Consider the following 55,841-nt stretch of genomic DNA (forward strand, 5'->3'; position numbering starts at 1 on the left):
GGTGATGTCGATGATCTCGTAGCGTGCGAACAGCCCGTCGGGCGTGGCCACCTCCGCGCCCGCATCCACCTGCCGCGCGGTCGGACCCGCCGCCGGAAGGACTGAGCAGCCCGACACCGCAAGCGCGGCGCACAGGGCCAGGGGGAAAGCGCGCATCCAGGATCGCCCGTCTGTTTCGCCGAGTTCGCTGCCTAGCTCAAACCCGGGCCAGAGTCCGTATCCGGTTCGCCACAGTGGAATCGCGACGCCCATGCACGTGCCGTCATCCCCGGTGCCCACAGGCCGGCCCGCATGCGGGGCCTCTTGCGCCGGCACTGATGCAGGGAAGGCACGGCCGGGTCGGACGACCCGCGCGCAGTGTGAAACTCAGCATTGCGACCGGCCGGCCAATTGCCGCGACGGTTCTACTGGAAGATAGATCCGGTCAGGTGTTTTCGAGATCTCTCCTGAACCGCATGCGTACAGTCCTGGCCTATACACCGCCCGACCTCCAGGAGGCACGGCCGGGCGTCGTCAGCCGGCGCCTCGTCTTTTTCCTTGCGGGCTACGATCCCGAGGCGCGCAGCCGCTACCGGATGCTGTTCGTGCGCGAGCTGCTGCTCTCGGCCCGACGCTTCGGCGAGCCCGCGCCGAAGCTCGGCCGGCTGAGCGAGGAGGCCGGGGGGCTGTCCCAGGTCTGGCAGATCGGCCCCCGTCCCGAGATCGGGGACGCGGCGGTCGATTACGAGGTGCTGCACTGGGACGACCTCGTGGTCCGCGACGGGCGGCGCCTGCGCCTCGTCAATATCGGGCTGCTGGTGGTCGGAACCCTGCACGCGCTGGCGGTCGGCCTCCTCTGGCGCTTCTACCGCTTCAACCACCGCTACGGGAACGTGATCGTCTATCCCTTCGTCATGGTGGTCGCCCTCGCACTGATCTCGGGCCTGATCGCGGCCCTGGTCCATCCGCATCTCGGCAGCGGGTTCGCCCACAGCCTCGGGCTGCCGCTGGCCCTCTCGCTGCCGCTCGCCCTCGCCATCGGCGTCGCCTGGATCGCGGCCATCGACCGCCCGCTCAACCGGATGTTCTTCTGGCTGCTCCTGCGCAGCTGGGTCTTCCATTGGCAGCACGGCCAGGGCTGGCGGCCCGATTACGAGGCGCGCCTCGACGCCTTCGCCGAGCGCGCCGCCGCCCGCATCGCCGAGGCCTGCGCCTCCGACGAGCCGCCCGACGAGATCCTGCTGATCGGCCATTCCACCGGCGGCCTGACCGCCGCCGAGCTCGCCGCGCGGCTGCTCGACCGGATGCCCGATCTCGGCGAGACGGGGCCGGCCCTGTCGCTCGCCACCCTCGGCTCGGCGCTGCCCCTCGTTGTGATCCAGCCGCGGGCGGTGCGCCTGCGGGCGCAGGTCGCCCGGCTCGTCGCCTCGCGCCGCCTCGTCTGGTGCGACTTCCAGGCGCCGCAGGACTGGATGAACTTCCCCGGCTTCAACCCGGTGCTCGATGCGGACCTGCCGGATGCCGGCGGCACGACCGCCAACCCGATCGTGCGCTCGGCCCAGTTCAAGCGCATCCTGACGCCGGAGACCTACGCGAAGGTCCGGAACCGGCCCTTCCGCATGCACTTCCAGTTCCTGATGGCGAACGAGCTGCCGGGCGAATACGACTATTTCCGCATGGTGCTCGGGCCGCAATACCTGCGCGACCGGGCCCTGCAGCCGATCATCGGCCCGGAGCCCGTGCGGACACGGCGCTGATGATCCCGGAGGCGAGAGGGCTCGGCCCTCTCGCGGGTCCAGGGCGGAGCCCTGGAAGACGTCGGGGCTTTGCCCCGACACCCCACCAAAGGGATGGTCCCTTTGGGATCCCGGGATTTCGGTCCGCTATTTCGGGAATGCCCCGCTCGCCGAATCCTTGCTCAGGGGCTTGTCACCCGGCTGCACGCCGTTCTTCGAGAGAATGTAGGCGGTGATCGGGTCGATCTGGTCGTCGGCGAGGGAGCCCGGCGTGTTCTGCGGCATCTTCTCGTGGATGTAGGTGCGCAAGTCCGCGACCGGCTTGCCCGCCCACTTGTCCTTGAACGCGTCGCCCACCAGCGCTGGGCCGGTCGCGCCCTGAAGGTTCGGGCGGTGGCACTGGGCGCAATGGTTGTTGAACTTGGTGTGGCCCTCCTCCGCCTGCTGGGCGGTGAAGGGGCCGGTGGCGGCTTGTGCCGCGCAGGCCGCGAGGAGGCCGGCGGCGAGGGCGAGGGCCCGCACCGGGCGGGTCTGGAATTGTCTCAAGACGTGCTCCCTCCGTTATGGGGCGCAGCTGGGCGCGAGGGATCCGACGGGAGCCGGGGCCCCGCGAAATTCGCGCGTCCATGCGCCGCTTGGTGTCGCCCGGACGCGTCGCCAGCCGGGCCGTGGGGGCTCAACGTCCGGATCTGCTGATTGGTCTCATTCCAGATTGCCTTTTTTGCCTGATTATCCCGTGTCGAACACGCAGATTGCGCCGTGCAATGCAGCAAAGCGCCGGCTTTCTACCTGTGCAGCTGCGGGAAGGACTGGGATGGCGCGGCTCCGGAACACGGCACAGGCTGCTCGTCCGGTCTTCGACTGCTCCGCGCCGAGACGGATGCCGGTCCGAGGCACGGGCGTGCGAGAAGGCGATGACCCGGAGCCATGCCCGGCGCGACGATGCCGATCGCTACTCCAGGTTTCATTGCATCAGGCAAAGGCTTTCGTAACGCAGCGGCGCTAGCCTCCCTCCGTTCGCCAACCTGGAAACCCGTCCCGGATGCAAGCCAGCCTCGGAATGCCGGAGAGCACTCGTCTCCCCGTCCCGGATGCGGCCCGCGCGCCGGAGGCGCCGCGCGCCGTGCGCGCCGACGACCAGCGCCGCTACCAGCGGGTCCGGGTGGCGCTGCTCGGCCGCTTCATGCTGAGTGACCGCCGCGAATATCCCTGCCAGACGATGGACATGTCGCCGGGCGGGGTGCGCGTCGTCTGCGCCGTGGCCGGTACCGTGGGCGAGCGCGTGGTGCTGTATCTGGAGCAGATTGGCCGGATCGAGGGCGTGATCGTGCGCCACGCCACCGGCGGCTTCGCCGCGGCGCTCTCCGTCTCGGCGCGCAAGCGCGAGAAGATCGCCTCGCAGCTCACCTGGCTCGCCAACCGCGAATTGCTCGGCCTGCCCGAGGGCCGCAGCCACGAGCGCATCACGCCCAAGGCCCCCGCCGTCGTGCTGCGTCTGGAGAGCGGGCGCGAGGTCGCCGCCCGCATCATCGACTTCTCGATGTCGGGCGCGGCCATCGCCTGCACCGCCCGGCCCGCCATCGGCTCGGCGGTCGTCGTGGGCCGGACGCCCGGGCGGCTGGTCCGCTTTTTCGAGGGCGGCTTCGGCGTGCAGTTCCTGCTGCCGATCGATCCCGACCGCTTCCACGACGGCATGACGCTCTGACGATCTCTCCGGAAGCGCTGCGGAACGACGGCGCTGCGGAACGACGGCGCTGCGGAACGACGGCGCTCCGGACCGAAGGCCTTCGACGCCGCGCCCCATGGGGCGCGGCGTTTGCGATTCCGGGATGCAGCGCGGCTCAGGGTTTCCGGCTCCTGAACGGAAAGACCCGATTCCGCCGCATCCGCCGAACGTCCGGTTCGGCGTGTGGCGAGGCCGCGGTTCCGGCGGTTCCGATCGATAAAATTGCGCGCATCCGCTTCAGCGCGGCGGAGGGTGCGCGGCGGCATCGTGACCACACAGACGGAGTGGTCGCCATGCGCAGCGGGTCGTTTCTGAAGGTGGTCGGGTTCGCCGTCGGCGCGCTCTGCGCCACGCTCGGGGCCGCGCAGGGCACCGAGAGCCTGCCGTCGATGCCGGCGATCGAGGCCGGGGCGAGCCCGCTGGGCGCGGCCAAGCCGATCGCGGCCTGGGTGGGCTTCTGCCAGTCCTACGCCGCCGAATGCGCGGTCGACACCGCCGAGGCGGCGCGCATCACGCTGAACGCGTCGACCTGGGCGCAGATCGTGGCGGTGAACAAGCGGGTCAACAAGAGCGTGCGGGCGATGACCGACATGGACCATCTCGGCGTGCCCGACCGCTGGGACCTGGCCGAGGACGGCATCGGCGATTGCGAGGACTTCCAGCTGCTCAAGCGCCACCTGCTGGCCGCGGCCGGCCTGCCCAAGCGCGCCATGCGCATGACGGTGGTGATCGACGAGAAGGGCGAGGGCCACGCGGTGCTGACCCTGATCACCGACCGCGGCGACCTCGTGCTCGACAACAAGACCAGCCAGATCCTGCCCTGGCACCGCACCGGCTACGTCTTCATCAAGCGCGAGAGCCAGGACGCGGTGGCGTGGGTCTCGCTCGGCGGCGTCACCTCGCCCGCCATGACCGCCAACCGCTGATCCCTTGCGCCGCCGGGGCTCCGCCCCGACGCGTCGTCGAAGGGATGATCCTTCCGGGAACCGGACCCGTCAGGCGGCCTGCGGCAGCGGGGCCTGGCGCAGGCGCGACACGTAGGTCTCGATCCGGCCGACGAAGGCGGCCAGGTGCGGGGCCACGCCCCGCAGGCTCGCGAGGTCGCGCAGGAGGATGTCGAGGGCCAGCGCCCGGTCGCCCTCGGTCGGGCAGGTGGCGGCGAAGCTATCGACCGCGTATTCGGCGAGGCCCATTGCCCCGGTCCGCCCGTCCTCGGCGAGGGCGCGGATCACGTGCTGAATGGGGGGTTGCATCGGAGGATCTGTTCCTGAACGCTGGTGGCCGGAATCTTGCGAGGCCGTGACGCCTCTCCGGTGTCGAATCACCGCGCGGCGTGACCCCGTCTCAAGCCGGCAAACCGGCTGAGAATCAAGGGGCGGCGGCGCTTGCGCGGAGCACGCATGCGGATCGCGCATGACGTGCCTGCGACACGATGGCAGCGAAGCCACAACGTTTTAATTTGGAACCGAACGCCCAGTGGCGCGTTAATTCGCCCTTCATTTTCGGATTGAGCGCCCGGCGGCGTCATGCGACCTTCATCGGCACGTCATCCGTGCGGTGGGGCTGCGGGCATGCGGCACGCAATGGTCCAAGGATTGTCCGAGATGCTGACCGCGCCGGCCTGGAGCTGGTGCGACGCCCCGCGCCGGCTCGGGCGTGCGGCGAGCTTCGTCCTCGTCGGCACGATCCTGATGCTCGGCGGCGCGACCACGCAGGCCCATACCGGCCCTGCCCTGCCCGAGGCCGGGCTCGGCGTCGAGATCGGCCCGGCCGCGCGCCCGACTGCGGCCTGGACCGAGTTCTGCGCCCGGATGCCCGACGAATGCCGCGTGGACCCGAGCGAGCCCGCCACCATTCCCCTCGACCTCGCCTCGTGGCGGACGCTGACGAGCGTCAACCGGCGGGTCAACGCCCGCATCAAGCCGCTCACTGACCAGGCGCATTGGGGCGTCGTCGACCGCTGGGACTATCCGGATGACGGCTTCGGCGATTGCGAGGACTACCAACTCCTCAAGCGGCGCATGCTGGTGGAGCGCGGCCTGCCCCGCCGCGCCCTGCGCATGACGGTGGTGATCGACGATATCGGCGAGGGCCACGCCGTCCTGATGGTCCGCACCGACCGCGGCGACTTCATCCTCGACAACAAGACCAACGCGGTCCTGTCCTGGCGCAAGACCGGCTACGCCTACATCAAGCGCGAGGGCCAGGACGGCGCCGCCTGGGTCGCCCTCAACGGCGGCACCTCGCCGGTGGTGACGGCCAACCGCTGAGATCCGGGGACTCGATTAAGGGATCATCCCTTTTGTGGCTCCAGGGGCAAGGCCCTGGACCATGCCGGGGCTCTGCCCCTGCACCCCCGCCAAAGGGATGATCCCTTTGGGATCCCGAATGTCGTCACACCCCTGCGATGATCCCGGCCAAGCGCAGGGCGAGGCTGCCCGAGAGCAGGCTCCAGCCGCAGGCGATCATGGTGGCGAGCATCACGAAGGGGATCGGCCGGCCCTCGATGCGGCGGCCGCGCACGGTGTTGCGCAGGATGATGAAGGGCGCGCTGAAGGCCAGCATCGGCAGGGCCGCCGCGGCGACGACGCCGCCCCGCTCCAGCAGGCTGAAGCTCGCCCGCCGCGCGGTGACCATCTCGTAGGCGCTCGCCAGCAGGCCCGACAGCGCGAGCCCGATGCAGAGTGTCTGGATCGAGTCGAGGGCGGCAGGCGAGAGGTGCATGGACGCGCGAACTCCGTGAGATCGCGCGCAGCCTAACGCAGATGTTTACGAAACGTTAAGCACTGTTCGGAGGCAGGGTTAATCCGTGCACAGGCGGCAAAGGCCTGGAGAGGGGCCGGCAAGGGAAAAGGACCAGCCGGCGCCCGGGTCTCAATCCTCGAGGTCGATGTCGAGGATCGGCATGCGGAAGACGAAGGAATCGTCGCCGTCCTCCTTGTCGTCGGCGATCACGCCGATCGACTCGTCGCCGATATAGACCTCGGCCGAATCGGCAGCCTTCATCGCCGTGATGCGGATGTTGTTGTTGGCGAACTTGCGGCGCAGATAGTCCTGCAGCTTCGCGATCTCGGATTTGGTCACGCTGTCTCGTCTCCTTCGCCGCGCGGGACATCGCGGCCCGGTATCCCGGGCCCGATCGCACCGCGCTCGTTTCGTGACGCGCTCGAAGGCCCAGGAGGCCGCTTCGGCATCGAGGGCGGAGCGCTCCGGGGCGTCCGGGGGCGGCTTGCCACGACGGCGCGCGGGCGGCAAGCGCGCCGCCCGCGACGGGGCAACCGCCGGGGAGGCGGCTCCGTTCACGGGCTCGTTTCGGCACCTTATCGAGGGTCGGGCCGGGATCAGATCCCTTCGCCGACGTGGATGAACTGGTCCATGCTGACGAGCTGGTCCATGGCGCGGGCGGGCTCGGCGCAGCCGGCCGTTCCGACGACGCGGGCCGGCACGCCGACCACCGTGGTGTTCGGCGGCACCGGGCGCAGCACCACGGAGCCGGCCGCGACCCGGGCGCAGGCCCCGACCTCGATATTGCCGAGGATCTTGGCGCCCGCGCCGATCATCACGCCGCGGCGGATCTTCGGGTGGCGGTCGGCGCCCTGCTTGCCGGTGCCGCCCAGCGTCACCCCGTGCAGGATGGAGACGTCGTCCTCGATCACCGCGGTGGAGCCGACCACGAGGCCGGTGGCGTGGTCGAGGAAGATGCCCCGCCCGATCCGCGCCGCCGGGTGGATGTCGCACTGGAACACCTCCGACGACCGGCTCTGCAGGTAGAGCGCGAGGTCGCGCCGCCCGGCATTCCAGAAGTGATGCGCGAGGCGGTGTGCCTGGATGGCGTGGAAGCCCTTGAAGTAGAGCACCGGCTCGATCGCCCGGAAGGTGGCGGGGTCGCGGTCCATCACCGCGACGATGTCGGCCCGGAAGGCCTCGCCGATGCGCGGATCCTCGCTGATCGCCTCGAAGAAGCCGTGGGCGACGAGCTCGGCCGGCAGGGACGGATGGCCGAGGCGCGCGGCCACGCGGTGGGCGACGGCGGCTTCGAGCGTCTGGTGGTTGAGGATGGTCGCGACGATGAAGGAGGCGAGCTGCGGCTCCTCGCGCAGCACCTGTTCGGCCTCGCCGCGCAGGCGCGACCAGACCGGATCGCAGACCGCGAGCTCGTCGCGGGCGGGTTGATGAAGCTGGCTGACGGCAGGGCTTGCAGTCATGGCGGACCTCGACATCTTCGTCGCGCGCCTCGCGCGGGGCGGTGTCGGGCCGGCGTGCCGGCCGGACCCGGTCCGCTGCGACGCTTGCGGGAAAGAGTTCTATCTCAAAACCGGGCGGCGCGCACGGATGATCTTGTTGCGGCGCCTACAGGCGGATGAAAACGTCTGCCGCCCCGGTGGCGAGACCCTAGCGTGGGGCTCCACCCCGGCTCGATCAAGGGGCCGGGGCGCACGGGCGGTGACGGATCGCTGCGCTGCGAAATCGCGATGCGGCTACGGGGCGGCGCGCTCGGCGAGGCCGAAGCGGGCCTCGATCGCGGCGGTGAGCCGGTCGACCATGGTCGCCACCGGCACGTCCGAGGTGTCGACGGTGGCTTGACAGCGCGCGTAGAGCGGCTCGCGGCTGGCGAGCACGGCGCGCAGGTCCTGCAGCGCCGCGGCATTGTCGCCGGCGGCAGCGAGGGTGGCCTGGCCCTGGTCGCGCACGCGCTGCATGTGCTCCTCCGGCTTGGCCCGGAGCCAGACCGTGTAGAAGTTCTGCAGCAAGAGGTCGTAGGTCAGCGGCTCGGCGACGATGCCGCCGCTGGTCGCCAGGATCATCGGGCCGGGATGCTCGGTGAGGCGGCGGAGCGCCGCCTGTTCCAGGCGGCGATAGCCCTCCTGTCCGTAGATCGCGAAGATCTCGCGCACCGAGAGGGCGCTCTCGCGCTCGATCTCGCCGTTGAGCTCCACGAAGGTCCAGCCGATGCGCTCGGCGGTGAGCCGCCCGAGGGTCGACTTGCCGGCGCCGCGCAGGCCCACCAGGGCGACGCGTTGGCGCACGGCTCCGTCCGAGGCGCCGCTGCCGGAGAGCGCGATCTTGGCCGCGGCGACCTGGGCCTGCGAGGCCTGGGCCAGCAGGTCGCGCACCACCGGCCAGTCCGGCACTGCCTCGGTCCCGGTGATGAGGTCGTCGAGGCGCACGCCCATGGCGTTGGCCACGCGCCGGAGCAGGATGATCGAGACGTTGCCCTGCCCGCCCTCGAGCTGCGCGATGTAGCGCTCCGACAGGCCGGAGGTGTGCGACAGGGTCTTGCGCGAGAGCCCGCGGACCGTGCGCGCCTGGCGGACCCGGCGGCCGAGATCCGTCAAGAAGAGTGATTCCTGTTCCTCAACGCCGCTCATGGCGCCGTCCGCCTTCCTCAAGAATGGTGCCGTGATTGCCCTGGACCGAGGCCGGTGCCGAAGGACCCGCCCGATCCGCAGCCTCCGTCCCGGTCAGCTGGCGGCGGCGCGCCTTCCGGTCCGGCCGTCGCCACACGGCTTTGCTGCAGCGCAGCGATCTCGGCCGACTATGTGTTGCCCCGGGCCGGGAGGGTCAAGCACCCTCGGCCGGAACGGCGCGAATAACTTCGTCTCTCTCGCCTCAGGGCTGGGCCTGCGGCGGCAGCGCGGCGGCCTCCTGTACGGGAGCCGGCGCCTTGCGGGCCGCGACCGCCGGTCGCAGCACCGCGGCGAGCATCTGGACGGAGGGCCGGCGCGGGGGCAGCGGAACCTCGACGGTCTCGGCCAGGGCCTGATCCTGCGGGCCCGCCGCCGGGGCGGCCGGTGCGGGAGCGGCGTGCGCGGCGGCCTGTTGCTGCGGCTCGGCGACGGCAGGCTCGGCCAGGGCGGCGACCTGGACGGCGGCGGCGAGGGCGGCCGGGCGGCGCGGCGGCAGCGGCACCTCGACCGTCTCGGTCGGGGCCGGCGCGGCGGCGGCGGCAGCCTGGAGCGGCGGGGGGAGGGGCGGGGGGGAGGGGAGCGCGGGGCCCGCGGCGGCGAGGCTCGGGTCGGCGGCGGCCGGCGTGCCGGTGAACAGGCTCGCCATGGCGCTCGCCGAGGCGGCGACCGGGGCCACGACGGCGGCGACCTCGGTGGCGACGCCCTGGCGCTTGGCCGCGTAGTAGTAGCCGCGATTGTAGTAGGTGTAGGCCTGGGTCAGGTTGCCCCGGGCGGTCTTGTAGGCGCCGGCGAGATAGGCGACGCCGTAGCGCAGATTGGTCTCGGGATCGTAGAGGCCGGCGGCGTCGCCCGTATAGCCGAGGCCCTTGGCGGTCGCGTGCTTGATCTGCATCAGGCCGAGCGCGCTGCCGCCCTTGGCGCGCGGATTGTAGTTGCTCTCCCGCTTCACCACCGCGTGGATGAAGCTCGCGGGTACGCCGTTCGCCTTGGCCTGCTGCTCGATCAGCGCGTCGATGTTGTCGCGCGCGCCCGGCTGCTGGGCGAGGGCCGCGGCCGGCGCGGCCGCGAGGGCGGCGGCGAGGATGAGGCGTTGCATTCGAGACCCGGCTTGTTCTTTGCCGGATCTTGGTCGTGGCGAAATGAGGCCGGAAAGCGGCCCCCCCGCGTCCGCCTGTGGGCGGCCCGCTCACGGCCACGCTCTTGTGCCCCTGGCGCAACAGGCCGCGCGCGCCGCGTTTCAGCTGTGTTTCTTAAGCGAGAATCAGCTCTGCCACGGCCTGGGCGAAGCCATCCGCCTCGTTCGAGGCTGTCACCGCGCCAGCGGCGGCCTTCACCGGCGCCTCTGCATTGCCCATCGCCACCGAGAGCCCGCTGCGGGCGAACATCGCCCGGTCGTTGCCGGCATCGCCGAAGGTGGCGATGCGCGATTCGGGAATGCCGAGATGGGCGGCCATCCAGGCGACGAAGCCGCCCTTGTCGCGGCCGGGCGGGGTCACGTCGAGATAGTAGGGCTGCGAGCGGTGGACATGGGCCGCCTGCCCGAGGGCGGCGGCGAGCTCCGGCTCCTCGTCCGCGAGGCGGGCGTGGTCGCGGCCGACGCCCACGAGCTTCGAGGCCGCGCCGAGGAGCGCGTCGAGATCCCCGCTCACCCGCGGCTCGGCCTGCAGGGTGCGCCGCTCCAGGTCGGTATAGGGCGCGTCCGGGTCGCGCAGCCACCACGCCCCTTGCGCGAACACCCAGAGGTCGAGCCCGGCCGCGCGGATGCGGCGGGCCGCCGCGCGGGCGGCCTCTTCCGGGAGCAGTTCCGCGTCGATGACCGAGAGGTCGGGGGCGACTACGCTCGCCCCGTTGAAGGCACCCATCGGCAGGCGGAGACCGAGCGGCTCGACGAGCGCCGACAGCCCGATCGGCGGCCGCGAGGAGGCCACGGTGAAGCCGATCCCCGCCGCCCCGAGCCGCCGCACTGCCGCGACGGTGGCCGGGGTCAGGCGCTTGTCGCCGGTGACGAGGGTGCCGTCGACGTCCGAGATCACGAGGTCGACCGTGCGGGAATCGGCGCTCATGCCGGGCCTCCCGGGCGCACGGCCGCGACCACCCGCGCGGCGATCCGCTCCGGCGGCTCGGCGATGCCGACGACGATCGGGTTCTCGTCCGGCCCCGGCGGCTCCAGGGCGGCGAACTGGCTGTCGAGGAGGGCTGGCGGCATGAAATGGCCCGCCCGCTGGGCGAGCCGCGCGGCGATCAGCTCGCGGCTCCCCTCCAGATAGACGATCCGCACCGCCGGGTGGCCGCCGGTGAGCGTGTCGCGGTAGCGCCGCCGCAGCCCCGAGCAGACCATGACCGCCGGGTCCGCCGCCGCCACCCGCGCGGCGATCCAGGCGGCGATCCGGGCGAGCCAGGGCGCGCGGTCGGCGTCGTCGAGGGGGAGGCCGGCCTGCATCTTGGCGACGTGCTCCGCGCTGTGGAAGTCGTCGCCGTCGGCGAAGCTCCAGCCGAGGCGCCCGGCGACCAGAGCGGCGACCGTGCTCTTGCCGCAGCCCGAGACGCCCATCACCACGAGGACCAGCGGCGGCACGGAAGCGGTGGGATCTGGCGGCACGGCGTCTCCTCCGGTCGCCATCATTCCTAGGGCGGCGGCGCGGCCGGGCCAGCCGTGCCGTCCTACAGCGCGAGCGCCGCGTCCACCTCCGGGCCGCGCCCGTGCTCGCGCAGCATCGCGGCGATGTGCGGGCGCGCCTCGAGCTGGCGGGCGTGGAGCCGCCGCACCGCCGGCGTCAGCGGGTCCGTCCGGCCGAGCAGCGCGTCGGCGAAGCCGGTCATGCGGGTGTTCGGCCAGGCGGGCTCGCGGAGCGCGTGCAGGCGGGCGACGAGGGCCTCGGCCGACACCCCGGGATCGGCCGCCGCGAACAGGATCAGCAGCGCCGCCGTCGAGCGCGACAGGCCGTAATGGCAGTGGACGAGGAGATGGGCCGCACCGTCGAGGTCGCGCCCGAAGGCGAGGATGCGGTCGATGTCGGCGGGCTCCGGCGGCACCAGGCCGGGTCCCGCCTCCAGGCAATCGTGGAAATGCAGCGTGGTGCGGTGATGCGCGTCGTAGGCCGAAAAGGCCGCGGGCTCCGGCGTGCCGGGATCGAGCAGCGAGAGGACGTGGCTGACGCCGCGCGTGCCGTGGCCGGCGAGCTCCTCCAGGCCGCAGACGGTGTGGAGGGTGACGGCGGGCGTCTCGGTCGGGGTCAGGGTCATGGCCCGGCAGGGGCTAGCACGAAAGCCCCCCGGGTTTCGAGACCGGGGCCGGACGTGATAGGGCCGCCCCGTTCGCGGGAATCGTGAGGGCCCGGGATCGCTTCGCCGCCCGTCCCCGTTGCCTGCGGGCCGACCAACCCGGTCCCGGAACGAGGTGGCATGACGACCCTGCAGAGACGCGCCCTTCTCGCGGCCGGAATCGGTGCCGCGGGCACCTTGAGCACCCCGGCGATCGCGCAAGGGGCGCCGGAGCTGCGCTGGCGCCTGTCCTCGGCCTACGCCAAGACCCTCGACATCCTGTTCGGCGGCACGGAGACTCTCGCGCGCCTCGTCGCCGAGGGGACCGACGGGCGCTTCCAGATCCAGCCGCTCGGGCCCGGCGAGCCGGTCCAGCCGGAGGGGCTGATCGACGCGGTCGCCACCGGCGCGGTCGAGATGGGCCACGGCCCCGCCTCCCTCGGCACCGCCAAGGACCCCGCCTTCGCGCTCGCCACCGCCATGCCCTTCGGCCTCAACGCGCGCGGGCAGAACGCGTGGTGGAACGCGGGCGGCGCGGCCGACCTCTTCGGCGAGGTCTTCGCCAAGCACGGCCTCGTGGCGCTGCCCGCGGGCAATACGGGCGCGCAGATGGGGGGGTGGTTTCGCAAGGAGATCAAGACGGTCGCCGACCTGCAGGGCCTGAAGATGCGCATCGGCGGCCTGGGCGGGCAGGTGCTCGCCAAGTTCGGGGTCGTCCCGCAGGCGCTCTCGGGCCCCGAGATCTATCCGGCCCTGGAGGGCAAGCGCCTCGACGCCGCCGAGTGGATCGGCCCCTATGACGACGAGCGCCTCGGCCTGCAGAAGGTCGCGCCGGTCTACCACTATCCCGGCTTCTGGGAGGGGGGCGCCATGCTCCACCTCTGGATCAACGCCGAGAAGTGGAAGGCCCTGCCCAAGGCCTACCGCGCGGTGCTCACGGGCGCGGCGGCCCAGGTCGGCGCCGAGATCCAGGCGCGCTACGACGCGCGCAACCCGCAGGCGCTGCGCCGCCTCGTGGCCGGCGGCGCGCAGCTGCGCCCCTTCCCGCAGGACGTGATGGAGACGGCGCTCAAGCACGCCAACGACGTCTATGCCGAGATCTCCGGCAAGAGCCCGGATTTCCGCCGCATCTACGAGGCGGTGAAGACCTTCCGCAACGAGGAATATCTCTGGTTCCAGGTGGCGGAATACACCTACGACAACTTCATGATCCGGGCCCGCGCGCGCGGATAGAGCCGGGAATGCGGCCAAGAAAAAAGGCCACTCCCGAAGGAGCGGCCCGAAGTCTAGGGAGGAAACGCCCAAAGAGGGCAGCGGGAACGCGACGCCATCGCGGTCCCGCGATGCACAATCTGAACCTCGCTCGCGGAAATGCAAGGGCATCGGGGCAGCAGGCCTGTCGCTTCGAGTGCGTTTCGACACATCGGTATGAAGCTGTCTCCAAAATGTCGCAGCCCGGCGGGCCCGGTCCCGGAGGAAGACGACCCAGGATGAACGGGGCGGGTGCCCAGTCACCGATCCGTGAGGTCAATCTTCGCCGATCCGTACGGCCAAGCTTCCTCCTGCGGTGACTTGCCCGGGTGGCCCGCACCGCCTGCGAAAGCGCGCGGCGGCGCGGATTCATCAGGACGCGCATCCCATTCGGCGGCCCGCGCTCTAGCTTCCCGCCGGGCGGACCTGCCGCCCGAGGGGGGAGCGATGGCGATCCAGGGCGGGCGCATCCGGGTGCTGCGGGAGGCGGAGCCGCGGCCCGGGGCCGCCTACGTGCTCTACCTGATGCAGCAGGCGAACCGTGCTCATCACAACCCGGCGCTCGAAGTGGCGATCGAGGAGGCCAACCTCCTCGGCCTGCCGGTGGTCGCCTGTTTCGGCCTCCTCGATGGCGCGAACGGCTTCCCCGAGGCGAATGCCCGGCACTACGCCTTCCTGCTCCAGGGCCTCGCCGACGCGGCCGCGGGCCTCGCCAAGCGGGGCGTCGGCTTCGTGATGCGCAAGGCCTCCCCCGCCGAGGTCGCGGTCGATCTCGCCCGTGATGCCGCTCTCCTCGTCCTCGACCGCGGCTACCTCGCCATCCAGAAACGTTGGTACGGGGAGATCGCGCGGGGCGTCGACACCCGCATCCTCCAGGTCGAGGGCGACGTGGTGGTGCCGGTGGAGACGGCCTCCGCCAAGCACGAATACGCCGCCCGCACCCTGCGCCCGAAGCTGCACCGGCTCTGGGACGAATATCTCGAACCGCTCTCGGCCCGTCGCGTGAAGCACCGCGCCGACGGGCTCGGGCTGGCGAGCGCGGTCGACATCTCGGACCCGGAGGCGGTGCTCGCCGGCATGAAGCTCGACCGCTCTGTGGCCCCGGTGACGCGCTTCCGCGGCGGCGAGGGCGCGGCGCGTGCCCGCCTCGAAGCCTTCCTCGCCGACGGGCTCGACGGCTATGGCGGCGACCGCAACCGCCCGGAGGCGGGCGCGGCCTCGCATCTGAGCCCCTACCTGCATTTCGGGCAGATCTCGCCGGTGGAGATCGCCCTCGCCGTGCGCGCGGCGAAGGCGGCCGCGGATGCCGATCGGGCCTCCTATCTCGAAGAGCTGATCGTGCGCCGCGAGCTCGCGATGAACCACGTCCACTACACGCAGCGCTACGATTCCTACGATCACGCCGTGCCCGAATGGGCCCGCAAGACGCTGGCCGCGCATGCCGACGACCCCCGCCCCCACCGCTACAGCGAGGCCGATCTCGCCGCGGGGCGGACGCACGATCCCTACTGGAACGCCGCCCAGGCCGAGATGCGTGAGACCGGCTACATGCACAACCACCTGCGCATGTACTGGGGCAAGAAGATCCTCGAATGGTCGCCCTCGCCGGAGGCCGGCTTCGCGCGGACGCTCCGGCTCAACAACCGCTACTTCCTCGACGGGCGCGACGCGAACTCCTTCACCAACGTCGCCTGGGTGTACGGCCTGCACGACCGCCCCTGGGCGCGACGCAAGGTGTTCGGCACCGTGCGCTACCAGAGCGAGAACTCGCTGAGGAAATTCGACGCCAAGGCCTATGTGAAGGCGGTGGAGCGGCTCTGCGCGGCGGAGGGCCGGCCGCAGGAGCTTCCGGTCTGATACGGAATCCGCTTGATCAGAGCGGGCTCCGTATCACCAAGCCCGCGCGGCGTCTGAGCGAAGCCCAAATCCGCCATCCCGAAGGGATCAACCGGATTTGGTATGAGGCCAGCTCCGAGACCGGCTCCGAGGCTCGTTCGAGGCTGCTCCCCCATGGTCGCGGCTGACCGCACCGGTTGAGGCGCTCCCGCAGGGATCGGCGCACGGCTTGACGGCGTCTCTGCCTCAGCTATCAGATATAGCACAAGCTATATCTGATAGCTGAGGTGGGATGATGCACGCGTGGACCGGCACCGGAACCGCAATCCTCGCCGCATGTCTCGCCGTGGCCGCTTCGCCGGCCCAGGCGCAGACGCGGCCGACCGCCCTCGAGAACGCCGCGCCCGCGGGGCTCGACAGCGAGCACCTGTTCGGCTTCGTCGAAGGCTCCGACATCGGCGTGCCCGGCGAGCTCGAACTGGAGACCGAGATCACCGGGCGCATCGGCCGCCGCGGGGGCCGGTTCCAGGCCTTCGACGGCGGGCTCGTGCTGAAGATCCCGCTCGATCCGAGCGTCCGCGTTGCGCCGGGGATCGGGTTTCACCGCTACGCCGTCGCTGGGATGCCCGATCTCGCCGACCGCCGGTCCGGTGGGCTGACCGGCGCCTTCGTGGAGACGCGCCTGCGCTTGCTGGACCGCCGGGAGGCGCCGTTCGGTCTGACCCTCAATCTCGTGCCGAGCGTCGGGCGCATCGAGGCCGGGTCCGGCCTCCCGGCCGAGAGCTACGGCCTGGATTCCGCCTTGCTCGCGGATTGGGAGATCGTTCCGGGCCGCCTCGTCGCCGCGGTCAATCTGGGGCTCTCGCTCGCCGCGACGCGTCTCGACGGGAGCGGGGAGCGCCTCCGCGGATCCGGCTTCGAACTCGCGGGCGCCCTCGCCTACGAGGCCCGGCCCGGCCTCTTCCTCGGCGCCGAGGCGCGCTACGCGGAAGCCTACGAGGGGCTCGGCCTCGACCGTCTCGCGGGCCGGGCCGTCTATGTGGGGCCGACCCTCTACACCACGCTCTCGCCCCATGCCTGGCTCTCGCTGGCCTGGAACGTCCAGGTGGCCGGGGAGGCGGCGGACGAGCCGCGGCCCCTCGATCTGACGAATTTCGACCGGCACCAGACGCGGCTGCGCATCGGCGTCAGCTTCTGAGGGCTGCGGCCTCTCCGACGTCCTCGTCTGCGCCCCGCCGGACCGTTGCCCGGCAGGTCCCCCGGCCGTGTCGGTGCGGGCGGCGATGTGCTAGGCCGGAACGCAAAGCCCGCCGGTCACGACGGCGCAGCGGGCCTCGGGTCGGAGACCGTGGGGGACGGGGCCCGGCGGCCCGGCCCCTGCATGCGACGTTCCTGCCCGGCCGGGTGAGCCCCTTCGAGACGATGCCGCGCTTCCGCTATCGCTCCGCCATGACGCGCCTGCGCCGCTCATCCGCGGAGGCCTTCACGCTCTGGCGCGGACGGCTGCTGTTCCTGGCGGGCGGGGTCGGCGTCGGGCTCGCCGCGGTGCTGATGGCGAAATGCGCGGATGCGGCGCAGGCCCTGTTCCGGGACCTGATCGCCCCCTCCCCGCTCCTCGCCCTCGTGGTGACGCCCGCGGGCTTCGCGCTGGCCGCGCTGCTTGCCCTCACCGTGTTCCCGAACGCGCAGGGCTCCGGGATCCCGCAGGTGATCGCCGCCCGCCACAGCCGCGATCCGGGCTTCCGGGAGGCGCTGATCTCGCTGCGGGTGGCCGTCGGCAAGATCGCGGTGATGAGCCTCGGCCTGCTCTGCGGCGCGTCGGCCGGGCGCGAGGGGCCGACCGTGCAGGTGGGCGCCGCGATCATGGCGGCCTTCGGTCGGCTCACGCCCGAGCGGCTCCCCGGCCTGATCCTGGCCGGCGGCGCGGCGGGGGTGGCTGCGGCCTTCAACACGCCGCTCGCCGGCATCGTCTTCGGCATCGAGGAGCTCGGCCGGGCCTACGAGGCGCGCGCCACGGCGCTGATCGTCGCCTGCATCGTCGCGGCGGGCCTCACCTCCCTCTGGCTGGTCGGCAACTACACCTATTTCGGCACGGCGCAGGTGAGCCTGCCGCTCGGCCAGGCCTGGGCGGTGGTGCCGGTGCTCGGCCTGCTCGGCGGCCTGGCGGGCGGGCTGTTCTCGCGCCTCGTCATCGCCGTCGGCCGCGGCCTGCCCGGGCGGGCCGGACGCTGGATCGCCACCCGGCCGGTGGCCTTCGCGGCCCTGTGCGGCCTCGGCGTCGCCCTGTGCGGGCTCGCCTCCGGCGGCACGGCCTACGGCACCGGCTACGAGGAGGCCCGCGCCATCCTGCACGGCGAGGCCCCGGCCCGGCTCGATTTCGCGCCGCTGAAATTCGTCGCCACCGTGCTGTCCTCGGTGAGCGGCATCCCGGGCGGCCTGTTCGCGCCCTCGCTCGCGGTCGGCGCCGGCCTCGGCGGGGCGCTGCACGGGCTGTTCGGCGACGTGCCGGTGGGCGCCCTCGTGCTGATCGGCATGGTGGCCTACCTGACCGGCGTCCTGCAGGCGCCGATCACCAGCTTCGTCATCGTCACCGAGATGACCCAGGACCACGCCATGATGATCCCGCTGATGCTGGCGGCCCTCCTGGCGGACGCTGCCTCCAAGGCCGTCTGCCGCGGCGGCCTCTACCATACGCTGGCCGAGATCATCCTGGCCAAGGAGCGCCAGCCGGCCGAGCGCGTCGGCTGAAACCCGGGATCCCAAAGGGAGCACCCCTTTGGCGGGGTCTCGGGGCGGCGCCCCGAGGCTTCCCAGGGCTCCGCCCTGGACCCGCCAAAGGCCTGAGGCCTTTGGAAACCCGGATGGGCTGCCTGCATCAGAGCTTCCCGCAGATGCCGACCATGCCGGCGGAGTCGGCCGGGCAGGCGGCGCTCGGGGCGCCGTCCGTCTCCGAGACCACCGGCGTGCCGGATCTCAGGCAATAGGCCGACACGAAGACCTCCCCGCGCGTGCAGGACACCGTGCAGCCGCCGGACGCGCAGGATTCCGCGCGGACGGCCCGCAGCGGCGATGCGGCCGGCGCGGCCGCCGGGCCCGGCGCCCCGGCCGCGCCCCTGGCGCCCGGCTCGCCCTGGCTCCCCGCTTCGCCCTTGGGCCCCGCCTCGCCGCGCGGGCCGGCCGGGCCCTGGGAACCCGCGGGGCCTGCCAGGCCGGGCTCCCCCTTCGCTCCGGCGGCGCCCGCCTCGCCCTTGGCTCCCGGTTCGCCCTTGGCCCCCGCCTCGCCCGGCGCCCCGGCCGGTCCGATCGGGCCGGGCTCGCCCTGCGGACCCGGCTGCCCCTCCGGCGCACAATTGGCGATCACCGCCTCGCGCTCGTCCTCCTCGCTCTTGAGTGTGACCACGCAGGTGCCCGGCCGGTAGGGCAGGCGGAACACGAAGCGGCCGCGGCGGTCGGCCTGGATCGAGATGTCGTCGTCCAGCACCACCACGGCGCCGGACTTCCGGACCGAGCCGGAGATGCGCAAATCCCCCGCCTCGATGCGGGCGTCGTAGACCATGATCGGCTGGCTCGGCGTCTGGGCGCGCCGCGGCTTGGCGGCCGAGGGAGGGGCTGAAGGGGCGGCCGGGCGGGCGGACTGGGCGGCAGGCGGCGCGGTTTCCTGTGTGAGGGCCGCGCGCGGACCGGCGAGCAGGAGCAGCCCTGCGGCGAGGGCGAGAGCGCGCGTCGGATGCATGGACGTTTCCACCTTGGCCGGTCGAACTTGGCCGGTCGATCCGGCGGCGGGACATTGGCGCCGCCGCGGCGTGGCGGTCAACCGGGGCGGCGGGCCGCGTCTCCTCCCCGCAATCCACAGCCATCCACAGCAACCCACAGGCCAAGTCCTTGATGGTTCGGGTATCCCCGGATCCGGCCCTGCCTGCCGCATTTATGTTCTTGATTTGTTCTTACGGAGTCGGATCCTTGGCGCATGGCCGGAGCCGAGCCGATGGAGCCCCCCGATGACGCGATTCCGGACCGGCCAGCGCGCGAGACGCTCGCGCATCTGCGGGCCCGCATCGCCCCGGCCGAGGCCGCCTCCGGCCCCGTCCTGCCCCTCGGGGCCCCTCCCCTCGACCAGCGCCTGCCGGGGGGCGGGCTGGCGCTCGGGGCGCCGCACGAGATCGCGCCCGAGGATGTGGGGGACGAGGCCGCCGCCCTCGGCTTCCTCCTCGCCCTCCTCGCCCGCCGCCTCGCGGAGGGCCCCGGCGAGGCGCTCCTCGTCCTCGCGCCGGGCCATCCCCTGCCCTACGGCCACGGCCTCCTCGCCCTCGGCCTCGATCCGGGCCGGCTGCTCTTCCTGGAGGCGGGGGACGACGTGGAGGTCTTCCGCGCCCTTGAGGCGGCGCTGCAGGCGGGCTCGCTGCCGGCGGTGGCGGGCCTCGTGGCGGAGGGGCTGCCCCTGGTCGCGGGGCGGAGGCTCCAGCGGGCGGGCGCCGGCACGCTCCTCCTGATCCTGCGCCCGGCGGGCGCGGGGCGGCCGAACGGGGCGGCCACGCGCTGGCGGATCGCGGCCGCGCCGGCCGCACGCGATGGGGCCGCCAACCCGCGCCCGCGCTGGCGCGCCCGGCTCGAGCGCTGCCGCAACGGCCGCACCGGCGACTGGCTGATGGAGTGGGATGGTGGCGCGCATCGTTTCGATCTGCCTCACGGACTGGCCGGTCGTGCGCCTGCGGCGGGCGGGACGCCTGCCTGAGGACGGGGTGCCCGTGGCGCTGGCCGCGGCCGGCCCGGGCGGGCTTCGCCTCACCGCCGTCGATGCGGGCGCGCGCGCCCTCGGCCTGCGCCCCGGCGAGCCCCTGGGCCGGGTGCGGGCGCGGGTCGGCAGCCCTTTGCGCATCCTGCCGGCCGAGCCGGCGGCCGACGCCGCCGCCCTGGAGCGCCTCTGCCTCTGGGCGCAGCGCTACACGCCGCGCGTGGCCCCCTTCGGTCCGGGCGAGGATGCCTTCGGCCTCCATCTCGACGTGACCGGCGCCTGCCACCTGCACGGGGGCGAGGCGGGGCTGCTCGACGACCTGGAGCGCCGGCTCGCCGCGGGCGGCATCCCCGCGCGGCTGGCGCTCGCCGACACGCCCGGCGCGGCCTACGCGCTCGCCCGGTTCGGTGCCGCCGCGCGCAGCCACGTACCGCCGGGCGGGACGGCGGCGGCGCTCGCCGAGCTACCCGTCGCGGCCTTGCGCTGCGACGCGGCGACGGTGATCGCCCTGAAGCGTCTCGGCCTGAAGCGGATCGGCGCCCTGGCCCGCGCGCCGCGGGCCCCCCTCGCCCGCCGCTTCGGCGCGGCCCTGATGATGCGCCTCGACCAGGCGCTCGGCCTGCGCCCCGAGCCCCTGGCGCCGATCCCCGAGACCGCCCGCTACGGCGCCGCCCGCTCCTTCCTCGATCCGGTCTCGCGGCAGGAGACGATCGTCGCCGTCGCCCGCGCGCTGATGGGCCAGATCGCCCCCCGCCTCGCCGCGCACGGCCTCGGCGCCCTGGCCCTGCGCCTCTCGCTCCACCGGGTGGATGGGGCGGTGAAGGCGCTCGACCTCGGCCTGGCGAGTCCGGGGCGCTGCCCGGACCGGGTCGCCGGGCTGCTGCGCCTGCGCCTCGACCGGCTGGGCGCGGCCCTCGATGCGGGCTTCGGCTTCGAGAGCATCCGCCTCGACGTGACCGCCGCCGACCGGATGCCGGAGGCGCAAGGGATGCTCGGGGCCGGCCCGGCGGAGGACGGCATCGCGGACGGCACCGCCGCCCTCGCCGAGGCCCTGGGCCAGCGCCTCGGCCGGCCGCTCCTGCGCCTCGGCGGGGTGGCGAGCCACCTGCCGGAGCGGGCCGACCGCATCCTGCCCTGGCGGCCCGGGACCGGTCCGGCCTGGAGCCCCGCCCCCCTGCCGCCCCGGCCCGTGCTGCTCCTCGCCCGCAGCGAGCCCGCCGAGGAGGTGCTGGCGCTCGCCCCCGAGGGGCCGCCGCGGCGCTTCCGCTGGCGTGCCCGCCTGCACCGGGTCGCCCATGCCGAGGGGCCGGAGCGGATCGCCGCCGAATGGTGGCGCGCCGACGGCCCGGCGCGCGACTACTACGCCGTCGAGTGCGAGGCCGGCCGCCGCCTCTGGCTCTACCGCAGCGGCCCCCACGCGGCGGAGCGCCCGGCCGCGTGGTTCGTGCACGGGGTCTTTGCGTGAGCAGGGGGCGGGAGAGCGATACGACGATTCAGGATGAGAGGCGGGTCCCCTCTCCCGTTCGGGAGAGGGACAGGGTGAGGGTCGAGAACTGTCAGGACAGAGCGGAGCCGGAGCCGCTGCACCGTCGCGACCATTCCGGACACTTCTCATCCCTCACCCCAACCCTCTCCCGAACGGGAGAGGGGACCTGTCGCGGTTCCCGTGAATATCCGGAAGCCGGGTTCCCCGCTCTCGCCCCCGCAGAGGGGGGAGGAGGCGGGAGGCGCGCCTCTCGTGCCGTCCCGTGAGCGGGCCTTACGCCGAGCTCGCCGTCTCCACGAACTTCTCCTTCCTGCGCGGGGCCTCGCACCCGCAGGACTATGTGGAGCAGGCGATCCTCTACGGCCTCCACGCCATCGGCATCGCCGACCGCAACACCACGGCCGGGCTGGTGCGGGCCTACGCGGCGGCGCGGGTGAAGCCGGACAAGGCCCGGAAGGCGGGCGATCCGGAACACTGGAAGATCCGCTTCCTGCCCGGCATGCGCCTGGTGACGGAGTGCGGCTTCGAGGCCATCGCCTACCCGATGGACCGGGCGGCCTATGGCCGGCTCTGCCGCCTGCTCTCGGCGGGCAACCGCCGCGCCCGCAAGGGGGAATGCCTGTTCTCGCTCCGGGAGATGCTGGCCCATGCCGAGGGGCAGGTCTTCATCGCCATGCCTCCGGCAGGCCTCATCATGCCTCCGGCAGGCCTCATCATGCCTCCGGCCGGCCTGGAGATGCCGGAGGATTTCCTGGCCGCCACGCGGAAGCTCGCCGCGGCGGCGCCGGGCCGGACCTTCCTCGCCGGCAGCCACGCCCGGCGCGGCGACGAGCGCGTCCGCCTCGCGCGCCTCGCCGAGACCGGCGACAGACTCGGCGCGCCCATGGTCGCGGTCTCGGACGCGCTCTACCACCATCCCGCCCGGCGCCCCTTGCAGGACGTGCTCGCCTGCATCCGCGAGGGCTGCACCCTGGCCGAGGCCGGCTACCGCCTGGAGGCCAATGCCGAGCGCCATCTGAAGCCCGCCGATGAGATGGCCCGCCTCTTCGCCGACCATCCGGAGGCCATCGCCCGCACCGTCGAGATCGCCGAATCCTGCACCTTCTCGCTCGGCGAGCTCGCCTACGAGTACCCGGACGAGCCGGTGCCGCCGGGCCGCTCGCCGCAGGAATATCTCGAGGACAGGACCTTCCATCACGCGGGCTGGCGCTTCCCCGGCGGCATCCCGCCCGAGATCGAGGCGACCCTGCGCGAGGAGCTGCGGCTCATCGCGAAGATGGACTATGCCCGCTACTTCCTCACCCTCTACGAGGTCGTCGCCTTCGCCCGCAGCCGGGGCATCCTCTGCCAGGGGCGCGGCTCGGCGGCCAATTCCGCCGTGTGCTACTGCCTCGGCATCACCGCGGTCGACCCGACCGAGATCCGGCTCCTGTTCGCGCGCTTCATCTCCGAGAACCGCGGCGAGCCGCCCGATATCGACGTCGATTTCGAGCACGAGCGCCGCGAGGAGGTGATCCAGCACCTCTACGACAAGTATGGCCGCGAGCGCGCCGCGATCTGCGCCACCGTGATCCATTACCGCCCGCGCTCGGCCATCCGCGAGGTCGGCAAGGTGCTGGGGCTGACCGAGGACCTGACCGCCGCCCTCGCCGACACGGTCTGGGGCTCCTGGGGCAAGGACTTGCCGGACGCCCATATCGTCCAGGCCGGCCTCGACCCGGGCAATCCCCTGATCCGGCAGGCGGTGGACCTCGCCACCGCCCTGATCGGCTTCCCGCGCCACCTCTCGCAGCATGTGGGCGGCTTCGTGCTGACGCGGCATCGCCTCGACGAGACCGTGCCGATCGGCAACGCGGCCATGCCGGGGCGCACCTTCATCGAGTGGGACAAGGACGACATCGACGTGGTCGGCCTGATGAAGGTCGACGTGCTGGCGCTCGGCATGCTCACCTGCCTGAAGCGCGGCCTCGATTTCCTGGAGCGCGATTACGGCCGCGCCTATCCGACCCTCGCCGACCTGCCGCAGGGCGACTGCGAGGTCTACGCGATGCTGGCCCGGGCCGATTCCGTCGGCGTGTTCCAGGTCGAGAGCCGGGCCCAGATGGCGATGCTGCCGCGGCTGAGGCCGCGGGAGTTCTACGACCTCGTGGTGCAGGTGGCGATCGTGCGCCCCGGGCCGATCCAGGGCGACATGGTCCACCCCTACCTGCGCCGGAGATGCGGCGCGGAGCCCGTCACCTATCCGGCGCCCCATCCGGACCACGGCCCCGCGAACGAACTGCACGCCCTCCTGCACAAGACCTACGGCGTGCCGCTCTTCCAGGAGCACGCCATGCAGATCGCTATCACCGCGGCGGGTTTCACCCCGGCCGAGGCGGACGGCCTGCGCCGGGCCATGGCGACCTTCCGGCATGTCGGGACGATCGGCTCCTACGAGGCGAAGTTCATCGGCGGGATGACCGGCCGCGGCTACCCGCGCGACTTCGCCGAGCGCTGCTTCGCGCAGATCCGCGGCTTCTCCACCTACGGCTTCCCCGAGAGCCACGCCGCAAGCTTCGCCCTCCTCGTCTATGCCTCGGCCTGGCTGAAATGCCGGCACCCGGACGTGTTCCTGGCCGCGATCCTCAACGCGCAGCCGATGGGCTTCTACCAGCCGGCCCAGCTCGTGCGGGACGCCCGCGCCCACGGCGTCGAGGTGCGCCGCGTCGACGTGAATGCCAGCCACTGGGACTGCACCCTGGAGCCGGCCTCGGGGCGCCCGCCGCCCGGCGTCGAGCGGCGCATGGCGGTGCGTCTGGGCTTGCGCCTGGTGAGCGGCCTGTCCGAGGCCGCGATGCGCCGCCTCGTGGAGCGGCGCGGCAACGGCTATGCCAGCATCGAGGGATTGCAGGCGGCCCTGGCGCTGCCCCGCCACGCCCTGGAGCGGCTCGCCGAGGCCGACGCCTTCCGCTCCCTCGACCTCGACCGGCGGGCGGCCCAATGGGCGGTGCGCACCCTCGAAGGCGGCCCTCTGCGCGATCCGGTGCGTGGCACGGTGGGCGGCGCGGTCGCCGCGGACGAGCGCCGCGCGCAGGGGCTCGCGGCACCCCTGCCCCTCTTCGCCCTGCACGCCGATGACGGGCTGTTCCGCCACGAGCCGGCGGTGGATCTCCCCGCCATGCCGCTCCCCGAGGCGGTGGCCGAGGACTACACCGCGACCGGCCTCTCGCTGCAGGGCCATCCGGTCGCCTTCTTCCGGGAGCGCCTCACCCGGATCGGCGTGATCCCGGCCCGCGCGCATCTCGACCGGGACAACGGCGCCCGCGCCAGCGTGGCCGGGCTCGTGCTGACGCGCCAGCGCCCGGGCACCGCCAAGGGCGTGGTCTTCCTGACCCTCGAGGACGAGACCGGCATCGCCAACGTCATCGTCTGGCGCAAGGTCTTCGAGGCGAACCGCCGCGCCGCGATGACGGCCCGCTTCCTGGCCGTGCAGGGCCGGGTGCAGCGGGCGGGTGCGGTGGTCCACCTGATCGCCGAGCGCTTCCGCGATCTCACCGAGGAATTGCGCGCCCTGCGCGAGGGCGGCGTGCGCCTGCCGCCCGAGACCACGGATTTCGACGCCCCGGTCGACCGCCGCGTCTTCCGCAGCCGGGATTTTCATTGAGGGCCGGCGCGATCGCCGTCATCCCACCCGCGACCTCATCCTGAGGTGTGAGGCGTCAGCCGAGCCTCGAAGGAGGCCTCCAGGGCGCGCGAGGCAACTGGAGCCCTCCTTCGAGGCCTCCGCTGCGCTGCGGCACCTCAGGATGAGGCCGTGTATGGGACGAGACAGGGCTCCGAAGCCGGAACCGGCTTCCGGCGACGCCTCACATCACCCGCCGCGCCTGCGGGAGTGCCGTCAGCGCACGATCACCGTCGCGCCCACCGGCACGCGGTTGAAGAGGTCGACCACGTCGATGTTGCGCATGCGGATGCAGCCGGAGGAGGCGGCCTGGCCGATCTTCTCGGGCTCGTTGGTGCCGTGGATGCGGTAGAGCGTGTCGCGCCCGCCCTCGGAGAGGTAGAGGGCGCGGGCGCCGAGCGGGTTGGCCGGGCCGCCCTCCATGGCGTGGACGTGCGGCCAGCGCCGGATCATCTCGGCGGGCGGGTGCCAGGAGGGCCACTCGGCCTTGCGCGCCACCGTGGCGCGGCCGGACCAGCCATAGGCCTCGTCGCCGACCGTGACGCCGTAGCTCATAGCCTTGCCGTCGGGCAGGACGAGGTAGAGCAGGCGCTCCTTCGTCTCGACCACCACGGTGCCGGGGGGTTCCTTGGTCGGGTCGCTCACGAGCCAGCGGCCGTAGCGGGGATCGTCCTCGGCCTGCGGCACGAGGGCCATGAAGGCGGTGTCCCGAGCCGACAGAGTCGGATCGGGCACCGCCTTGAAGTTGCAGCCTCCGAGGAGGACGGCACACGCTATGATCGGGACGGTGCGCATGTCATCCGCCGTTCGAGGCTACCCCCCAGATCCCAGGCCACGTCTCATGGTGGTTTCAGGAGGCTGGATAACCATAACCGCTCGCGGCACCGGGCCGTAGCCTCGGACGTTGGCTCCGTGCCACATTGCCCGGCGCTGTTGCAGGCGCGCGACAGACGCGCCGGCGCCCTGGGCTGCCGCAGCCTTTCCGGGAGGGTTCAGAGAGCCGTGACCACCCTGTATGTGAGCCACCCCTCCGCTCTGGACCACATCGTCCCCGAGGGTCATCCCGAGCGGCCGAGCCGTATCCGCGCGGTCGAGCGCGTGCTGGAGAACGAGCGCTTCGCCGGCCTCGTGCGCGCCCAGGCCCCGAAGGCCGAGGCCTCGGTCGCGACGCTCGCCCATCCCGAGGAGTATGTGGAGGCGATCCTCGCCGCCGCGCCCAAGGAGGGCATGGTCGCCATCGACGGGGACACGGTGATGTCGCCGGGCACCCTCGAGGCGGTGCTGCGGGCGGTGGGCGGCGCGATGCACGCGGTCGACGCGGTGGTGGCCGGCGAGTGCTCCAACGCCTTCGTGGCCATGCGCCCGCCCGGCCACCATGCCGAGCGCAACCGCGCCATGGGCTTCTGCGTGTTCAACCAGGCGGCCATCGCCGCCCGCCACGCGCGCAAGGCGCACGGCCTGTCCCGCGTGGCTCTCGTCGACTGGGACGTGCACCACGGCAACGGCAGCCAGGACATCTTCTGGGACGACGGCACGGTGATGTACGCCTCGACGCACCAGATGCCGCTCTTCCCCGGCACCGGCGCCGCCTCGGAGCGGGGCACGCAGGACACCATCGTCAACGTGCCGCTGCGGCCCAACGACGACGGCGCCGTGTTCCGCGAGGCCTTCGAGACGATCGTGGCCCGCGTCGACGCGTTCCAGCCCGACCTGATCCTGGTCTCGGCCGGCTTCGACGCCCACCGCCTCGACCCGCTGGCGAACCTGCGCCTCGATGAGGCCGATTTCGGCTGGGCCACGCGCAAGCTCCTCGACCTCGCCGACCGCCATGCCGGGGGCCGCCTCGTCTCGGTCCTGGAGGGCGGCTACAGCCTCGAAGGCCTCGGCAAGTCGGTCCACGAGCACGTGGACGCGCTGATGGGGCACTGAGCCCCCCTCAAGCGGGTCGCTCAGTCCTTATTTCCGCCGATCCTCTTCTCGACCTCAGAATGAGGTCGAGGCAGGGATGACCGGATAGTCCCTGCCGCAGGCATGCCGCTCCGGCAATCGCGCCATGCTGCGCTGCGGCGACCGAGAATTAACCGATCGCAGTGCACACCTTGGACAGGTCAACCTATCGACCTGCACTATAAATCCAGGGGGCAAACTATCATGCTTGGCTCGATATCCATCAGAGGTAAGCTCATTGCCTGTTTCGGCCTGATGTTCGCGCTGGTGCTCGCGCTCTCGGGCCTCTCGTTCACGCAGATGCGGGCGATGTCCTCCGCCGCGACGGAGCTGGGCGGGGTCCGCCTTCCCGCCACCCAGGCGCTCGGCAAGATCCAGGCCCTCGCCCTGCGGATCCGCATCAATGGCGGCCGCCTGCTCTCGGCCCAGACCCAGCAGCAGAAGACGGAGGCCGTCACCTCGCTGGAGCAGCGCCTGGCCGAGCTGAAGGTCCAGCAGGGCGCCTTTCAGGCCCTGATCGCCTCGCCGGAGGAGACGGCGCTCTACGCGCACTTCGAGCAGGCCTGGGCCTCCTACCTAGCCCTGCACAAGGCCACCATGGCCCAGGCCGAGCGGGGCGATCAGGCGGGCGCGATGCAGAGCTACGACACGCGGATGTCGGACGGCATCCGGCAGGTCATCGCCGCCCTGACCGCCCTCACCGAGCGGGTCGACGCCGCCGCGCAGGCGAGCCGCTCCGAGGCCCAGGCCGCCGACCAGCGCGCCAACACCCTGCTCCTCGGCCTCACGGCGCTCGCCCTGGTGCTCTCGGCCGGCGCCGCCCTCCTCCTCATCCTGGAGGTGAGCCGTCCGCTCGGCACCATGACCGCCGCCATGCACCGCCTCGCCTCGGGCGATACCGGCAGCGAGATCCCCGCCGCCGGCCGCCGCGACGAGATCGGCGCCATGGCCGGCGCGGTGCAGATCTTCAAGGACAACATGATCCGCGCGCGCGCCCTGGAGGAGGAGACTGCCCTGGCCCGCGCCGGTGCGGAGGCCCAGCGCAAGGCGGCGATGCGCGAGATGGCCGACGGCTTCGAGGGCGCGGTCGGCGGCATCGTCGCGCGGGTCTCGGCCGCGGCGGCCGAGCTGCAGGCGACGGCCCAGACCATGACGGCCACCGCGAGCCAGGCCGCGAACCAGTCCACGGCGGTGGCGGCCGCCGCGGAGGAGACCACCACCAACGTGAGCACCGTCGCCGCCGCGGCCGAGGAGCTCGGCTCCTCGGTGACCGAGATCGGCCGGCAGGTCGGCGGCTCGGCCGACCTCGCCCAGGTCGCCGTCGGCGAGGCCGACCGCACGGCCACCCTGGTGCAGGACCTCGCCCAGGCCGCCTCCCGGATCGGCGACGTGGTGGCGCTGATCTCGCAGATCGCGGGGCAGACGAACCTGCTCGCGCTCAACGCCACCATCGAGGCGGCGCGTGCGGGCGAGGCCGGCCGCGGCTTCGCGGTGGTCGCCTCCGAGGTGAAGGAGCTCGCCAACCAGACCGCCAAGGCGACCCAGGAGATCTCCGAGCAGATCGGTCAGATCCAGGGCTCGACCGATCAGGCGGTCCGGGCCATCGGCGGCATCGCGTCCCGCATCCGCGAGATCAGCGGCGTCGCCACGGGCATCGCGGCGGCCGTCGAGGAGCAGGGCGCGGCGACGCAGGAGATCGTCCGCAACGTCGCCCAGGCCGCCACCGGCACCCGCGAGGTGACGACCAATATGGTCGGCGTGGCCCATGCCGCCGAGGAGACCGGGGCGGCGGCCGCGCAGGTGCTCGCCGCGGCCTCCGACCTGTCGCGCCAGTCCGAGCATCTCGGCGGCGCGGTCGCCCGCTTCCTCGCCGGCGTCCGCGCGGCCTGATCCCGAACCGGTCCCGGCCTTGACGGGCCGGGACCGGTCCCGCTCGTCCTACCCTTCCAGCAGCTCGTCGCCCAGAAGCTCAATGCCGAAGCCCGAGAGGCCGACATAGGCGCGCGACGAGGTCGAGAGGTTGCGGATCGAGACCACGCCGAGGTCGCGCAGGATCTGGGCGCCGAGCCCCACCTCGCGCCACTGGCGCACGCGCTGGGCCTCCGCGCCCTCGTCGGCCACCCGCTGCAGCGGCACGCCGGCGGTGCCGTCGCGCAGGTAGACGAGGATGCCGCGCCCTTCCCGCGCGAAGCGGTTCATCACCTGCTCGATCTGGCGCCCGCCCTCGATCACGTCGGCCACCACGTTGGAGCGGTGGAGACGCACCAGCACGTCGCGGCCGTCGCCGATCTCGCCCTGCACGAAGGCGAATTGCTGGATCGACTCGAAGGGCGTGGTGTAGGCGTAGCCGGTCATCGAGCCGAACTCGGTCTTGACCGGGAACTGGCCGACCCGCTCGACCAGCTTCTCGCGGGCCTGCCGGTAGGCGATGAGGTCGGCCACCGAGACGCGCTTGAGCGCGTGCCGCTCGGCGAACTCGGTGATCTGCGGCCCCTTCATCACGGTGCCGTCGTCGTTGGCGAGCTCGCAGATCACGCCGACCGGCGGCAGCTTGGCCAGCCGGCACAGGTCGACCGCGGCCTCCGTGTGCCCCGAGCGCATGAGCACGCCGCCGTCGCGGGCGATCAGCGGGAAGACGTGGCCCGGCCGCACGAAATCGGCCGCGCCCATGTTGCCGTTGGCCAGCGCCCGCACCGTGTTGCAGCGCTGCTCGGCCGAGATGCCGGTGGTGAGCCCGTGCTTCACGTCCACCGTGACGGTGAAGGCGGTGCCGAGCGGCGCGTCGTTGGCCGCCACCATCGGCGTCAGGTGGAGCCGGCGCGCCTCGCCGAGCGTGACGGGCGCGCAGACGATGCCGCAGGTGTTGCGGATGATGAAGGCCATCTTCTCCGGCGTGCAGAGCGAGGCCGCGACGACGAGGTCGCCCTCGTTCTCGCGGTCGTCGTCGTCGGTGACGACCACGATCTCGCCGCGGGCGAAGGCTTCGATGCACTCGATGACGGAGGCGTGGGACACGGGCGGCGTCTCTCAAACTTGCGCGTCTCTCCTCCCCCTTGCGGGGAGGAGCCGGAGGTGGGGGTGGTGCAGGCGGCACCGGGGCGCATCAGTCTGAACCACCCCCACCCCTACCCCTCCCCGCAAGGGAGAGGGAATCAGGGGGGAGGGAATCAGGGTGTGGTTCCGACCTGCCCCCGGTGGCGCAGATAGTGATCGGCGAGCACGCAGGCCATCATGGCCTCGGCCACCGGCACGGCGCGGATGCCGACGCAGGGGTCGTGGCGGCCCTTGGTGACGATCTCGGCATCGTGCCCGTCGCGGGTGACGGTGCGGCGCGGCGTGAGGATCGAGGAGGTCGGCTTCACCGCGAAGCGGACGACGACCGGCTGGCCCGTCGAGATGCCGCCCAGGATCCCGCCCGCGTGGTTGGCCAGGAAGGCCGGGCCGTCATTGCCGGAGCGCATCTCGTCGGCATTGTCCTCGCCGCGGAGCGCGGCCGACGCGAAGCCGTCGCCGATCTCGACGCCCTTGACCGCGTTGATCGACATCATCGCGCTCGCGAGATCCGCGTCGAGCTTGCCGTAGACCGGCGCGCCGAGCCCGGCGGGCAGGCCCTCCGCCACCACCTCGATCACGGCGCCGATGGAGGAGCCGTCCTTGCGGATGCCGTCGAGATAGCCCTCGTAGAAGCGCGCCATCTCCGCATCCGGGCAGAAGAAGGGGTTCCGCGCGACCGCGTCCCAGTCCCAGCGGGCGCGGTCGATCGCGTGCGGGCCCATCTGGACCAGGGCGGCGCGGATCGTCACGCCCGGGATCACCTTGCGCGCGACAGCGCCGGCGGCGACCCGCGCCGCGGTCTCGCGCGCCGAGGAGCGGCCGCCGCCGCGATAGTCGCGGATGCCGTACTTGGCGTCGTAGGCGTAGTCCGCATGGCCCGGCCGGTAGCTGTCGCGGATCTCGGAATAGTCCTTCGAGCGCTGGTCGGTATTCTCGATCACGAGGGCGATCGGCGTGCCGGTGGTGAGCTGGCGCCCGCCCGTGCGGTCGTCGCCGAACACGCCCGAGAGGATCTTGACCTGGTCGGGCTCGCGCCGCTGCGTGGTGAAGCGCGACTGGCCGGGCTTGCGCCGGTCGAGCTCCGCCTGGATCTCCTCGGCTTCCAGGGGAAGCCCGGGCGGGCAGCCGTCCACCACGCAGCCGAGGGCCACGCCGTGGCTCTCGCCGAAGGTGGTGACGCGGAACAGGTGGCCGAAGGTGTTGTGCGACATGGCGCTGCGTGCCTTAGCGCCGATTGGTGCGAGTCACAAACCGAGCCGGCGCGGGGCCGGGCGTGCGGTGGGAGCGGGACCGCCTTCGTCCTCGATCCTTGAACACCTGTAGCTCATAGGCTACAAGTTGCCATGCTTGAGATCCGGCGGACCATCGCCTTCGCGACCTGGCTCGACGGATTGCGGGACGCGCGGGCGAAAGCCCGGATCGCGTTGCGGATCGACCGGCTGGCCCTGGGCAATCCCGGCGACGTCAAGCCGGTCGGCGAGGGAGTGAGCGAGCTGCGGATCGATCACGGTCCCGGCTACCGCCTCTATTTCGTACGCCGCGGGGAGACGCTGATCGTCCTGCTCTGCGGCGGGGACAAGAAGAGCCAGGAACGCGACATCGCCCGGGCGAAGGCCGTCGCTGCGACCGTGTGAGACCGCCATGACCGAGACCCGACCCTACGATTCGGCCGAGCACCTCGATACCGACGAGGCCGTGGCCGAGTACCTCGCCGCAGCCATCGAGGAGGGCGACGCGGCCCTGTTCCGCCACGCGCTCGGCGTCGCGGCGCGGGCGCGCGGCATGACGCAGATCGCGCGAGAGGCCGGCCTCTCGCGCGAGAGCCTGTACCGGGCCCTGTCCGACGAGGGCAATCCGAGCCTCGACACGACGCTGCGCGTGCTGGGCGCCCTCAACGTGCGCCTCACTGCGACGGTCGCGTCCGGCTGAACGCCTTCAGCGGTCCGCGATCTGGAGTCCGCCCCGCGCCTTCAGGGCCCGGTAGGCGGCCACTCCGGTCGCGAGGTCGGCGATCAGGCGCCGCTCGTCGCCGAGATCCGCGAGGCCGTAGCGGAGGCCGAGGATGTGGGCGGCCTCGTAGCCCTCGGGCAGCGCACCCGCGCAGCCGAGCCGGATCGCACGCTCCGGCAGGCGCTCGGCGAAGTCGGCGAGCCTGTCCCGCAGGGCGTCGCCGCTCGCGCGCAGATGGGCCCCCGCCCCCGGCCCGTGCGCGCGGATCGCCGCGACCGTGCCCTGCGCCAGCGAGAGCTGCACCGCCTCGCGGTCGGCCGGAAACAGATAGACGAGGTAGTAGCCCTGCGTGGCGCTCGTCGTGACCGCGGGGTCGAAGGCGGCGAGCCAGGGCACGGCCGCCCAGCGTGTGCCGCGCCCGGGGCTGCCCTTCACGAGGAACGTGCGGTCGATCCCGGCGAGCGCCCGGCGCAGCTCGTCCGGCGCGCCTCTGCGGATCACGGCGGCGAGCGGGTGCCCGGCCGGAGGGCCCGCCTGCGCCAGCGGGTATTCCTCGGCGATGCGCCGGAGCGCGTAGCCGAGGCTCATGCCGGGGAGCGCCGCCTTCCGGGGCTCCGCCCTGGACCCGCCAAAGGCCTGAGGCCTTTGGAAACCCGGGATCCGCTCACGGCCGCGACAGGACCCCGCCGGAGATCGGCTCGCGCACGCCCGTGGTGGCGGGGAAGGTGATCGGCAGGCCCTGGAGCGAGCGCACGGCGAGGAAGGCGAAGGCCTGCGCCTCCAGATAGGCCGAGGACCAGCCGATCGCGTCCGCCGTCGTGATCTCGGCGCGCAGGTGATAGGTCAGGAGCCGCACCAGCTCGCCGTTGCGCGCCCCGCCCCCGGCCACGATCCAGCGGGTCGGGATCTCGGGGGCGTGGTCGAGGGCGCGCGCCACGGCGCGGGCCGTGAAGGCGGTGAGTGTCGCCGCCCCGTCCTCCGTGGAGAGCTGGCCCGCGAGCTTGTGCGAGAACCAGTTCCGGTCGAGGGATTTCGGCGGCTTCCGGAAGAAGAACGGGTGGGTCAGAAGCCAGGCCAGGAGCTGCTCGTCCGGCCGGCCGCGGGCGGCGGTGCGCCCGCCATCGTCGAGGTTCTTGTTCTCGCGCTCCTGCATCCACTCGTCGATCAGGGCATTGCCCGGCCCCGTGTCGAAGGCGATCACGCCGCCGTTGGAATCGACCAGCGTCGCGTTGGCCACGCCCCCGATATTGAGGATGCCGAACGGCCCCTCCATCCCCGAGGCCTCGGCCAGCGCCTTGTGGAAGACCGGCACCAGGGGCGCCCCCTGCCCGCCCGCCTCGATATCGGCGCGGCGGAGATCCGACACCACCGGAATCCCGAGGCGCGAGGCCAGAGCCTGCCCGTCGCCGATCTGGATCGTGATGCGGTGGTCCGGCCGGTGGATCACGGTCTGGCCGTGGAAGCCGATCACGTCGATGTCGGAGGGAGAGAGCCCGTTCTCGGCGAGGAAGCGCTCCACCGCCTCGGCATGGGCCTGCGTCACGAAGGCCTCCGCCTCCGGCAGGCGGCCCGGCCGGTCGTCGGGCCTGACCACGCTCTCCGCGTCCTTGGTGGCGGCGCGCAGCAGCGCCTTCTCCGCGTCCGAATAGCCGCGATAGCCGGTCGGCCCCAGCGGCTCGAGGAAGTTGTTGTGGCCCTTGGCGACCTTGAGCGCCTGCCCGTCCGTCTCGATCAGGGCGATGTCGACCCCGTCGAGGGAGGTGCCGCTCATCAGGCCGATCGCGCGCATCATCGCCATGGCGACTTCGTTCCCCTCGCCCCGTGCCTTTCGCGGGGCGCCCTGCTAAGAGCCGCCCCGAACCTCATTCAACCCGGCCGAGCTAGCACGCGCGCTCCCGCCTGTCGCGCGCCCGACCTTTCGAGACCCCGACCATGACCTCTGAAAGCTTCGCCCCGAAATCCGACTTCCTCCGGATCCTGACGGAGCGCGGCTACATCCACCAGGGCTCCGACCTCGCCGGGATCGACCAGGCGGCCCTGGAGGGGCGGCTCACCGCCTATGTCGGCTACGATTGCACGGCGGCCTCGCTGCATATCGGCCACCTCCTCTCGATCATGATGCTGCACTGGCTGCAGAAGACGGGGGGCAAGCCGATCGCGCTGATGGGCGGCGGCACCACCCGCGTCGGCGACCCGTCCGGCCGCGACGAGGCCCGCAAGATCCTGACCCTCGAGCAGATCGAGGAGAACAAGGCCGGCATCCAGAAGACCTTCGCGCGCTTCCTCGACTTCGGCGAGGCCGGCAACGGCGCGCGTATGGTCGACAACGCCGAGTGGCTGACCAAGCTCAACTACATCGAGATGCTGCGCGACATCGGCCGGCACTTCTCCGTGAACCGCATGATGTCGATGGACAGCGTGCGCCTGCGCCTGGAGCGCGACCAGGAGCTGTCGTTCCTGGAGTTCAACTACATGATCCTCCAGTCCTACGACTTCGTCGAGCTGAACAGGCGCTACGGCTGCATCCTGCAGATGGGCGGCTCGGACCAGTGGGGCAACATCGTCAACGGCATCGATCTCGGCCGCCGCATGGGCACGCCGCAGCTCTACGCCCTCACCTGCCCGCTCCTGACCACGGCGTCGGGCGCCAAGATGGGCAAGACCGCCTCCGGGGCCGTCTGGCTCGATGCCGGGATGCTCAGCCCTTACGATTACTGGCAGTTCTGGCGGAACACCGAGGATGCCGACGTCGAGCGCTTCCTGAAGCTGTTCACCTTCCTGCCGCTCTCCGAGATCGCCGATCTCGCCGGCCGCGGGGGCGCGGCGATCAACGAGGCCAAGAAGGTGCTCGCCACCGAGGCGACGGCGCTGATGCACGGCCGCGAGGCGGCGGACACGGCCGCCGAGACCGCGCGCAAGACCTTCGTGGAGGGCTCGCTCGCGGCCGACCTGCCGAGCGTCGCGGTGCCGCGCGCCGTGCTGGAGGCCGGTCTCGGCGTGCTCACCGCCTTCGGGCCGGACTACGCCGCCCTCGTCCCCTCCACGAGCGAGGCGCGCCGCCAGATCAAGGGCGGGGGCCTGCGCGTCAACGACGCCCAGGTCGCCGACGAGAAGGCGACCCTGGGCACCGGCGACCTCACCGCCGAGGGCGTGATCAAGCTCTCCTTCGGCCGCAAGCGGCACGTGCTGCTCAAGGCGGAGTGAGCTGCGCTCTCCCCTCCCCCTTGCGGGGAGGGGCGGGGGGTGGTTCAGGATTGGGTGTCACGGTGCCGTCTGCACCACCCCCACCTCCAACTCCTCCCCGCAAGGGGGAGGAGAGAGCTCGCCGCCGGCTCCGTATGCGGTCCCGCAGGCTGCACCACGTTGCGGAAAACCCCTCCCCCCGTGCAGGAAGGCAACGGACAGGCGCCGGCCCGTCCGGCATAATGACCGTCCGGCCCGATCGGCCGGAGCTGTGACGGAGACCCGCGTGACCCTCGCTCCCCGACACGTCCTGGCCGCCGGCCTGATCGCCCTCGGCCTCGGGAGCGCCGGGACGGCGCTGGCGCAGCCGGCCGCTTACGTCTTCCACGCGCCCGACGCGCCGACCGTGCTGCAGACCGACGCGGGCGGGCATGTGATCGTGCCGGCGGGCCGCCCCGACCTCGCCGTGCCGCCGATCCCGGTGCCGCACGTGATGAACGGCGGCGGCTTCGGGCTGACCGGCTTCGACTATTACAGCGACCAGCCCACCGAGGGCCGCCTCGGCGCCCGCAGGCACCCCAAGAGCTACGTGCTGGCTCCGGCCTACATCGCGCCGCCGCTGCCGCCGCGCTGAGGTTTTACTTTCCCTCCCCCGCAGAGGGGGGAGGGAATGGGTGCCCTCAATCCTTCTCCGGGTCGTGCCCCCAGTTCATCAGGGACATGCGCCAGGCGGAATCGGGGTCGGAGCGCGCCTTGCCGCCCTGGGCGAGGTGGCGGTGGACGTAGCCCACCACCTTGCGCATCGCGGCGTAGTCGTCCTCCGTCAGGTCGGCCTTCGCCGTGTCCTTGATCGCGAGGATGCGCCGGCCCATCGCGTGTCCGGTGGACTCGTCCCCATCCGTCTTCTGGCCGACCGCCTTGCTGGCCTCGCTGTCGAGGTGCTTGCGCAGCGCGGCCGGGGTCATGTTCACGGCCGCGTTGAAGTCCTTCCAGGTCTCGGCATGGTCGGTCTCGGGCATGGATTCCTCCGCTGACGCCGCAGGCGATGCTGTCGCGCCACCAACGCGCCGCGGGCGCGCGGTTCTTCCGCGGCCCGGCCTGGCCCCATGCGGTCCGGCGACGCAGGGCGGCGGCGTGTTTACAGCGCGGGACGCCGCCGGTATCACCCGGCACCGGCCCCGATCAGGGGGCCCGCCACCATCAGCGAAACACAAGATGCGCGCCGAGATCGAGCAAGCCTCGGATGCCGCCAAGCAGTCTATAGGACTGCTGAGGAGGCATCTTTGACTGGGACACCGTCGATAAACGCCTCGCGGAGCTGAACGCCGCGTCGGAGGATCCCGACCTCTGGAACGATGCCGAGGCCGCGCAGAAGGTCATGCGCGAGCGCCAGCAGCTCGACGAGGCCGTCAGCGCCATCCGCAAGCTCGAACGCGACCTCGAGGACGGGGTCACGCTGATCGAGCTCGGCGAGATGGAGGGCGACGCCGCCTCGATCGCCGAGGGCGAGGCCGCCATCAAGGCCGTCGAGAAGGAGGCCGCGAGCCGGCAGGTCGAGACCCTGCTCTCGGGCGAGGCCGACGGCTTCGACACCTATCTCGAGGTGCATGCCGGCGCCGGCGGCACCGAGAGCCAGGACTGGGCCAACATGCTCCAGCGCATGTACGGGCGCTGGGCCGAGCGGCGGAAGTTCAAGGTCGACATCGTCGAGATGACCGACGGCGAGGAGGCCGGGATCAAGGGCGCCACGCTCCTGATCAAGGGCCACAACGCCTATGGCTGGCTCAAGACGGAATCGGGCGTGCACCGCCTCGTGCGGATCTCGCCCTACGATTCCAACGCGCGCCGCCACACCAGCTTCGCGAGCGTCTGGGTCTATCCGGTGATCGACGACCGGATCGAGATCGAGATCAAGGAATCCGACTGCCGCATCGACACCTACCGGTCGTCGGGCGCGGGCGGCCAGCACGTCAACACCACCGATTCGGCGGTGCGCATCACGCACAATCCGACCGGCATCGTGGTGGCCTGCCAGCAGGAGCGCTCGCAGCACAAGAACCGGGCGACCGCCTGGAACATGCTGCGCGCGCGGCTCTACGAGGCCGAGCTGAAGAAGCGCGAGGAGAAGGCCAATGCCGAGGCCGCCTCGAAGACGGATATCGGCTGGGGCCACCAGATCCGCTCCTACGTGCTGCAGCCCTACCAGCTCGTGAAGGACCTGCGCACGGGCACGCAGTCGACCGACCCGGACGAGGTGCTCGACGGCGACCTCGACCCCTTCATGGAAGCCTCCCTCGCCCAGCGCGTCTATGGCGGCGCCGAGGCGGTCGAGGACATCGACTGACGTCAGGGTGTCGAGAGGGCTCAGCCCTCTCGCGGGTCCAGGGCAAAGCCCTGGGAAGACCTCGGGGCTCTGCCCCGAGACCCTGCCAAAGGGATGATCCCTTTGGGATCCCGGATCCTACGGGCTGCCTGCGGCGAGCAGGCGGCCGGCATCGAGGAAGCGCTCGGGATCGACCGGCTCGCCGTCGACCCGCGTCTCGTAATGCAGATGGGCGCCGGTGGAGCGGCCGGTCGAGCCGACCCGACCCACCACCTGCCCGGCCGCGACGATCTGGCCCGGCACCACCGCGATCCGGGCGAGATGGGCGAAGCGGGTGGTCAGCCCGTGGCCGTGGTCGATCTCCACCATGTTGCCGTAGCCGCCCGCCGCCTCGGCGAGCGTGACGCGGCCCGGGGCCGTGGCGCGGGCCGCCTCGCCGAACTCCGCCTTGAGATCGAGCCCGGTATGGAGCGCGAGCCCCCGCGTGAACGGGTCGAGGCGCGCGCCGAAGGGGCTCGACATGCTGCTCGCGCCGAGGATCGGCCGGCGCAGGGGCAGGTTGCCGGCAAGCCGATGCAGCCGCTCGGCCTCGTCCACGGCGCGCTGCGCCGCCTCCAGGGTCTCGGCGAAGGCGTCCCCTGAGACCGGCACCAGCGGGCCGCCCATGGCGGCGGGCGCCGGCCCCTCGAAGCGGGCGGGATCGAGCCCGGCGCCGCGGATCACGCCGCGCAGGCGCTGCATCCGCCGCGCCGCCCCGGCCGCGACCCGGCCGAGGGCGCGCGCCTGCGCTGCCTGGACCGCGTCGAGGGCGGATTCGAGGCCCTGGAGCCGCTCGGCGGCGGCCCGGCCCGGCCGGCCTTCCGCGTCGCGCAAGGAGAAGGGTTCGGGCGCCGGGGCGGGCTCGGCCAAGCGCGGATCGGAATCGGGCATCCGCGTCACGACGGCCTGGCGGCGCTCCAGCTCGGCCTGCCGGTCGAGCGCGGCCGCGAGGCGGCGTTCCAGGCCCAGGCGCAGGGCCGATTGCTCGCGCCGCCCCGCCTCGACCTCGGCGCGCAACTCGCCGAGGCGGCTCTCGTAATCGGCCTGGATCGCGCCCTGCCGGGCGAGCAGGCCCGCCATCAGGTCGTCATGGAAGACGAGGCCGTAGGTCGCCGTCCCCGCCCAGAGGCTCGTGACGGCGAGCCCCGCCGCGAGGAGGGCCCGGCCGCGTCGCGGCATCGTCTTGGTCTGGCGGGAGGGGCGCATGGCGGGCGGGGTTCGAATCGCCCGCCCATTCAGGACCCGGTAAGGTTAAGGAAGCGCGAAGGGGCGGCCCGTCACGCCGACCGTCACGCCAGGGCGCGGGCGGCCTCCAGGACCTCCTCGGCATGGCCCGGCACCTTCACCTTCGGCCAGACCCGCGCGATCCGGCCCTCGCGGTCGACGAGAACCGTGGTGCGCTCCACGCCCATGTACTTGCGCCCGTACATGCTCTTCTCGACCCAGACGCCGTAGGCCTGAAGAACCGTCTTCGACTCGTCGGATGCAAGTGGAAATTGCAATCCATAATTGCCACAGAACTTGTCGTGGCTTTTCACCGGGTCGGGCGAGAGACCGATCACCCGGGTGTCGGCCGCCGCGAAGTCCGGCAGCAGCCCGTTGAAGCCCTGCGCCTCCAGGGTGCAGCCGCTAGTATCGTCCTTCGGGTAGAAGTAGAGCACGACCTTGTGACCGCGCATCTCCGCGAGCGCGATGGTCGTCCCGCCCGAGCCGGACAATGTGAAGTCGGGCGCCGGATTGCCGATTTCCAAGGACATCGTGCCTTCCTTTCGGCCGATTGATGGTGTGCCTGGGCGGGATGAGCGCGAGCAACGGCCGAACAACGGCATTGGCGGCCGGGCCAGCTCGCGATCGTCCGCGCTCCTCTTATAGTCCTCAGGTTCCCCGATCCAGCGGTCAAGCTTGGAATGCAAGGTCTCGATGGCTGAACAACCCGAGGGACTGAAGCCGCCTCGGCCGGGGCGGCGCTGGGGCTGGCTCTGCCTGGTCACGGCGCTCGGCCTCGTGCTCCTCGTCGGGATCGGCGGCGGCCTCGCCTGGCTGCGCCTCGCCTGGGGCCCGATCAGCCTCGACGCCTTCTCGGGCCGCGTCGCCGCCGCGGTGGCCGAGCGGATCGGCCCGGGCTGGCGCATCGACCTCTCCGACAGCTCGCTCGAACTCGATTCCGAGCACGCGCTGGCGCTCCGCGTCGCCGGGCTCGACATCCGCAACCCGCAGGGCGCCCTGGTGGTGCGCGCGCCGCTCGCCGTGGTCAGCCTCGACGGCTGGAGCCTGCTCCGCCTCGCCGTGCAGCCGCGCTCCATCGAGTTCCGCGACGTGCAGATGACGGCGCTCGTCCACCGGGACGGCTCCATCGCCTTCGCCTCGCCCGATGCGGGCAAGGCGAGCACGCCGCAGACCCTGCCGAGCGTCGATTCCGCCCGCGGCACGGTGTCGCCGCTCTCGGCCGGCATCGCCTCGATCTTCGGCGTGGTGCTCGATCCGGCGGGCGTGGTCGGCGCCCTCGACCGGGCCCGCGTCACCAATTCCCGCCTGACGCTTCTCGACGAGGACGGGCGCGAGCGCGCGGTGTTCGAGCGCGTCAACGGCCTGTTCGGGCGCGACGCCACCCAGGACGCGCGCATGTTCGAGCTGCGCATCGACGGGCCGCACGGGCAGTGGCGCTTCGGCGGCACCCTGCGCGAGGCGGCGAGCGGCGAGCGCACCGGGGTCATCACCCTGGACGACCTGCCGGCCACCGACCTGCTCCTGCTCTCCGGCCAGTCGAAGCTGCCCCTCACCACCGATCTCAAGCTCTCGGCCAAGGCCGATGTCCGCCTCGCCGCGGGCCGGATCGAGGCGATGGACCTCGCCGTGCATACGGGCGACGGCTCGCTGCTGATCGAGGAGAAGGACTTCAACCCCGTCACCGTGGAGAGCGTCACCGCCCGCGGTCGCTGGGACGAGGGCGCCCGGGCGATGACGCTCACCGACCTCGACTATCGCGGCGCGGGCAACGCGGTGCGCCTCACCGGCTCCTGGCAGGCGAGCCCGGCCGGCGCCGACACCGCCTGGACGGCCACCCTGTCGGGCCGCGACGCGATCCTGCGCGGCGCCGCGCCCAAGGACGTGCCGGTGAAGATCGACGCCGTCGAGGCGCAGCTCTCCGGCCGGGCCGGCGGCGTCTCCATCGACGCGATGACCCTGGCCGGGGCCGGAGTGAAGGGCCGCCTCAGCGGCACGCTCGGCACCAGCGCCGACGATGACGGCCTGACTCTGCGCATCGTGGCGAGCGACAGCGAGGCGCGCACGGCGCTGCGGCTCTGGCCCGAGAACATCGCGCCGGGCGCCCGCAACTACCTCGTGGACGAGCTGCGCGCCGCCCGCATCGAGAGCCTCGACATCGCCGTCGACATGTCCGGCGCCGAGCTCGCCGCCGCGACCCGGGGCGACCCGATGCCCGACAACGCCGTGCATATCGACTTCCGCATCGCGGACGCGACGCTGGAGATCTCGCCCGACGCGCCGCCGCTCACCAACGGGCGCGTGGCCGGCACCATCACCGGGCGCACCACCCGAATCCGCGACGTCACCGCCGATCTCCGCCTCGGCGAGGGCCGCGCGCTCGCCATCGGCGAGGGCAGCTTCGTCATCCCCGAGATCACCCCCGACACGGTGGTGGCGCAGATCGGCCTGCGCCTGTCCGGGGGCGCCGACGCGCTGGCCGCCCTGCTCCAGACCAAGCTGTTCCGCAACTTGACCGGGGCCGACATCGACCCGGCGACGGTGAAGGGCGCGGCCGACCTGCGCATCGCCTTCCCGCTCAACCTCAAGCACATCCCCGATTTGCCCGACCTGCCGGTGACGCTGACCGGCAGCCTCACCGACCTCACCGTGGACAAGGTGGTGGGCAAGGACCGGCTCGAATCGGGCCGCTTCGCGGTCTCCTACGGCCGCGACGGCTTCGGCCTGAAGGGCGAGGCCCGGATGCTCGGCGCGCCCGTGGCGATCGACCTGCGCCAGCCCAAGCCCACCGGCGGGGACAAGGGCGGTGGCGAGGTGCAGGTGAGCCTCGCCCTCGACGACGCCTTCCGCGTGAAGAAGGGCCTGCCGGCCGCGCCCCAGCTCACCGGGACGATCCCCGTGAAGGCGGTGATGCCCCTCGGGCGCGCCGGCAAGGCGCCGGTCCGGGTCGAGGCCGACCTGACCCGGGCCGGGATCGACGGGCTGCTGCCGGGCCTCGCCAAGCCCGCCGGCCGGCCCGGCCGGCTCAGCTTCACCCTGACCGAGGCCGGGAGCGGGGCGGATCTGCGCGACATCGTCCTTGATGCCGGGGCGGCCTCGGCGCGGGGCAGCGCGTCGATCGGTGATTCAGGGCTGGAGCGGGCCGAGTTCGCGAGCCTCAAGCTCTCGCCCGGCGACGACATGCGCGTGGTCGTGGACCGCGCGGGCGCCGGCTACAAGGTCAGCGTGCGCGGCGCGGTGGCCGATGCCCGGCCCTTCCTGAAATCGATGCTCGGGCCCGAGCAGAAGGGCAAGGATTCGGGGCCCAAGGACATCGACGCCGACGTCCAGCTCGGCATCCTCACCGGCTACAACGAGGAGGCGCTCACCAATGCGAGCGTCAAGGTCTCGCTGCACGGGCGCGACCTGCGCTCGGCCGCGATCGCCGGCCGCTTCCGCTCCTCGCCCCTCGCGGTGAGCGTGGGCCGGGGCGAGCGCGGCGTGCCGGTGCTGCAGGTGGAATCGGCCGATGCGGGCGCGACGCTCCGCTTCGTCGACATCTACAAGCGCATGGTCGGCGGCCGGCTCAATGCCGGGATCAATCTCAACGACGGCCCGCAAGCCGGCGTCATCCAGATCCGCAACTTCACCCTCCGCAACGAGCCGGCGCTCTCCAGCATCATGGCCAAGGGGCCGGAGGCGCCCGACACGGTGGATGCCCGCGGGCGCCGCCGCCCCGCCGTGCAGCCGGCGAGCGAGGTCACCTTCGACCGGATGCGCGCGAACTTCGTGCGCACCGGCAGCCGGGTCGACTTCACCGACGCGGCGATCTCCAACGCGGCCATGGGCTTCACCCTCTCCGGCTATCTCGACACCGGCCGCGAGCGCACGGACATCAACGGCACCTTCGTGCCGCTCTACGGGCTGAACAACGTGGTCGCGCAGGTGCCGCTGTTCGGGCCGCTGCTGGCCGGCGGGCACAACGAGGGGCTGTTCGCGGTCAATTTCCGGGTCCAGGGCAAGCTCAGCGCCCCGGATGTCAGCGTGAACCCGCTCTCGGCGGTGGCGCCGGGCTTCCTGCGCAAGCTGTTCAGTGCCGGCGGCCCCGTCGCCGACGGCGACGCGCAAGCGCCGCAGAGCGACCGCTGAGGGGTTTTCTGGGATCAGGCTGCGGACGGGAACCGCGACAGGCTCCCTCTCTCGAACGGGAGAGGGGGCCCGCACCTGATCCGGCACCGCCGCTGCCCGCTCCCAACCCAATGTCATGAATGGGCTCTTCCCCGCCCCCTTGCGGGGAGGGGGTAGGGGTGGGGGTGGCCCAGGATGAGGCGTGACGGTGCCTTCTGCCCCACCCCCACCTCCAATTCCTCCCCGCAAGGGGGAGGAGAGCGGGCCCAGCTTATGACAATAAGCTTGACATGCGAGAACAAAACACGTACGCAGCTCCCCACGCGCTGTCCCACGGCGCGACGGGTCCTGCAACCCGCCGCGCCGTGAGCAGGGAGCCCGAGCCGGATGACCGCCGGCAAGGACCAGGACAGCGCGGCGGTTCCCGCGTCGCCGGCCGGTCAGCCGGTGCCCCGGGCGCCTCTGCGCGACACAGGGCCGTTCTCGGCGCCAGCCCGGACGAACACGGGACAGCGCCGACAGTCCGGCCTGCAGGTCGAGGAACCGATGCCGGGCCCAATACGAGGCCGGGTGCAGGACACGTTACGTCTGCCGAGGACGAGGCTGGGATGGGGGACGCACCGCGTCGCGGGACCAACCCCGATACCAGGCCATCCGAGGTCGGGGTCGATGCAGGCGGGTATCCAAGAAACCGCGACGCTCAAATCGGGTGAGACCGGGCAGCCTGCCTCTCTCATCCGCGGGACGCCGGGGGACCGGTGTTTGCGCATATCGTTCAGGGTTCCGCGGCGTCCCGCGTCTCCCTCTCCGGCCAAGCCTCCGGCGTCACACGACGCGCGGAGCCGAAGACGCGTGGGCGCTCAGCCCTTCGAGCGCAGCACTACGGCGGGGCCCGGACCGCGCGCCGGGTCGCAGGCGGTGTCGAAGGCGTTGAGCGGCAGCGGGCGCGAATCGCAGACGAAGGCGTCCTGCGGGCCGGGGGCCGGGACGGGGTCGCGCGCCACGATCGGGTTCGGCGCGCAGGCGCCGACGGTGCCGAGGACGAGGGCGGCGAGCGCGGCGGCTTTCAGGTTCAGGCGGCGCATGCAACCCTCGGGAACGCAAGGAACGATCGGGACCCCTCCGGAAACCCTCGCCCAGCGCATCGCGCGCGACAAGCGCCGCGGCACCCGCGGCGGCGGCTTTACCGGTCCCTGTCGCCCGGCCGCAACATCGCGGCCGGGCCGGCGAGTGCGGGGGTCAGCCCGCCTTCGCCATCGGGTTCTCGGTGGGGGTCGTGATGGGGACGACGTTGTGCAGGGTCTTGTCGGCGCCGTCGAAGAAGCGGCGGATGTTGCGCGCCGCCTGCCGGATGCGCTGCTCGTTCTCGACCAGCGCGATGCGGACATACTCGTCGCCGTGCTCGCCGAAGCCGATGCCGGGCGCCACCGCCACGTCGGACTTCTCCAGCAGCAGCTTGGAGAATTCCAGGCTGCCGAGCTCGCGGAACTTCTCCGGGATCGGCACCCAGGCGAACATCGAGGCGGCGGGCGCCGGGATCTTCCAGCCGGCCTTGCCGAAGGAATCGACCAGCGCGTCGCGGCGCTTGCGGTAGATCGAGCGCATCTCGTGGATGCAGTCGTCGGGCCCGTTCAGCGCGGCGGTGGCCGCCACCTGGATCGGCGTGAAGGCGCCGTAATCGAGATAGGACTTCACCCGGGTGAGCGCCGCGAGCAGGCGCTGGTTGCCCACCGCGAAGCCCATGCGCCAGCCGGCCATGGAATAGGTCTTCGACAGGGAGGTGAACTCCACCGTGCAGTCGATCGCGCCCGGCACCTGCAGCACGGAGGGCGGCGGCTCGCCGTCGAAATAGACCTCGGCATAGGCGAGGTCCGAGAGCAGGATCAGCTCGTGCTTCTTCGCGAAGGCGACGAGGTCCTTGTAGAAGTCGAGGCCCGCCACGTAGGCGGTCGGGTTCGAGGGGTAGCAGACCACGAGCGCCACGGGCTTCGGGATCGAGTGCTGCATCGCCCGCTCGAGCGCCGGGAACATGGCCGGCGTCGGCTCGGCCGGCACGGAGCGGATCACGCCGCCCGCCATCAGGAAGCCGAAGGCGTGGATCGGGTAGCTCGGGTTCGGCACCAGCACCACGTCGCCCGGCGCGGTGATCGCCTGGGCCATGTTGGCGAAGCCCTCCTTGGAGCCGAGCGTCGCCACCACCTGGGTGTCGGGGTTCAGGCTCACGCCGAAGCGGCGCTGGTAGTAGCCGGCCTGGGCGCGGCGCAGGCCGGCGATGCCTTTGGAGGCGGAGTAGCGGTCGGTGCGCGGGCGCCCCGCCGTCTCGCAGAGCTTGGCGATGACGTGCTTGGGGGCGTCGAGGTCGGGATTGCCCATGCCGAGATCGATGATGTCGGCGCCGTTGGCCCGGGCGGCAGCCTTGATCCGGTTCACCTGCTCGAAGACGTAAGGCGGAAGGCGCTTGATGCGGTGGAAGTCGGTCATGGCATTGTCCATCGCGCACGGGTCCCGTGTGGCGCTTCTTGGGTTCGGGCGTGCGGGTCGGCCTCTCTAGCACGGAAGGCCATTGCCGCCGACCCCGAAAACGAGCCGCCCGGCGCCGGCCCGGGGCGCGGATCAGGGGGTCGGCGCAGAGGCCGGAGCAGGAGCCGGCGACGGGTTCACGGTCTTGCCGGCGCTCTCGGCGGCCTTGCCGCGGCTGACGTTGCGGCTGCGCGCGTTCTCGAGCTCCGCCTCCAGCGCCTTCTGGCCCTCCGTGGACTTCGCCCGCACCGTCCGCTTCGGCGCCGAGACGCCGACCGGCATGTAGTCCTGGTCGGCCTTGCGGCTGCTCGCGACGAAGTCCGGCGCGTCGGGGCCCTTCGGCGCCGAGCCCACGATGCCGGTGCCGCGGAGCGCCCCGACATCGCCGGAGCAGCCCCCGGCCCCGAGCAGGGCGGCGAGCAGGAGGGTGCGGGTGCTGCGGGTCACAGCTCTGTGATGGTTGGCGAAGAACATGGTGCGGATGTAGCGGCGGCCGGTCACGCCGGTCTGGCAAAATCTCTGGCTCGCGCCTTAATTTGTCGGAAACGAGGCCCGTCCTGCGTTAGCTTGGATCAGGGCCCGCCGCGCATCTCAAGGCGCGGGCGGATCATAGGGAGAGATGCACGCGTGACCAGCCAGCCGTCGCTGCCGCCGCACGTACCCGATTTCGAGGCGCTGTCGCGCAACGCGGGCCTGTTCGTCGAGGCCATGGGACGCAACGTCTCGAACATGCTGAAGCCCGCGGACGGGGCGGCGGTGCCGGGCACCCCGCCCAAGGAGCTGAACGAGATGGCCCGCACGCTCGGCCTGGTGGCCGAGCGTTGGCTCTCGGACCCGCAGAAGAGCCTGGAGGCGCAGACCCGGCTGAGCGAATCCTTCGTCACCCTGTGGGGCCATACCTGGCTGCGCCTGCAGGGGCAGGAGCCGCCCCCGGTCGCCGCCCCGGAGCCGAAGGATCCGCGCTTCGCCAATGCCGAGTGGTCGACGAACCCCTATTTCGACTTCATCAAGCAGAGCTACCTGATCCTGATGCGCTGGGCCGAGGACCTCGTCGAGGAGGCCGAGGGGCTCGACGAGCGCACCCGCCACAAGGCGCAGTTCTACCTGCGCCAGATCGCCGGCGCCCTCTCGCCCTCGAACTTCGTGCTGACGAACCCCGAACTGCTCCGGCAGACGCTCACCGAGAACGGGGCGAACCTGCTGCGCGGCCTGCAGATGCTCCAGGAGGACATCGAGGCGGGCAAGGGCGCGCTGCGCGTGCGCCAGACCGATGCCACGAGCTTCGAGGTCGGCCGCAACGTCGCCGTGAGCCCCGGCGAGGTGGTGTTCCGCAACGACCTGATCGAGCTGATCCAGTACGCGCCGACCACCGAGACGGTGCTGAAGCGGCCGTTCCTGATCGTGCCGCCGTGGATCAACAAATTCTACATCCTCGACCTCAATCCGCAGAAGAGCTTCATCAAGTGGATGGTCGACCAGGGCCTGACGGTGTTCTGCATCTCCTGGGTGAACCCGGACGAGCGGCACGCGGACAAGGACTTCGAGAGCTACATGCGCGAGGGCATCGAGGCGGCCATCGACGCGATCGGCGCGGCCACCGGCGAGCGCGAGGTGTCGGCGGCAGGCTATTGCGTCGGCGGCACGCTGCTCGCCGTGACGCTCGCCTACCAGGCGGCCACCGGCAACGTGCGCATCGGGAGCGCGACCCTGCTCACCACGCAGGTCGACTTCACCCATGCGGGCGACCTCAAGGTCTTCGCCGACGAGGAGCAGATCCGGGAGGTCGAGGCGCGCATGGCCGAGCGCGGCTACCTCGAGGGCGCGCGCATGGCCAACGCCTTCAACATGCTGCGCCCCAACGACCTGATCTGGTCCTACGTGGTGAACAACTACGTGAAGGGGAAGCCGCCCTCGGCCTTCGACCTGCTCTACTGGAACGCCGACGCCACGCGCATGCCGGCGGCCAACCACTCCTTCTACCTGCGCAACTGCTACCTGGAGAACAACCTCGCCCAGGGGAAGATGGTGCTCGGCAACGTGCGCCTCGACCTGTCGAAGGTGAAGGTGCCTGTCTTCAACCTCGCCACCCGCGAGGACCACATCGCCCCGGCGCTCTCGGTCTTCGAGGGCTCGCGCCGGTTCGGCGGCCCGGTCGACTACGTGCTCGCCGGGTCGGGGCATATCGCGGGCGTGGTCAACCCGCCGGCCAAGCCGAAATACGGCTACTGGACCGGCGGTCCGGTCCAGGGGCGCCTGGAGGACTGGATCGACGCCGCGACGGAGAACAAGGGCTCGTGGTGGCCCTACTGGTTCTCGTGGATCGAGGCGCAGGCGCCGGAGCGGGTGCCCGCCCGCATCCCGGGCGCGGGCTCCCTGCCCTCTCTGGGCGCGGCGCCGGGCACCTATGTCCGGATCAAGTCCTGAGAATCCTGGATTCCAACGGTCGAGACCTTTGGCGGGTGCAGGGTGGAACCCTGCAGACGAAGCCCCGGCCCGGTATGCCGGGCCGGGGCTTCGAACCCGTGGCTGCGCGCCCCGGGACCCCGCCCAAGGGCCTCGGGCCCTTGGGGATCCCTGAGCCGGGTCGCTCAGTACTTGCGGATCAGCGGCGCGGCCTCGACGGGCCGGGCCGGCTCGCCGAACACGTAGCGGAAGCCCACCGAGACGACGTCGGCGCTGGCATCGGCGTAGCCCGCGAAGGCGAGGTTGGCGACGTTGTAATCGCGGCCCGGCCCGGAGAGGATCCGGTTGCGGTCGAGGAAGAAGTGCGAGTAGGCGAGGTTGAGCGTCAGCTTCTCGTTCCAGCGGTAGCTCGCGCCGATCGAGGCGATGTAGCGGTCGCCGTCGGGCAGGCGCACCGAGCGGTTGGCGAAGTCGATCGGCGAGACCTCGTAGGCGAAGCCGCCGCGGAGCGTCAGGCTCGGCGACCAGTCGTACTCGGCGCCGATCGAGTAGGTGAAGCCGTCCTTGTAGTCGAGCGGCAGGTTGCTCACCGGCACCCCGAGGGTGCGCGAGACGATGCCGACATTGCCGAGCCGGGTCCAGTTGTCCCACTCGAAGCCGAGATTGATGCGGGTGACCGGGTTGATCGCCTGGGTCAGGCCGACGCTGAGCTTCTCGGGCGTGTTGAGGTTCGCCGTGACCTGGCCGGCGGTGCGGGCGAGCGCCACCAGCGGCACGCCGATCGAGCCCTCGATGTCGTGGTGCACCGAGGAGCGGTAGCCGATGCCGAGCACCGTGCCGGCCCAGGGCGTGATGGTGGCGCCCGCGGTGAAGCCGACGCCCCAGGATTCGCCCTTGAGGAAGGCGCTCGGATAGGCGGTCGGCAGCAGGCCCGGGATCGGCAGGGCCTGCCGCAGGGTCAGGCGGAAATACTCGATGTTCGGGCCCGCGGCGACCGAGAGCCACTCGTTCACCTTGAAGCCGATCACCGGGTTGAAGGCGAGCGAGAAGATCCGGCTCGACCGGCCGTAGACCTCGCCGGCCCAGGTCTGGTTCGGCTTGGTCACGAGGCCGAACGGCGCGCCGGTCTGCAGGCCGATCCAGAGCCGGTCGCTGAGCTGGTAGGAGGTGGCCCCCGCCGGGACCACGGCGCCCTGCCCGATCTCGCCCGAGCCGCCGAGCGGCAGGAAGCCCGGATTGGTGCCGATCGTCGGCCGGATCTCCGACGACAGGTTGATGAAGGTAAGGTTCTGCTCCGTCACCCAGCCCGGGTTCATGGTGATGACGGCCGGGTTCCAGAACATCGAGGAGACGCCGCCGGAGCCCGACGCCGCACCCGCGAAGGAGAGGCCCTGCGCCTGCGTGCTCTGCTCGCGGATGCCGAACGCGCCGGCGCCCGCCTCGCGCGTGCCCGACCAGAGCGCCGCAGCGGCGACGCCCGCCAGCACGAGAGAACGAACCCTGACCGTCATGCTTTCCGACCCCTTCAGTTCTTTGACGGTGCTGGATTCTCGAACCCCATCCGAGCTGGCACCTTGGAAATCATTGTGGCGGGAGAGATGATATTTTGCAAGTCTCGGATATTCTGATGGAAATCCGTAAAACACCGGTACGAATAGAGTAGATCCGCAAGAGTACTGTCCTGTGCGGTGCGGTGACGGTACTGGCGAAATAGTTCACATCTGAACTTTATCGCCTCTTCTTGCCCCGGCGCTGCGCAGGAGCCCCTCGCTGTGATATTCCGGCAACAAAACGCAGGATGCCCTTCCCCGGCACCACGCCGGCCGCGCTTGCTTCGACACCGTCCTGTCGCCATGGTCCCGGCGCCAGAACACCTTCCGGGAGCGACGCGATGAAGCTGATCCGCCACGGCGCACAGGGCAATGAGAAGCCCGGCCTCGTCGACCGGAACGGAGGCTACCGCGACCTGTCGGCGATCGTCCGCGACATCGCGGGCCCGGCGCTGGCGAAGGATTCCCTCGACCGGCTGCGGATGATCGATCCCGGAAGCCTGCCGCTGCTGCCGCCCGGCACCCGGCTCGGCCCCTGCGTCGGCGGCACGCGCAACTTCATCGCCATCGGCCTGAACTTCGCCGACCACGCCGCCGAGACCGGCGCGCCGATCCCGTCGGAGCCGATCATCTTCAACAAGGCGCCCTCCTGCATCTCGGGCCCGAACGATCCGGTGATCATTCCGAAGGGCGCGGCCAAGGTCGATTGGGAGGTGGAACTCGCCGTGGTGATCGGCGCGCGGGCATCCTACGTCCACGCCAACGAGGCCCTGGATTACGTGGCCGGCGTCTGCATCTGCAACGACGTCTCCGAGCGCGAATTCCAGATGGAGCGCGGCGGCACCTGGACGAAGGGCAAGGGCTGCCCGACCTTCGGGCCGGTCGGCCCCTGGCTCGTCACCCTGGACGAGGTTCCCGACCTCAAGGACCTGCGGATGAGCCTCGACGTCGCCGGACAGAGGATGCAGTCCGGCTCGACGGCGACCATGATCTTCGACGTGCCCCAACTCGTGGCCTACACCTCGCACTTCATGATGCTGGAGCCCGGCGACATCATCACCACCGGCACGCCGCCGGGCGTCGGCCTCGGCATGAAGCCGCCGCGCTATCTCAAGCCCGGCGAGGAGATGGTCGTGCGCATCGACGGCCTCGGCGAGCAGCGCCAGACCGTGGTGGCCTTCGACGACTGGACCGCGAAGGTCGCGGCGGGCGAGCCGACGCATTGAGGCGGGGAGGCTGAAACGAGGTGTCGCGCGGCGCGAATTCGGCCGCGCGGCGTGCTCGAGCGACGAAATCTGTCATGCTGCCCCGCTCGGCCGCTTTCGTCGCGGTTCGAAAGCTCAGAAACCGTTAGTGAGTCCCGCGCATTCTGGAGATCCTCTCAACCGGGATCACCGATGCACGCTCAACGCGCCACCCTCACGGCAACGCCGGACGCGGATCCCGCGCCGCGGACCCTGCGGGACATCACTGCGCTCGTCGGCGAGGTCGGGCGCATCGCGAAGGACAAGGGCGGCGAGATCCGAAAGATCACGGGGCAGACCCGGATGCTCGCGCTGAACGCCCTGATCGAGGCCTCCCGCGCCGGTGAGCAGGGGCGCGGCTTCGCGGTGGTTGCCCAGGAGGTCCGCGAGGTCGGAGGCCGTATCGAGATCCTCGCCCGCGAACTCGAGACCCATCTCGCCGCGCGGATCGAGACGCTCAAGGAGGCGGTGTCCGCGATGGCGGGCCGGGCCCAGGAGGAGCGCCTCGTCGACCTCGCCCTGAACGCCGTCGAGCTGATCGATCGCAACCTCTACGAACGGACCTGCGACGTGCGCTGGTGGGCCACGGATGCGGCGATCGTCGCCTGCGCGGCGGAGCCGAGCGAAGCCGCCGCAGCCTACGCCACCACGCGCCTCGGCATCATCCTGTCGGCCTACACGGTCTATCTCGATCTCTGGCTCTGCGACCGCGACGGTCGCATTCTGGCGACCGGCCGTCCCGACCGCTATCCGGGGCTGAAGAACCGCACCGTGTCGGGCGAGTTCTGGTTCCGCGAGGCGCTGTCCCTGCCGGACGGCGATGCGTTCTGCTGCGCCGATGTGCGCCACGAGCCGGGCCTCGGCAACGCGCAGGTGGCGACCTACGCGGCCGGAATCTGGGATGCCGGCCGGCCCTGCGGCGTGCTGGCCATCCATTTCGACTGGGAGCCCCAGGCCCGCGCCATCGTCTCGGGCGTCCGCGTGGCACCCGAGGACAGGGCCCGGACACGGGTGATGCTGGTCGATGCCCGCCGCAGGGTGATCGCCGCCTCGGACGGGCGCGGCATCCTCAGCGAGACCGTTTCGGCCGATCCCTCCGGCCGCACGAGCGGCATCGTGTCGGCCCCCCGCGCCGTCACCGCGTTTCACCGCACCCCGGGCTACGAGACCTATCGCGGCCTCGGCTGGTACGGGATGATCGAGCAGGCGCCGGCCTGACGCCCGGATCCGCCATCCCGACGGGGTCGAACGGATTTGGTGGGAGAGGCACGGCGAGGCTTGATTTCTGCCGGCTGATTCCGCTCAAAGGCTGCATGAGCGAGACCTGCCCTCCCCGTTCGACAGAGCCCGAGTTCGGCGCGATCCGCCACGACTGGAGCGTGGCCGAGATCCGGGCGATCCACGACCTGCCGCTGCTCGACCTCGTCCACCGGGCGGGCAGCGTGCACCGGATGCACAACGACCCGGCCGACATCCAGCGGGCGAGCCTGCTCTCGATCAAGACCGGCGGCTGCCCCGAGGATTGCGCCTACTGCCCGCAATCGGCTCATCACAAGGGGACGGGCATGGCCCGCGAGCGGCTGATGCCGGTCGACGCCGTGCTGAAGGAGGCGGCTGCGGCCAAGGCCAACGGCGCCCACCGCTTCTGCATGGGCGCGGCCTGGCGCCAGCCGAAGGACGGCCCGGAATTCGACGCGGTGCTCGCCATGGTGCGGGGCGTGCGCGGCCTCGGAATGGAGGCCTGCGTGACGCTCGGCATGCTCAGCCCCTCGCAGGCCGAGCGCCTCGCCGAGGCCGGCCTCACCTCCTACAACCACAACCTCGATACCGGGCCCGACTTCTACGGCGACATCATCTCGACGCGTACCTACGACGACCGCCTGAAGACGCTGGAGAACGTGCGCGCGGCCGGGATCGGCGTCTGCTGCGGCGGCATCGTCGGCATGGGCGAGGGCGTGACCGACCGGGCGGCGATGCTGCAGGTCCTCGCCAACCACGCGCCGCATCCCGAGAGCGTGCCGATCAACGCGCTGGTCGCGGTACCGGGCACGCCCCTGGAGGAGCAGCCAGCGGTCGATCCGCTCGACCTCGTGCGCATGTGCGCCACGGCTCGCATCGTGATGCCGAAGGCGCGGGTACGCCTCAGCGCCGGACGCAAGAGCCTGACCCGCGAGGCGCAGATCCTCTGCTTCCTGGCCGGCGCCAACTCGATCTTCTACGGCGAGCGCCTGCTCACCACCGCCAACAACGAGGCGGACGAGGACGCCGCGCTGCTGCGCGACATCGGCATCACGGTCCACGCCCCCGTGCTCGCCGCGGCGGAGTAGCGCCGCGGCCCGCGCTCAGGCTGCACTCACCGGCCAGTCCGGCAGGGTCACGCGGAAGCAGGCGCCCGGCGTGCCCTCGTCGAGGGTCAGGGTGCCGCCGTTGAGGCGGATCAGTTCCGAGGCCACGGCCAGGCCGAGGCCGGTGCCGCCGGAGCGCGCCGAGCCCTTGAACGGGGCGAACAGGTGTGCCCGCGCCTTGGCCGGCAGCCCGGGGCCGTTATCGGCGACCAGGATCGTCACGGCGCCCTGCCCCTCCGCACCGTCCCGCGAGGCGGTGACCCGCACCTCGGGCGCAGCCACGCAGCGGGCCGTTTCCAGAGCCTGCACCGCATTCCGAACGAGGTTCGTCAGGGCTCGCAGGAGTTGCTCGGGGTCAACTTCGGCCTTCAGATCCGCGGGCACCTCGGCACGGATCGCGACCCGCGCTCCGGCGGCGAGGGCCGCCAGATCCTGTAGCTCCTCCAGGAGCGGAGCCAGGGTGACGCGTCGGCGTGTCGGGTGCGGCTCGCTCGCCCGTCCATAGGCCAGCGTGGCCTCGCAGAAGCGGATGGCGCGGTCGAGGGTGGCGACGAGCCGGGGCGCCACGCGCTGCACCATCGGATCGGCGGTGCCTTCGAGGCGGTCGCCGAGGAGTTGCGCGCCCGTGAGCATGTTGCGCAACTCGTGGTTGATCTTGCTCACCGAGAGGCCGAGCTCGGCCAACCGCCTCCGCTGGCGAAGCTGGTCGGCCAATCCCTGCGCCATGCGCGCCAGTGCCGTCTCGGCAAGCCCGATCTCGTCGGTGCGCCGGGAGGGACGGATCGAGCGCTCGGCGCCCTCGGGATCGTCGGCAAAGGCCGCGATGTTGCGGGTGAGGCGCGTGACCGGATGCACGATCACTACCTGCAGCACCACGAAGACGAGGCCCGCCGCCGCTGCGGCCACGATCAGCGAGGAGAGCAGCAGCCGGCTGGCGAAATCGACCATCGCCGCGCGTAAGGGGGCTTCGTCCTGAAGGATCTCGACGAGGTCGAAGCCGTCGCGGCCGTGGCCGACCACGCGGATCGGCTCGGTCACGGGGGCGACCAGCGTGCGCCAGGCCCCGCGCACCGCTTCCCAGAGGCTGACCTGGCGCAGGTCGACCGAATCGGCGACGCTGTCGGGCATCGGATCCAGGGCGAGCAGGCGCCGGGTCTCGTCGCCGCGCACCGCGATGGCCCGGGCCCCGACACCGGTGAGGAGATGGCGGGCGAGGTCGTCCGGCACGGACTGGCCCTGGCTGGCATCGAGCACCATCGCGGCCACCTGAGCGGCGGCGATCCGGTCGGAGAGCCAGGACAGGCGGTAATTCGCCACCGCCGGGACGTAGATCAGCACCTCGGCGAGCGCCACGAAGGCCACGGTGAGCAGGAACAGACGCGCGGACAGGCCGAGATGGCGGAGCGGGCTGTGCCGGGCCGGCGCCGCGGCCTCGGCCGGACGCGCCGTCCCTTCTTGCGCTCCCTCGTGCACGTTCATCTTGGCCCCGGCTGGCACGGTGTTCCCGCACCCGACTGCACTGCGCCGCCGGACCGGGGAGGATCGCGGCGGACGCCGTCTTCGTAGCCCGAGCGGCGGCAACCCGTCGAGGGGCAATCCCGGGGACACTGGATTCCCGCCAAAGTTGTTCAGTTCAAGATCCGGCTTGGGTCAAAACTAGTGGTTGTAGTTGCCCAATGTAATTCGGAGGATTCCGGCATCGCCGATTGCAGGCGCCGATACCCCTGGGCCGCCGAATTGCCGGCTCAGTTCCGGCCCCGGAAGTGGGGGGGGCGGTGGCGGAGGAGGATCGTGAACAGGGCGAATGCCGCGAGCGCACCGAGGCCGATCAGCATCTTGGGCGTCACCAGCGCACGCAATGTCAATGCTTCGTCGCATCCGAGCTCCGAGGCGGCCTGGCAGGCGGCCTTGGCGGCCTCGTGCGCGGCGACGACGTCCTCGATGCCGGCACCCGTCGCCGCGTAGACGAAGGCGCCGGGCAGGAGCCCGAGCAGGGTCGCGAGCACGAAGGTCCGCAGCGTCACCCCGAAGGCGGCGGGCGCGAGGTTCGTCATCCAGAACGGGAAGAGCGGCAGCAGGCGCAGGAAGGCGATGTAGCCGAAGGCGTCGCGGCGGAAGCCGTCGGCGAAGGCCTGGAGGCGGGGCCCCGCCACGCGCCGCAGCAGCTCGCCCCCGGGGCCGCGCCCGATCGAGAACACGATCGCCGCCCCCGTGGTCGCCGCCGCCACCGCCACGAGCGCCCCGGTGACGATCCCGAACAGGAAGCCGCAGATCATGGTGAGCATCAGCGTCGCCGGCACCGAGACGACGACCGCGCCGACATAGACGAGGTAGGCCGCCACCAGGGCGCGCCCGTAATCGGCCGCGACGAAGCCGTGCAGCCAGGCCCGCGAGGCGAGCAGCGCGTCGAGGCTGACGAGGCGGCCCGCCCCCGAGACCAGGGCGGCCAGCGAGACGCCGACCAGTACCACGAGCGGCAGGAAGCGCAGGGCGCCGCGCAGGCGCCCCCGCCTCACCGGATGGCCCGGCCCGCTCAAGCGGGCTTGCGCATGCGCAGGATCTTGAAGAACCCGCCCGGGAAGGTCGGCGCGACGCCAATGAACTCGACGCCGTTGCGCCGCGCCCAGGCCTGGATGCGCGTCGCCTTGAAGTCGGACGACCAGCCGATCTTGGTGCAGAGGGGCGCGACGATCTCCTCGACCCGGGCGACCGGGCCGGTATCCTGGCCGAAATGGTTGGCGAGCACGATCTCGCCGCCGGGCCGCAGCACGCGCAGGAATTCCGAGAGCGCGGCCTCCGGGTCCGGCACCAGGGTGATCAGGAACTGCGCCACCACCGCGTCGAAGCTCGCATCGGCGTAGCCGAGATGGCAGACG

The 55,841-nt window shown here is 71.8% G+C and carries 49 protein-coding genes and 1 pseudogene (1 of these 50 running past the window's edge); 23 read left to right on the forward strand and 27 right to left on the reverse strand.

Annotated features, from left to right (window positions below):
* Positions 1 to 252 (reverse strand): annotated as a pseudogene (locus MTDSW087_RS30830) (hypothetical protein); the annotation flags it as partial.
* A 203-nt stretch (positions 253 to 455) separates the two neighbouring features.
* Here MTDSW087_RS30830 and MTDSW087_RS15255 point away from each other — a divergent pair.
* Positions 456 to 1,736: an alpha/beta hydrolase gene (locus tag MTDSW087_RS15255; RefSeq protein WP_144765325.1), complete on the forward strand. Its 1,281-nt coding sequence runs from the start codon at positions 456 to 458 to the stop codon at positions 1,734 to 1,736.
* A 126-nt stretch (positions 1,737 to 1,862) separates the two neighbouring features.
* On the opposite strand, the gene MTDSW087_RS15260 is transcribed toward MTDSW087_RS15255, so the two are convergent.
* Positions 1,863 to 2,261 carry a c-type cytochrome gene (locus MTDSW087_RS15260; RefSeq protein WP_238179699.1) on the reverse strand — a complete coding sequence of 133 codons (399 nt, stop codon included), beginning with the start codon at positions 2,259 to 2,261 and terminating at the stop codon, positions 1,863 to 1,865.
* A gap of 496 nt (positions 2,262 to 2,757) precedes the next feature.
* On the opposite strand from MTDSW087_RS15260, the gene MTDSW087_RS15265 reads away from it, so the two are divergent.
* Both MTDSW087_RS15265 and MTDSW087_RS15270 read left to right on the forward strand, forming a co-directional pair.
* Positions 2,758 to 3,420, forward strand: a complete 663-nt coding sequence (locus tag MTDSW087_RS15265; RefSeq protein WP_280525271.1) for a PilZ domain-containing protein — start codon at positions 2,758 to 2,760, stop codon at positions 3,418 to 3,420.
* A 314-nt stretch (positions 3,421 to 3,734) separates the two neighbouring features.
* Positions 3,735 to 4,367, forward strand: a complete 633-nt coding sequence (locus MTDSW087_RS15270) for a transglutaminase-like cysteine peptidase (protein WP_144765327.1) — start codon at positions 3,735 to 3,737, stop codon at positions 4,365 to 4,367.
* 69 nt (positions 4,368 to 4,436) lie between these two features.
* Here MTDSW087_RS15270 and MTDSW087_RS15275 read toward each other — a convergent pair whose 3' ends face one another.
* On the reverse strand, positions 4,437 to 4,694 hold the full coding sequence (locus MTDSW087_RS15275) for a hypothetical protein (RefSeq protein WP_144765329.1): 258 nt from the start codon (positions 4,692 to 4,694) through the stop codon (positions 4,437 to 4,439).
* Between the two features lie 318 nt (positions 4,695 to 5,012).
* Between MTDSW087_RS15275 and MTDSW087_RS15280 the strand changes: the two genes are divergently transcribed.
* On the forward strand, positions 5,013 to 5,711 hold the full coding sequence (locus tag MTDSW087_RS15280; protein WP_144765331.1) for a transglutaminase-like cysteine peptidase: 699 nt from the start codon (positions 5,013 to 5,015) through the stop codon (positions 5,709 to 5,711).
* A gap of 124 nt (positions 5,712 to 5,835) precedes the next feature.
* Here MTDSW087_RS15280 and MTDSW087_RS15285 read toward each other — a convergent pair whose 3' ends face one another.
* From MTDSW087_RS15285 to MTDSW087_RS15320, 8 genes are all read right to left on the reverse strand, one after another.
* Complete coding sequence (locus MTDSW087_RS15285; protein ID WP_144765333.1) at positions 5,836 to 6,165, reverse strand: DUF6949 family protein; 330 nt, start codon at positions 6,163 to 6,165, stop codon at positions 5,836 to 5,838.
* Between the two features lie 150 nt (positions 6,166 to 6,315).
* Positions 6,316 to 6,525, reverse strand: a complete 210-nt coding sequence (locus MTDSW087_RS15290; protein WP_144765335.1) for a DUF3126 family protein — start codon at positions 6,523 to 6,525, stop codon at positions 6,316 to 6,318.
* Positions 6,526 to 6,782: 257 nt separating this feature from the next.
* Entirely contained in the window at positions 6,783 to 7,646 is an 864-nt protein-coding gene (cysE, locus tag MTDSW087_RS15295) for a serine O-acetyltransferase (protein ID WP_144765337.1), read from the reverse strand.
* Between the two features lie 273 nt (positions 7,647 to 7,919).
* Complete coding sequence (locus MTDSW087_RS15300) at positions 7,920 to 8,810, reverse strand: helix-turn-helix transcriptional regulator (protein ID WP_144765339.1); 891 nt, start codon at positions 8,808 to 8,810, stop codon at positions 7,920 to 7,922.
* A 241-nt stretch (positions 8,811 to 9,051) separates the two neighbouring features.
* Positions 9,052 to 9,945: a lytic transglycosylase domain-containing protein gene (locus MTDSW087_RS15305; protein WP_144765341.1), complete on the reverse strand. Its 894-nt coding sequence runs from the start codon at positions 9,943 to 9,945 to the stop codon at positions 9,052 to 9,054.
* 154 nt (positions 9,946 to 10,099) lie between these two features.
* Positions 10,100 to 10,912 (reverse strand): Cof-type HAD-IIB family hydrolase, encoded by an 813-nt coding sequence (locus MTDSW087_RS15310; protein WP_144765343.1) that lies wholly within the window; start codon positions 10,910 to 10,912, stop codon positions 10,100 to 10,102.
* The gene (locus tag MTDSW087_RS15315; RefSeq protein ID WP_373322053.1) at positions 10,909 to 11,472 is read right to left on the reverse strand and encodes a gluconokinase; all 564 of its coding nucleotides are present in this window, start codon (positions 11,470 to 11,472) and stop codon (positions 10,909 to 10,911) included. The genes MTDSW087_RS15310 and MTDSW087_RS15315 overlap by 4 nt, the downstream gene beginning before the upstream one ends.
* A 38-nt stretch (positions 11,473 to 11,510) precedes the next feature.
* Positions 11,511 to 12,092 (reverse strand): tyrosine phosphatase family protein, encoded by a 582-nt coding sequence (locus MTDSW087_RS15320; protein ID WP_144765347.1) that lies wholly within the window; start codon positions 12,090 to 12,092, stop codon positions 11,511 to 11,513.
* 159 nt (positions 12,093 to 12,251) lie between these two features.
* On the opposite strand from MTDSW087_RS15320, the gene MTDSW087_RS15325 reads away from it, so the two are divergent.
* The 4 genes from MTDSW087_RS15325 to MTDSW087_RS15340 all read left to right on the forward strand — a co-directional run bounded on the left by MTDSW087_RS15325 (position 12,252) and on the right by MTDSW087_RS15340 (position 17,945).
* On the forward strand, positions 12,252 to 13,343 hold the full coding sequence (locus MTDSW087_RS15325; RefSeq protein ID WP_144765349.1) for a TRAP transporter substrate-binding protein: 1,092 nt from the start codon (positions 12,252 to 12,254) through the stop codon (positions 13,341 to 13,343).
* A 465-nt stretch (positions 13,344 to 13,808) separates the two neighbouring features.
* On the forward strand, positions 13,809 to 15,218 hold the full coding sequence (locus MTDSW087_RS15330) for a deoxyribodipyrimidine photo-lyase (RefSeq protein ID WP_144765351.1): 1,410 nt from the start codon (positions 13,809 to 13,811) through the stop codon (positions 15,216 to 15,218).
* 271 nt (positions 15,219 to 15,489) lie between these two features.
* Positions 15,490 to 16,395, forward strand: a complete 906-nt coding sequence (locus MTDSW087_RS15335; protein ID WP_144765353.1) for a hypothetical protein — start codon at positions 15,490 to 15,492, stop codon at positions 16,393 to 16,395.
* Between the two features lie 224 nt (positions 16,396 to 16,619).
* On the forward strand, positions 16,620 to 17,945 hold the full coding sequence (locus tag MTDSW087_RS15340; protein WP_144765355.1) for a chloride channel protein: 1,326 nt from the start codon (positions 16,620 to 16,622) through the stop codon (positions 17,943 to 17,945).
* Positions 17,946 to 18,072: 127 nt separating this feature from the next.
* Here MTDSW087_RS15340 and MTDSW087_RS15345 read toward each other — a convergent pair whose 3' ends face one another.
* Positions 18,073 to 18,930: a collagen-like protein gene (locus tag MTDSW087_RS15345; RefSeq protein WP_144765357.1), complete on the reverse strand. Its 858-nt coding sequence runs from the start codon at positions 18,928 to 18,930 to the stop codon at positions 18,073 to 18,075.
* Positions 18,931 to 19,182: 252 nt separating this feature from the next.
* On the opposite strand from MTDSW087_RS15345, the gene MTDSW087_RS15350 reads away from it, so the two are divergent.
* The 3 genes from MTDSW087_RS15350 (at position 19,183) to MTDSW087_RS15360 (ending at position 25,058) form a co-directional block, all read left to right on the forward strand.
* Entirely contained in the window at positions 19,183 to 19,929 is a 747-nt protein-coding gene (locus MTDSW087_RS15350; RefSeq protein ID WP_144765503.1) for an ImuA family protein, read from the forward strand.
* Entirely contained in the window at positions 19,853 to 21,394 is a 1,542-nt protein-coding gene (locus MTDSW087_RS15355; RefSeq protein ID WP_144765359.1) for a Y-family DNA polymerase, read from the forward strand. Before MTDSW087_RS15350 ends, MTDSW087_RS15355 begins: the two co-directional genes overlap by 77 nt.
* A gap of 283 nt (positions 21,395 to 21,677) precedes the next feature.
* Entirely contained in the window at positions 21,678 to 25,058 is a 3,381-nt protein-coding gene (locus MTDSW087_RS15360) for an error-prone DNA polymerase (RefSeq protein ID WP_144765361.1), read from the forward strand.
* A 234-nt stretch (positions 25,059 to 25,292) separates the two neighbouring features.
* On the opposite strand, the gene MTDSW087_RS15365 is transcribed toward MTDSW087_RS15360, so the two are convergent.
* Positions 25,293 to 25,871, reverse strand: a complete 579-nt coding sequence (locus tag MTDSW087_RS15365) for a L,D-transpeptidase (protein ID WP_144765363.1) — start codon at positions 25,869 to 25,871, stop codon at positions 25,293 to 25,295.
* Between the two features lie 207 nt (positions 25,872 to 26,078).
* Here MTDSW087_RS15365 and MTDSW087_RS15370 point away from each other — a divergent pair, with 207 nt between their 5' ends.
* The gene (locus MTDSW087_RS15370; RefSeq protein ID WP_144765365.1) at positions 26,079 to 27,005 is read left to right on the forward strand and encodes a histone deacetylase family protein; all 927 of its coding nucleotides are present in this window, start codon (positions 26,079 to 26,081) and stop codon (positions 27,003 to 27,005) included.
* 222 nt (positions 27,006 to 27,227) lie between these two features.
* Positions 27,228 to 28,913, forward strand: a complete 1,686-nt coding sequence (locus MTDSW087_RS15375; RefSeq protein ID WP_144765367.1) for a methyl-accepting chemotaxis protein — start codon at positions 27,228 to 27,230, stop codon at positions 28,911 to 28,913.
* Positions 28,914 to 28,961: 48 nt separating this feature from the next.
* Here the strand turns inward: MTDSW087_RS15375 and ribB are convergent, their stop codons facing one another.
* Entirely contained in the window at positions 28,962 to 30,038 is a 1,077-nt protein-coding gene (gene ribB / locus MTDSW087_RS15380; RefSeq protein ID WP_144765369.1) for a 3,4-dihydroxy-2-butanone-4-phosphate synthase, read from the reverse strand.
* A gap of 152 nt (positions 30,039 to 30,190) precedes the next feature.
* The gene (gene aroC, locus MTDSW087_RS15385) at positions 30,191 to 31,288 is read right to left on the reverse strand and encodes a chorismate synthase (protein ID WP_144765371.1); all 1,098 of its coding nucleotides are present in this window, start codon (positions 31,286 to 31,288) and stop codon (positions 30,191 to 30,193) included.
* A gap of 132 nt (positions 31,289 to 31,420) precedes the next feature.
* Here aroC and MTDSW087_RS15390 point away from each other — a divergent pair, with 132 nt between their 5' ends.
* Positions 31,421 to 31,711 carry a type II toxin-antitoxin system RelE/ParE family toxin gene (locus MTDSW087_RS15390; protein WP_144765373.1) on the forward strand — a complete coding sequence of 97 codons (291 nt, stop codon included), beginning with the start codon at positions 31,421 to 31,423 and terminating at the stop codon, positions 31,709 to 31,711.
* Between the two features lie 7 nt (positions 31,712 to 31,718).
* Positions 31,719 to 32,006: an addiction module antidote protein gene (locus tag MTDSW087_RS15395; protein ID WP_144765375.1), complete on the forward strand. Its 288-nt coding sequence runs from the start codon at positions 31,719 to 31,721 to the stop codon at positions 32,004 to 32,006.
* A gap of 6 nt (positions 32,007 to 32,012) precedes the next feature.
* Here MTDSW087_RS15395 and MTDSW087_RS15400 read toward each other — a convergent pair whose 3' ends face one another.
* Entirely contained in the window at positions 32,013 to 32,615 is a 603-nt protein-coding gene (locus tag MTDSW087_RS15400; protein WP_144765377.1) for a DUF3578 domain-containing protein, read from the reverse strand.
* A gap of 76 nt (positions 32,616 to 32,691) precedes the next feature.
* Entirely contained in the window at positions 32,692 to 33,825 is a 1,134-nt protein-coding gene (locus tag MTDSW087_RS15405; RefSeq protein ID WP_144765379.1) for an anhydro-N-acetylmuramic acid kinase, read from the reverse strand.
* A 134-nt stretch (positions 33,826 to 33,959) separates the two neighbouring features.
* Between MTDSW087_RS15405 and tyrS the strand changes: the two genes are divergently transcribed.
* Positions 33,960 to 35,231 (forward strand): tyrosine--tRNA ligase, encoded by a 1,272-nt coding sequence (gene tyrS, locus MTDSW087_RS15410; protein ID WP_144765381.1) that lies wholly within the window; start codon positions 33,960 to 33,962, stop codon positions 35,229 to 35,231.
* A gap of 265 nt (positions 35,232 to 35,496) precedes the next feature.
* On the forward strand, positions 35,497 to 35,844 hold the full coding sequence (locus MTDSW087_RS15415; RefSeq protein WP_144765383.1) for a hypothetical protein: 348 nt from the start codon (positions 35,497 to 35,499) through the stop codon (positions 35,842 to 35,844).
* A gap of 46 nt (positions 35,845 to 35,890) precedes the next feature.
* On the opposite strand, the gene MTDSW087_RS15420 is transcribed toward MTDSW087_RS15415, so the two are convergent.
* Positions 35,891 to 36,229 (reverse strand): DUF3140 domain-containing protein, encoded by a 339-nt coding sequence (locus tag MTDSW087_RS15420; RefSeq protein ID WP_144765385.1) that lies wholly within the window; start codon positions 36,227 to 36,229, stop codon positions 35,891 to 35,893.
* A 196-nt stretch (positions 36,230 to 36,425) separates the two neighbouring features.
* On the opposite strand from MTDSW087_RS15420, the gene prfB reads away from it, so the two are divergent.
* Positions 36,426 to 37,554, forward strand: a protein-coding gene (prfB, locus tag MTDSW087_RS15425; RefSeq protein ID WP_144765387.1) for a peptide chain release factor 2 whose coding sequence is annotated in 2 segments (ribosomal slippage) — positions 36,426 to 36,494 and positions 36,496 to 37,554 — 1,128 coding nt in all. Because the reading frame shifts where the segments join, the coding sequence is not laid out codon by codon here.
* Between the two features lie 117 nt (positions 37,555 to 37,671).
* Here prfB and MTDSW087_RS15430 read toward each other — a convergent pair.
* Both MTDSW087_RS15430 and MTDSW087_RS15435 read right to left on the reverse strand, forming a co-directional pair.
* On the reverse strand, positions 37,672 to 38,778 hold the full coding sequence (locus tag MTDSW087_RS15430; RefSeq protein WP_238179411.1) for a M23 family metallopeptidase: 1,107 nt from the start codon (positions 38,776 to 38,778) through the stop codon (positions 37,672 to 37,674).
* A gap of 83 nt (positions 38,779 to 38,861) precedes the next feature.
* On the reverse strand, positions 38,862 to 39,329 hold the full coding sequence (locus tag MTDSW087_RS15435; protein WP_144765388.1) for a peroxiredoxin: 468 nt from the start codon (positions 39,327 to 39,329) through the stop codon (positions 38,862 to 38,864).
* A 163-nt stretch (positions 39,330 to 39,492) separates the two neighbouring features.
* Here MTDSW087_RS15435 and MTDSW087_RS15440 point away from each other — a divergent pair, with 163 nt between their 5' ends.
* Positions 39,493 to 42,924, forward strand: coding sequence for a YhdP family protein (locus MTDSW087_RS15440; protein ID WP_144765390.1), 3,432 nt, complete (start codon positions 39,493 to 39,495; stop codon positions 42,922 to 42,924).
* Between the two features lie 839 nt (positions 42,925 to 43,763).
* Here MTDSW087_RS15440 and MTDSW087_RS15445 read toward each other — a convergent pair.
* The 3 genes from MTDSW087_RS15445 to MTDSW087_RS15455 all read right to left on the reverse strand — a co-directional run bounded on the left by MTDSW087_RS15445 (position 43,764) and on the right by MTDSW087_RS15455 (position 45,924).
* The gene (locus MTDSW087_RS15445) at positions 43,764 to 43,988 is read right to left on the reverse strand and encodes a hypothetical protein (protein WP_144765392.1); all 225 of its coding nucleotides are present in this window, start codon (positions 43,986 to 43,988) and stop codon (positions 43,764 to 43,766) included.
* A 154-nt stretch (positions 43,989 to 44,142) separates the two neighbouring features.
* The gene (locus MTDSW087_RS15450; protein ID WP_144765394.1) at positions 44,143 to 45,384 is read right to left on the reverse strand and encodes an LL-diaminopimelate aminotransferase; all 1,242 of its coding nucleotides are present in this window, start codon (positions 45,382 to 45,384) and stop codon (positions 44,143 to 44,145) included.
* 132 nt (positions 45,385 to 45,516) lie between these two features.
* The gene (locus tag MTDSW087_RS15455) at positions 45,517 to 45,924 is read right to left on the reverse strand and encodes a hypothetical protein (RefSeq protein ID WP_238179312.1); all 408 of its coding nucleotides are present in this window, start codon (positions 45,922 to 45,924) and stop codon (positions 45,517 to 45,519) included.
* 126 nt (positions 45,925 to 46,050) lie between these two features.
* On the opposite strand from MTDSW087_RS15455, the gene MTDSW087_RS15460 reads away from it, so the two are divergent.
* The gene (locus MTDSW087_RS15460) at positions 46,051 to 47,847 is read left to right on the forward strand and encodes a PHA/PHB synthase family protein (RefSeq protein ID WP_144765396.1); all 1,797 of its coding nucleotides are present in this window, start codon (positions 46,051 to 46,053) and stop codon (positions 47,845 to 47,847) included.
* A 164-nt stretch (positions 47,848 to 48,011) separates the two neighbouring features.
* On the opposite strand, the gene MTDSW087_RS15465 is transcribed toward MTDSW087_RS15460, so the two are convergent.
* Positions 48,012 to 49,337 (reverse strand): OmpP1/FadL family transporter, encoded by a 1,326-nt coding sequence (locus tag MTDSW087_RS15465; protein WP_144765398.1) that lies wholly within the window; start codon positions 49,335 to 49,337, stop codon positions 48,012 to 48,014.
* A 380-nt stretch (positions 49,338 to 49,717) separates the two neighbouring features.
* Here MTDSW087_RS15465 and MTDSW087_RS15470 point away from each other — a divergent pair, with 380 nt between their 5' ends.
* From MTDSW087_RS15470 to bioB, 3 genes are all read left to right on the forward strand, one after another.
* A complete protein-coding gene (locus MTDSW087_RS15470) occupies positions 49,718 to 50,602 on the forward strand; it encodes a fumarylacetoacetate hydrolase family protein (RefSeq protein WP_144765400.1) in 885 nt (294 codons plus the stop codon).
* A gap of 171 nt (positions 50,603 to 50,773) precedes the next feature.
* Positions 50,774 to 51,838, forward strand: a complete 1,065-nt coding sequence (locus MTDSW087_RS31225; RefSeq protein ID WP_144765401.1) for a methyl-accepting chemotaxis protein — start codon at positions 50,774 to 50,776, stop codon at positions 51,836 to 51,838.
* A 95-nt stretch (positions 51,839 to 51,933) separates the two neighbouring features.
* On the forward strand, positions 51,934 to 52,947 hold the full coding sequence (gene bioB, locus MTDSW087_RS15480; RefSeq protein ID WP_144765402.1) for a biotin synthase BioB: 1,014 nt from the start codon (positions 51,934 to 51,936) through the stop codon (positions 52,945 to 52,947).
* A 15-nt stretch (positions 52,948 to 52,962) separates the two neighbouring features.
* Here bioB and MTDSW087_RS15485 read toward each other — a convergent pair whose 3' ends face one another.
* The 3 genes from MTDSW087_RS15485 to MTDSW087_RS15495 all read right to left on the reverse strand — a co-directional run.
* Complete coding sequence (locus MTDSW087_RS15485) at positions 52,963 to 54,444, reverse strand: sensor histidine kinase (RefSeq protein ID WP_144765405.1); 1,482 nt, start codon at positions 54,442 to 54,444, stop codon at positions 52,963 to 52,965.
* Between the two features lie 266 nt (positions 54,445 to 54,710).
* Complete coding sequence (locus tag MTDSW087_RS15490) at positions 54,711 to 55,481, reverse strand: TVP38/TMEM64 family protein (protein ID WP_238179313.1); 771 nt, start codon at positions 55,479 to 55,481, stop codon at positions 54,711 to 54,713.
* 17 nt (positions 55,482 to 55,498) lie between these two features.
* Positions 55,499 to 55,841 carry the 3' portion of a class I SAM-dependent methyltransferase gene (locus tag MTDSW087_RS15495; protein WP_144765409.1) on the reverse strand. Its footprint extends 311 nt past the window's final position, so the window shows 343 of its 654 coding nt (coding positions 312–654); its start codon lies off the right edge, out of view — the gene reads right to left on this strand; the stop codon is at positions 55,499 to 55,501.

This window comes from Methylobacterium dankookense (assembly GCF_902141855.1).
Lineage (GTDB): Bacteria > Pseudomonadota > Alphaproteobacteria > Rhizobiales > Beijerinckiaceae > Methylobacterium > Methylobacterium dankookense.

Excerpts from the sequence above, each read along its gene's own strand:
- cysE (WP_144765337.1), bottom strand. The coding sequence starts at position 7,646 with ATGACTGCAAGCCCTGCCGTCAGCCAGCTTCATCAACCCGCCCGCGAC.
- MTDSW087_RS15450 (WP_144765394.1), bottom strand. The coding sequence starts at position 45,384 with ATGACCGACTTCCACCGCATCAAGCGCCTTCCGCCTTACGTCTTCGAG.
- MTDSW087_RS15485 (WP_144765405.1), bottom strand. The coding sequence starts at position 54,444 with ATGAACGTGCACGAGGGAGCGCAAGAAGGGACGGCGCGTCCGGCCGAG.
- MTDSW087_RS15275 (WP_144765329.1), bottom strand. The coding sequence starts at position 4,694 with ATGCAACCCCCCATTCAGCACGTGATCCGCGCCCTCGCCGAGGACGGG.
- MTDSW087_RS15265 (WP_280525271.1), top strand. The coding sequence starts at position 2,758 with ATGCAAGCCAGCCTCGGAATGCCGGAGAGCACTCGTCTCCCCGTCCCG.
- MTDSW087_RS15315 (WP_373322053.1), bottom strand. The coding sequence starts at position 11,472 with ATGATGGCGACCGGAGGAGACGCCGTGCCGCCAGATCCCACCGCTTCC.
- MTDSW087_RS15420 (WP_144765385.1), bottom strand. The coding sequence starts at position 36,229 with ATGCCCGAGACCGACCATGCCGAGACCTGGAAGGACTTCAACGCGGCC.
- MTDSW087_RS15430 (WP_238179411.1), bottom strand. The coding sequence starts at position 38,778 with ATGCGCCCCTCCCGCCAGACCAAGACGATGCCGCGACGCGGCCGGGCC.
- MTDSW087_RS15325 (WP_144765349.1), top strand. The coding sequence starts at position 12,252 with ATGACGACCCTGCAGAGACGCGCCCTTCTCGCGGCCGGAATCGGTGCC.
- MTDSW087_RS15310 (WP_144765343.1), bottom strand. The coding sequence starts at position 10,912 with ATGAGCGCCGATTCCCGCACGGTCGACCTCGTGATCTCGGACGTCGAC.
- MTDSW087_RS15335 (WP_144765353.1), top strand. The coding sequence starts at position 15,490 with ATGATGCACGCGTGGACCGGCACCGGAACCGCAATCCTCGCCGCATGT.
- MTDSW087_RS15440 (WP_144765390.1), top strand. The coding sequence starts at position 39,493 with ATGGCTGAACAACCCGAGGGACTGAAGCCGCCTCGGCCGGGGCGGCGC.
- MTDSW087_RS15305 (WP_144765341.1), bottom strand. The coding sequence starts at position 9,945 with ATGCAACGCCTCATCCTCGCCGCCGCCCTCGCGGCCGCGCCGGCCGCG.
- MTDSW087_RS15350 (WP_144765503.1), top strand. The coding sequence starts at position 19,183 with ATGGAGCCCCCCGATGACGCGATTCCGGACCGGCCAGCGCGCGAGACG.
- MTDSW087_RS15445 (WP_144765392.1), bottom strand. The coding sequence starts at position 43,988 with ATGCGCCGCCTGAACCTGAAAGCCGCCGCGCTCGCCGCCCTCGTCCTC.
- MTDSW087_RS15465 (WP_144765398.1), bottom strand. The coding sequence starts at position 49,337 with ATGACGGTCAGGGTTCGTTCTCTCGTGCTGGCGGGCGTCGCCGCTGCG.
- MTDSW087_RS15345 (WP_144765357.1), bottom strand. The coding sequence starts at position 18,930 with ATGCATCCGACGCGCGCTCTCGCCCTCGCCGCAGGGCTGCTCCTGCTC.
- MTDSW087_RS15270 (WP_144765327.1), top strand. The coding sequence starts at position 3,735 with ATGCGCAGCGGGTCGTTTCTGAAGGTGGTCGGGTTCGCCGTCGGCGCG.
- MTDSW087_RS31225 (WP_144765401.1), top strand. The coding sequence starts at position 50,774 with ATGCACGCTCAACGCGCCACCCTCACGGCAACGCCGGACGCGGATCCC.
- MTDSW087_RS15365 (WP_144765363.1), bottom strand. The coding sequence starts at position 25,871 with ATGCGCACCGTCCCGATCATAGCGTGTGCCGTCCTCCTCGGAGGCTGC.
- MTDSW087_RS15355 (WP_144765359.1), top strand. The coding sequence starts at position 19,853 with ATGGTGGCGCGCATCGTTTCGATCTGCCTCACGGACTGGCCGGTCGTG.
- MTDSW087_RS15395 (WP_144765375.1), top strand. The coding sequence starts at position 31,719 with ATGACCGAGACCCGACCCTACGATTCGGCCGAGCACCTCGATACCGAC.
- MTDSW087_RS15300 (WP_144765339.1), bottom strand. The coding sequence starts at position 8,810 with ATGAGCGGCGTTGAGGAACAGGAATCACTCTTCTTGACGGATCTCGGC.
- MTDSW087_RS15400 (WP_144765377.1), bottom strand. The coding sequence starts at position 32,615 with ATGAGCCTCGGCTACGCGCTCCGGCGCATCGCCGAGGAATACCCGCTG.
- MTDSW087_RS15390 (WP_144765373.1), top strand. The coding sequence starts at position 31,421 with ATGCTTGAGATCCGGCGGACCATCGCCTTCGCGACCTGGCTCGACGGA.
- MTDSW087_RS15405 (WP_144765379.1), bottom strand. The coding sequence starts at position 33,825 with ATGGCGATGATGCGCGCGATCGGCCTGATGAGCGGCACCTCCCTCGAC.
- bioB (WP_144765402.1), top strand. The coding sequence starts at position 51,934 with ATGAGCGAGACCTGCCCTCCCCGTTCGACAGAGCCCGAGTTCGGCGCG.
- MTDSW087_RS15280 (WP_144765331.1), top strand. The coding sequence starts at position 5,013 with ATGCGGCACGCAATGGTCCAAGGATTGTCCGAGATGCTGACCGCGCCG.
- MTDSW087_RS15340 (WP_144765355.1), top strand. The coding sequence starts at position 16,620 with ATGCCGCGCTTCCGCTATCGCTCCGCCATGACGCGCCTGCGCCGCTCA.
- tyrS (WP_144765381.1), top strand. The coding sequence starts at position 33,960 with ATGACCTCTGAAAGCTTCGCCCCGAAATCCGACTTCCTCCGGATCCTG.
- aroC (WP_144765371.1), bottom strand. The coding sequence starts at position 31,288 with ATGTCGCACAACACCTTCGGCCACCTGTTCCGCGTCACCACCTTCGGC.
- MTDSW087_RS15375 (WP_144765367.1), top strand. The coding sequence starts at position 27,228 with ATGCTTGGCTCGATATCCATCAGAGGTAAGCTCATTGCCTGTTTCGGC.
- MTDSW087_RS15470 (WP_144765400.1), top strand. The coding sequence starts at position 49,718 with ATGAAGCTGATCCGCCACGGCGCACAGGGCAATGAGAAGCCCGGCCTC.
- MTDSW087_RS15330 (WP_144765351.1), top strand. The coding sequence starts at position 13,809 with ATGGCGATCCAGGGCGGGCGCATCCGGGTGCTGCGGGAGGCGGAGCCG.
- MTDSW087_RS15255 (WP_144765325.1), top strand. The coding sequence starts at position 456 with ATGCGTACAGTCCTGGCCTATACACCGCCCGACCTCCAGGAGGCACGG.
- MTDSW087_RS15285 (WP_144765333.1), bottom strand. The coding sequence starts at position 6,165 with ATGCACCTCTCGCCTGCCGCCCTCGACTCGATCCAGACACTCTGCATC.
- MTDSW087_RS15320 (WP_144765347.1), bottom strand. The coding sequence starts at position 12,092 with ATGACCCTGACCCCGACCGAGACGCCCGCCGTCACCCTCCACACCGTC.
- MTDSW087_RS15435 (WP_144765388.1), bottom strand. The coding sequence starts at position 39,329 with ATGTCCTTGGAAATCGGCAATCCGGCGCCCGACTTCACATTGTCCGGC.